The 57191-nt window shown below is 37.0% G+C and carries 64 protein-coding genes and 2 pseudogenes; 15 read left to right on the top strand and 51 right to left on the bottom strand.

The window, feature by feature from the left end; translation table 11 throughout:
- Positions 1-362 precede the first annotated feature (362 nt).
- Together V2H41_RS12345 and V2H41_RS12340 are read left to right on the top strand one after the other, a co-directional pair.
- Positions 363-755 (top strand): hypothetical protein, encoded by a 393-nt coding sequence (locus V2H41_RS12345; protein ID WP_330975465.1) that lies wholly within the window; start codon positions 363-365, stop codon positions 753-755.
- Positions 756-931: 176 nt separating this feature from the next.
- Positions 932-1303, top strand: a pseudogene (locus V2H41_RS12340) (SRPBCC domain-containing protein); the annotation flags it as partial.
- A gap of 59 nt (positions 1304-1362) precedes the next feature.
- Here the strand turns inward: V2H41_RS12340 and V2H41_RS12335 are convergent.
- The 6 genes from V2H41_RS12335 to V2H41_RS12310 all read right to left on the bottom strand — a co-directional run bounded on the left by V2H41_RS12335 (position 1363) and on the right by V2H41_RS12310 (position 6214).
- The gene (locus tag V2H41_RS12335; RefSeq protein ID WP_330975464.1) at positions 1363-2127 is read right to left on the bottom strand and encodes a LytR/AlgR family response regulator transcription factor; all 765 of its coding nucleotides are present in this window, start codon (positions 2125-2127) and stop codon (positions 1363-1365) included.
- A 13-nt stretch (positions 2128-2140) separates the two neighbouring features.
- The gene (locus V2H41_RS12330) at positions 2141-3205 is read right to left on the bottom strand and encodes a sensor histidine kinase (protein ID WP_330975463.1); all 1065 of its coding nucleotides are present in this window, start codon (positions 3203-3205) and stop codon (positions 2141-2143) included.
- Between the two features lie 26 nt (positions 3206-3231).
- Complete coding sequence (locus V2H41_RS12325) at positions 3232-4155, bottom strand: CE1 family esterase (RefSeq protein ID WP_330975462.1); 924 nt, start codon at positions 4153-4155, stop codon at positions 3232-3234.
- Between the two features lie 17 nt (positions 4156-4172).
- Positions 4173-4547, bottom strand: a complete 375-nt coding sequence (locus V2H41_RS12320; protein ID WP_330975461.1) for a hypothetical protein — start codon at positions 4545-4547, stop codon at positions 4173-4175.
- A gap of 337 nt (positions 4548-4884) precedes the next feature.
- Entirely contained in the window at positions 4885-5355 is a 471-nt protein-coding gene (locus tag V2H41_RS12315; RefSeq protein WP_330975460.1) for an OsmC family protein, read from the bottom strand.
- 328 nt (positions 5356-5683) lie between these two features.
- On the bottom strand, positions 5684-6214 hold the full coding sequence (locus tag V2H41_RS12310; protein ID WP_330975459.1) for an NAD(P)H-dependent oxidoreductase: 531 nt from the start codon (positions 6212-6214) through the stop codon (positions 5684-5686).
- Positions 6215-6313: 99 nt separating this feature from the next.
- Here V2H41_RS12310 and V2H41_RS12305 point away from each other — a divergent pair, with 99 nt between their 5' ends.
- Complete coding sequence (locus V2H41_RS12305) at positions 6314-6667, top strand: winged helix-turn-helix transcriptional regulator (RefSeq protein ID WP_330975458.1); 354 nt, start codon at positions 6314-6316, stop codon at positions 6665-6667.
- A 66-nt stretch (positions 6668-6733) separates the two neighbouring features.
- On the opposite strand, the gene V2H41_RS12300 is transcribed toward V2H41_RS12305, so the two are convergent.
- The 8 genes from V2H41_RS12300 to V2H41_RS12265 all read right to left on the bottom strand — a co-directional run bounded on the left by V2H41_RS12300 (position 6734) and on the right by V2H41_RS12265 (position 15843).
- Positions 6734-6832, bottom strand: coding sequence for an AraC family transcriptional regulator (locus V2H41_RS12300; protein ID WP_330975568.1), 99 nt, complete (start codon positions 6830-6832; stop codon positions 6734-6736).
- A gap of 368 nt (positions 6833-7200) precedes the next feature.
- On the bottom strand, positions 7201-9588 hold the full coding sequence (hsdR, locus tag V2H41_RS12295; protein ID WP_330975457.1) for an EcoAI/FtnUII family type I restriction enzme subunit R: 2388 nt from the start codon (positions 9586-9588) through the stop codon (positions 7201-7203).
- A 122-nt stretch (positions 9589-9710) separates the two neighbouring features.
- Positions 9711-10433 carry a DUF5131 family protein gene (locus V2H41_RS12290; RefSeq protein WP_330975456.1) on the bottom strand — a complete coding sequence of 241 codons (723 nt, stop codon included), beginning with the start codon at positions 10431-10433 and terminating at the stop codon, positions 9711-9713.
- 3 nt (positions 10434-10436) lie between these two features.
- A complete protein-coding gene (tcmP, locus tag V2H41_RS12285; RefSeq protein ID WP_330975455.1) occupies positions 10437-11558 on the bottom strand; it encodes a three-Cys-motif partner protein TcmP in 1122 nt (373 codons plus the stop codon).
- Between the two features lie 18 nt (positions 11559-11576).
- A complete protein-coding gene (locus V2H41_RS12280; protein ID WP_330975454.1) occupies positions 11577-12830 on the bottom strand; it encodes a restriction endonuclease subunit S in 1254 nt (417 codons plus the stop codon).
- A 49-nt stretch (positions 12831-12879) separates the two neighbouring features.
- Complete coding sequence (locus tag V2H41_RS12275; RefSeq protein ID WP_330975453.1) at positions 12880-13254, bottom strand: GxxExxY protein; 375 nt, start codon at positions 13252-13254, stop codon at positions 12880-12882.
- A 10-nt stretch (positions 13255-13264) separates the two neighbouring features.
- Positions 13265-14734: a class I SAM-dependent DNA methyltransferase gene (locus V2H41_RS12270; RefSeq protein WP_330975452.1), complete on the bottom strand. Its 1470-nt coding sequence runs from the start codon at positions 14732-14734 to the stop codon at positions 13265-13267.
- Positions 14735-14898: 164 nt separating this feature from the next.
- Positions 14899-15843 carry a helix-turn-helix domain-containing protein gene (locus tag V2H41_RS12265; protein ID WP_330975451.1) on the bottom strand — a complete coding sequence of 315 codons (945 nt, stop codon included), beginning with the start codon at positions 15841-15843 and terminating at the stop codon, positions 14899-14901.
- A gap of 126 nt (positions 15844-15969) precedes the next feature.
- Between V2H41_RS12265 and V2H41_RS12260 the strand changes: the two genes are divergently transcribed.
- From V2H41_RS12260 to V2H41_RS12245, 4 genes are all read left to right on the top strand, one after another.
- Positions 15970-17088 (top strand): FAD-dependent monooxygenase, encoded by a 1119-nt coding sequence (locus tag V2H41_RS12260; protein WP_330975450.1) that lies wholly within the window; start codon positions 15970-15972, stop codon positions 17086-17088.
- Positions 17089-17133: 45 nt separating this feature from the next.
- Complete coding sequence (locus V2H41_RS12255) at positions 17134-18102, top strand: quinone oxidoreductase family protein (protein ID WP_330975449.1); 969 nt, start codon at positions 17134-17136, stop codon at positions 18100-18102.
- Positions 18103-18253: 151 nt separating this feature from the next.
- Positions 18254-19015 carry an SDR family NAD(P)-dependent oxidoreductase gene (locus V2H41_RS12250; RefSeq protein WP_330975448.1) on the top strand — a complete coding sequence of 254 codons (762 nt, stop codon included), beginning with the start codon at positions 18254-18256 and terminating at the stop codon, positions 19013-19015.
- 53 nt (positions 19016-19068) lie between these two features.
- The gene (locus V2H41_RS12245; RefSeq protein WP_330975447.1) at positions 19069-19986 is read left to right on the top strand and encodes a helix-turn-helix domain-containing protein; all 918 of its coding nucleotides are present in this window, start codon (positions 19069-19071) and stop codon (positions 19984-19986) included.
- 46 nt (positions 19987-20032) lie between these two features.
- On the opposite strand, the pseudogene V2H41_RS12240 reads toward V2H41_RS12245, so the two are convergent.
- The 9 genes and pseudogenes from V2H41_RS12240 to V2H41_RS12200 form a co-directional block, all read right to left on the bottom strand.
- Positions 20033-20857: pseudogene (locus V2H41_RS12240) on the bottom strand (alpha/beta fold hydrolase); the annotation flags it as partial.
- A 308-nt stretch (positions 20858-21165) separates the two neighbouring features.
- The gene (locus tag V2H41_RS12235; protein WP_330975446.1) at positions 21166-21549 is read right to left on the bottom strand and encodes a hypothetical protein; all 384 of its coding nucleotides are present in this window, start codon (positions 21547-21549) and stop codon (positions 21166-21168) included.
- A 209-nt stretch (positions 21550-21758) separates the two neighbouring features.
- A complete protein-coding gene (locus tag V2H41_RS12230; RefSeq protein WP_330975445.1) occupies positions 21759-22985 on the bottom strand; it encodes a M48 family metallopeptidase in 1227 nt (408 codons plus the stop codon).
- 2 nt (positions 22986-22987) lie between these two features.
- Positions 22988-23953, bottom strand: coding sequence for a YjgN family protein (locus tag V2H41_RS12225; protein WP_330975444.1), 966 nt, complete (start codon positions 23951-23953; stop codon positions 22988-22990).
- Positions 23954-24151: 198 nt separating this feature from the next.
- A complete protein-coding gene (locus tag V2H41_RS12220) occupies positions 24152-24682 on the bottom strand; it encodes an O-acetyl-ADP-ribose deacetylase (RefSeq protein WP_330975443.1) in 531 nt (176 codons plus the stop codon).
- 619 nt (positions 24683-25301) lie between these two features.
- Positions 25302-25940, bottom strand: a complete 639-nt coding sequence (locus V2H41_RS12215; RefSeq protein ID WP_330975442.1) for a Tudor-knot domain-containing protein — start codon at positions 25938-25940, stop codon at positions 25302-25304.
- A gap of 212 nt (positions 25941-26152) precedes the next feature.
- Entirely contained in the window at positions 26153-26635 is a 483-nt protein-coding gene (locus V2H41_RS12210; protein ID WP_330975441.1) for a VOC family protein, read from the bottom strand.
- An 884-nt stretch (positions 26636-27519) separates the two neighbouring features.
- Positions 27520-28005 carry a DUF420 domain-containing protein gene (locus V2H41_RS12205; RefSeq protein ID WP_330975440.1) on the bottom strand — a complete coding sequence of 162 codons (486 nt, stop codon included), beginning with the start codon at positions 28003-28005 and terminating at the stop codon, positions 27520-27522.
- A 128-nt stretch (positions 28006-28133) separates the two neighbouring features.
- Complete coding sequence (locus V2H41_RS12200) at positions 28134-28715, bottom strand: YqjF family protein (protein ID WP_330975439.1); 582 nt, start codon at positions 28713-28715, stop codon at positions 28134-28136.
- Between the two features lie 17 nt (positions 28716-28732).
- Between V2H41_RS12200 and V2H41_RS12195 the strand changes: the two genes are divergently transcribed.
- Complete coding sequence (locus tag V2H41_RS12195; protein WP_330975438.1) at positions 28733-28945, top strand: hypothetical protein; 213 nt, start codon at positions 28733-28735, stop codon at positions 28943-28945.
- Between the two features lie 974 nt (positions 28946-29919).
- Here the strand turns inward: V2H41_RS12195 and V2H41_RS12190 are convergent.
- From V2H41_RS12190 to V2H41_RS12170, 5 genes are all read right to left on the bottom strand, one after another.
- On the bottom strand, positions 29920-30537 hold the full coding sequence (locus tag V2H41_RS12190) for a DUF2306 domain-containing protein (RefSeq protein WP_330975437.1): 618 nt from the start codon (positions 30535-30537) through the stop codon (positions 29920-29922).
- A gap of 108 nt (positions 30538-30645) precedes the next feature.
- On the bottom strand, positions 30646-31059 hold the full coding sequence (locus V2H41_RS12185; protein WP_330975436.1) for a hypothetical protein: 414 nt from the start codon (positions 31057-31059) through the stop codon (positions 30646-30648).
- A gap of 56 nt (positions 31060-31115) precedes the next feature.
- Positions 31116-31436, bottom strand: a complete 321-nt coding sequence (locus tag V2H41_RS12180) for a hypothetical protein (protein WP_330975435.1) — start codon at positions 31434-31436, stop codon at positions 31116-31118.
- 917 nt (positions 31437-32353) lie between these two features.
- Entirely contained in the window at positions 32354-32575 is a 222-nt protein-coding gene (locus tag V2H41_RS12175; RefSeq protein ID WP_330975434.1) for a hypothetical protein, read from the bottom strand.
- A 166-nt stretch (positions 32576-32741) separates the two neighbouring features.
- A complete protein-coding gene (locus V2H41_RS12170) occupies positions 32742-33311 on the bottom strand; it encodes a YdeI/OmpD-associated family protein (protein ID WP_330975433.1) in 570 nt (189 codons plus the stop codon).
- Positions 33312-34176: 865 nt separating this feature from the next.
- Here V2H41_RS12170 and catB point away from each other — a divergent pair.
- Entirely contained in the window at positions 34177-34806 is a 630-nt protein-coding gene (gene catB / locus V2H41_RS12165; protein ID WP_330975432.1) for a type B chloramphenicol O-acetyltransferase, read from the top strand.
- 51 nt (positions 34807-34857) lie between these two features.
- Here catB and V2H41_RS12160 read toward each other — a convergent pair whose 3' ends face one another.
- The 3 genes from V2H41_RS12160 to V2H41_RS12150 form a co-directional block, all read right to left on the bottom strand.
- A complete protein-coding gene (locus V2H41_RS12160) occupies positions 34858-35217 on the bottom strand; it encodes a cupin domain-containing protein (protein WP_330975431.1) in 360 nt (119 codons plus the stop codon).
- A gap of 45 nt (positions 35218-35262) precedes the next feature.
- Complete coding sequence (locus V2H41_RS12155) at positions 35263-35829, bottom strand: dihydrofolate reductase family protein (protein ID WP_330975430.1); 567 nt, start codon at positions 35827-35829, stop codon at positions 35263-35265.
- A 198-nt stretch (positions 35830-36027) separates the two neighbouring features.
- Positions 36028-36606: a hypothetical protein gene (locus V2H41_RS12150; RefSeq protein WP_330975429.1), complete on the bottom strand. Its 579-nt coding sequence runs from the start codon at positions 36604-36606 to the stop codon at positions 36028-36030.
- A gap of 363 nt (positions 36607-36969) precedes the next feature.
- Here V2H41_RS12150 and V2H41_RS12145 point away from each other — a divergent pair, with 363 nt between their 5' ends.
- Positions 36970-37827 (top strand): sigma-70 family RNA polymerase sigma factor, encoded by an 858-nt coding sequence (locus V2H41_RS12145; RefSeq protein WP_330975428.1) that lies wholly within the window; start codon positions 36970-36972, stop codon positions 37825-37827.
- Between the two features lie 147 nt (positions 37828-37974).
- A complete protein-coding gene (locus tag V2H41_RS12140; RefSeq protein WP_330975427.1) occupies positions 37975-38547 on the top strand; it encodes a carboxymuconolactone decarboxylase family protein in 573 nt (190 codons plus the stop codon).
- Positions 38548-38623: 76 nt separating this feature from the next.
- Here V2H41_RS12140 and V2H41_RS12135 read toward each other — a convergent pair whose 3' ends face one another.
- Complete coding sequence (locus V2H41_RS12135; RefSeq protein WP_330975426.1) at positions 38624-38983, bottom strand: winged helix-turn-helix transcriptional regulator; 360 nt, start codon at positions 38981-38983, stop codon at positions 38624-38626.
- 156 nt (positions 38984-39139) lie between these two features.
- On the opposite strand from V2H41_RS12135, the gene V2H41_RS12130 reads away from it, so the two are divergent.
- Positions 39140-39988, top strand: coding sequence for an alpha/beta hydrolase fold domain-containing protein (locus tag V2H41_RS12130; protein ID WP_330975425.1), 849 nt, complete (start codon positions 39140-39142; stop codon positions 39986-39988).
- 82 nt (positions 39989-40070) lie between these two features.
- Here V2H41_RS12130 and V2H41_RS12125 read toward each other — a convergent pair whose 3' ends face one another.
- The 5 genes from V2H41_RS12125 to V2H41_RS12105 all read right to left on the bottom strand — a co-directional run bounded on the left by V2H41_RS12125 (position 40071) and on the right by V2H41_RS12105 (position 44247).
- A complete protein-coding gene (locus V2H41_RS12125; RefSeq protein WP_330975424.1) occupies positions 40071-40478 on the bottom strand; it encodes a RidA family protein in 408 nt (135 codons plus the stop codon).
- 82 nt (positions 40479-40560) lie between these two features.
- Positions 40561-41676 carry an NADH:flavin oxidoreductase gene (locus V2H41_RS12120; RefSeq protein ID WP_330975423.1) on the bottom strand — a complete coding sequence of 372 codons (1116 nt, stop codon included), beginning with the start codon at positions 41674-41676 and terminating at the stop codon, positions 40561-40563.
- A 68-nt stretch (positions 41677-41744) separates the two neighbouring features.
- Positions 41745-42326 (bottom strand): Crp/Fnr family transcriptional regulator, encoded by a 582-nt coding sequence (locus tag V2H41_RS12115; RefSeq protein ID WP_330975422.1) that lies wholly within the window; start codon positions 42324-42326, stop codon positions 41745-41747.
- 220 nt (positions 42327-42546) lie between these two features.
- Positions 42547-43113, bottom strand: coding sequence for a DUF1697 domain-containing protein (locus V2H41_RS12110; RefSeq protein WP_330975421.1), 567 nt, complete (start codon positions 43111-43113; stop codon positions 42547-42549).
- A 135-nt stretch (positions 43114-43248) separates the two neighbouring features.
- Positions 43249-44247 carry an AraC family transcriptional regulator gene (locus tag V2H41_RS12105; RefSeq protein WP_330975420.1) on the bottom strand — a complete coding sequence of 333 codons (999 nt, stop codon included), beginning with the start codon at positions 44245-44247 and terminating at the stop codon, positions 43249-43251.
- A gap of 129 nt (positions 44248-44376) precedes the next feature.
- Between V2H41_RS12105 and V2H41_RS12100 the strand changes: the two genes are divergently transcribed.
- Together V2H41_RS12100 and V2H41_RS12095 are read left to right on the top strand one after the other, a co-directional pair.
- Positions 44377-44751: a hypothetical protein gene (locus V2H41_RS12100; RefSeq protein ID WP_330975419.1), complete on the top strand. Its 375-nt coding sequence runs from the start codon at positions 44377-44379 to the stop codon at positions 44749-44751.
- Positions 44748-45149 carry a nuclear transport factor 2 family protein gene (locus V2H41_RS12095; protein WP_330975418.1) on the top strand — a complete coding sequence of 134 codons (402 nt, stop codon included), beginning with the start codon at positions 44748-44750 and terminating at the stop codon, positions 45147-45149. Before V2H41_RS12100 ends, V2H41_RS12095 begins: the two co-directional genes overlap by 4 nt.
- A 246-nt stretch (positions 45150-45395) precedes the next feature.
- Here the strand turns inward: V2H41_RS12095 and V2H41_RS12090 are convergent, their stop codons facing one another.
- The 12 genes from V2H41_RS12090 to V2H41_RS13985 all read right to left on the bottom strand — a co-directional run bounded on the left by V2H41_RS12090 (position 45396) and on the right by V2H41_RS13985 (position 53909).
- On the bottom strand, positions 45396-46232 hold the full coding sequence (locus V2H41_RS12090) for a pepsin/retropepsin-like aspartic protease family protein (RefSeq protein ID WP_330975417.1): 837 nt from the start codon (positions 46230-46232) through the stop codon (positions 45396-45398).
- Between the two features lie 178 nt (positions 46233-46410).
- Positions 46411-46728, bottom strand: a complete 318-nt coding sequence (locus V2H41_RS12085) for an MmcQ/YjbR family DNA-binding protein (protein ID WP_330975416.1) — start codon at positions 46726-46728, stop codon at positions 46411-46413.
- A gap of 144 nt (positions 46729-46872) precedes the next feature.
- On the bottom strand, positions 46873-47562 hold the full coding sequence (locus V2H41_RS12080; protein WP_330975415.1) for a hypothetical protein: 690 nt from the start codon (positions 47560-47562) through the stop codon (positions 46873-46875).
- A gap of 344 nt (positions 47563-47906) precedes the next feature.
- Positions 47907-48566: an alpha/beta hydrolase gene (locus V2H41_RS12075; RefSeq protein ID WP_330975567.1), complete on the bottom strand. Its 660-nt coding sequence runs from the start codon at positions 48564-48566 to the stop codon at positions 47907-47909.
- 12 nt (positions 48567-48578) lie between these two features.
- Positions 48579-48764 carry a hypothetical protein gene (locus V2H41_RS12070; RefSeq protein WP_330975414.1) on the bottom strand — a complete coding sequence of 62 codons (186 nt, stop codon included), beginning with the start codon at positions 48762-48764 and terminating at the stop codon, positions 48579-48581.
- 137 nt (positions 48765-48901) lie between these two features.
- Positions 48902-49672 carry an MBL fold metallo-hydrolase gene (locus V2H41_RS12065; RefSeq protein WP_330975413.1) on the bottom strand — a complete coding sequence of 257 codons (771 nt, stop codon included), beginning with the start codon at positions 49670-49672 and terminating at the stop codon, positions 48902-48904.
- Between the two features lie 125 nt (positions 49673-49797).
- Positions 49798-50697, bottom strand: coding sequence for an alpha/beta fold hydrolase (locus V2H41_RS12060; RefSeq protein WP_330975412.1), 900 nt, complete (start codon positions 50695-50697; stop codon positions 49798-49800).
- 64 nt (positions 50698-50761) lie between these two features.
- Positions 50762-51328 carry a Crp/Fnr family transcriptional regulator gene (locus V2H41_RS12055; RefSeq protein ID WP_330975411.1) on the bottom strand — a complete coding sequence of 189 codons (567 nt, stop codon included), beginning with the start codon at positions 51326-51328 and terminating at the stop codon, positions 50762-50764.
- Between the two features lie 286 nt (positions 51329-51614).
- Positions 51615-52091 carry a DUF4405 domain-containing protein gene (locus tag V2H41_RS12050; RefSeq protein ID WP_330975410.1) on the bottom strand — a complete coding sequence of 159 codons (477 nt, stop codon included), beginning with the start codon at positions 52089-52091 and terminating at the stop codon, positions 51615-51617.
- A gap of 16 nt (positions 52092-52107) precedes the next feature.
- Positions 52108-52698, bottom strand: a complete 591-nt coding sequence (locus V2H41_RS12045) for an NAD(P)H-dependent oxidoreductase (protein WP_330975409.1) — start codon at positions 52696-52698, stop codon at positions 52108-52110.
- A 323-nt stretch (positions 52699-53021) separates the two neighbouring features.
- Positions 53022-53552 carry a Crp/Fnr family transcriptional regulator gene (locus tag V2H41_RS12040; RefSeq protein WP_330975408.1) on the bottom strand — a complete coding sequence of 177 codons (531 nt, stop codon included), beginning with the start codon at positions 53550-53552 and terminating at the stop codon, positions 53022-53024.
- Positions 53553-53618: 66 nt separating this feature from the next.
- On the bottom strand, positions 53619-53909 hold the full coding sequence (locus tag V2H41_RS13985) for a DUF1272 domain-containing protein (RefSeq protein WP_409965694.1): 291 nt from the start codon (positions 53907-53909) through the stop codon (positions 53619-53621).
- 391 nt (positions 53910-54300) lie between these two features.
- Between V2H41_RS13985 and erm the strand changes: the two genes are divergently transcribed.
- Entirely contained in the window at positions 54301-55104 is an 804-nt protein-coding gene (gene erm / locus V2H41_RS12035) for a 23S ribosomal RNA methyltransferase Erm (protein ID WP_330975407.1), read from the top strand.
- 174 nt (positions 55105-55278) lie between these two features.
- Here erm and V2H41_RS12030 read toward each other — a convergent pair whose 3' ends face one another.
- Together V2H41_RS12030 and V2H41_RS12025 are read right to left on the bottom strand one after the other, a co-directional pair.
- Positions 55279-56061, bottom strand: coding sequence for a nucleotidyltransferase domain-containing protein (locus tag V2H41_RS12030; RefSeq protein ID WP_330975406.1), 783 nt, complete (start codon positions 56059-56061; stop codon positions 55279-55281).
- A gap of 262 nt (positions 56062-56323) precedes the next feature.
- On the bottom strand, positions 56324-56827 hold the full coding sequence (locus tag V2H41_RS12025; protein WP_330975566.1) for an alpha/beta hydrolase: 504 nt from the start codon (positions 56825-56827) through the stop codon (positions 56324-56326).
- Between the last annotated feature and the right edge of the window lie 364 nt (positions 56828-57191).

The raw sequence follows: 57191 nt of genomic DNA, 5'->3' as shown, positions 1-57191 counted from the left end.
TCTTAGAGGTTGTGTATTTTATTACATATTTTATATTCTCTAAAGATATACGTCTTCTACTAAGTATTGGGATGCTATTCATAGGTTCTTAACGATACCTATCTGAAGATTATTATCAAAAGTAGTAAAAAGTTAGGCTCGTACAATTAATATCATGCTCAATGACAGCATGTGTATTACCACGATAATACACCCTTATCATAATATTTTCGAAAAATTTTTGCTCAAATGCTAAAAATATTTATCTTTACAATCAAGATACTTTATTTTAAAGATAAAATATCGCAGAATAGAGTAATAGTATCTTGAAGTGCGATATTCCTTCGAAACGGAATTACATATAGTTGAAAACCCTGTACGATATGCGAAAACTTATAATAATCCTCAGAATCCTGTTGGGTGTCATTTTACTAATTGGTTCCGTACCCTTTTTTTTAAAGCTAACGCCGGAGGCAGAGTTAGTAGGCAGTATGAAACTTTTTAATGACGGTATTAATGCTGCCATTTATTTAATGCCTTTTATAAAGGCAGTGGAACTGATATGTGGTATAGCTTTTTTACTAAATAGATATGTTTTATTAGCATCAATTGCCATTTTACCTATTACTATTAATATTTTCCTGGTGCATTGCTTTATCGCGCCGGAAGGTCTACTTCTGGCGCTTATCATGCTGTTTTGTAATTTATTTCTGATATATAGTAATAAGGAACATTATAAGAATCTTTTGACTGCTAAACTTAGTAGCAGTATTTAAGCCTACCGTAGACTCGTGGTTCAATATCTAGCATTGATGTTGAATCGTGCTCAAGAAAACCACTATATGATAAAATTACTAGAGCATGAATGCTCTCTAAGCCTAAATTTTTATTACATGAAAGGGTATATAGCAAGAATAGACGTTTTTATTAAAGCTTCTCGGAAGCGGTATGGCATGCATTAATTACACCTGAAATAGTGGAGAAGTACTTTTATGGTACTAAGCTAAGTTCTAGCTGGGAAATTGGGGCTCCTATTATTTTCAGAGGGGAATGGAACGGTACCTCCTATGAAGATAAAGGTACTATTCTTCAATTCGAGCCGAATAGCAAGCTAGTGTATAATTATTGGAGTTCTATGAGTGGATTACCTGATACTCCTGAATTTTATCAACTTTTGACTTACGAGCTTACTGAAGTAGAAAATGGAGTAAGGCTAAGCATCACGCAAGAGAATCTGGACAGTGATGAAAGAAGAAAACATGCAGAAGCCACTTGGCTGCCAGTTCTTGAGGGATTGAAGAAAATAGTGGAAGAAACTACTTAAGCCATCATTAGTCCTACTGAGTATTGTATTAAACTCAGTATGTTTTCTAAAATGGAGGTTTATTCCTCCATCCACTTTTTGAACTCCGCGGCCTTTTCCCTACTTATAATAATTTTTTCTTTTAAGTTTATGGAGATGTTCAGTAAAAGCTTTCCGTTGAAGTAATGGGAGGCCTCTTTAATAGCTTTTTTATTTACTATAAATTGTCTGTTGGTTCGAAAGAAATATTTTGGATTTAATTGCTGGGATAATTCATCTAAAGAACGTTCTTCCAGTGTGTAAACTTTGCCGTTTTCGCAATATCCATATATTACTCCGTTCTTAATCTCAAATAATGCAAATTCTTTTACAGGGACGGGTATTAATTTGTCTCTAAAAGTAATTAAAAAAGTTTCCTTGTATATAGGTGGAGCTGATGTAATCATTTTACTGAGCTGCTCGGCGATGAGCTGATTGAGCATGAATTTTTCTTTTCTGTTAAGAAACTTGTCGATAGCTCGCTGCAGTTTTTCCTTTTGTATCGGCTTCAATAAATAATCAATACTATTTAATTCAAATGCTTTTAATGCGTACTGGTCATAGGAAGTTGTAAAAATAATAGGAAAGTGCAAGGGCACGGATTTGAAAATTTCAAAAGCATTGCCATCTGCTAAATGTATATCTAGAAAAATTAGGTCGATTTGTTTAGAAGCGTTTAAGAGGCTTATTGCCTCATCAATATTATCTATCGGTGGGTAAAAATTTGCCTGAGGCAGTATTTCTGCAATCATTTTTATTAATCTTTCCGCTGCATGTTTTTCATCTTCTATTATTGCTATGTTCATTGTCGCAATGAGTTTAGCTTATATTCTGTTGTTGTAATAATGGTAAAATTACTATAAACCATTCACCTGTTTTGCGAATCTGTATGGATTGATTGCAGATGTGCTGATACTGTTGATTGAGATTGTATAGTCCTTTTCCTGTAGAGGGTTCTGCTGTTTTTTTGGGTTGTAGTTGGTTTTTTACTTGAATGTATTTGTCTTCCGATTCGATGATAATTGTCAAGGGGCGTCGATTCGATACTTCATTGTGCTTTATGGCATTTTCCACTAATAATTGCAACGAAATGGGAGGGAGGAATTTATCCAGATGATGCCGTTGTATGTTTAATGTTACCTGCAAATTCCCGTTATGGCGCTCTTGCATCATGTCCAGATAGGCGCGAAGTGACTGTAATTCTTCGTTCAGACTTATTACTGGTTTGTGAAAGCTGTTAAGTATATTGCGGTATACGGTAGACAGGTTGCTAATAAATTGCTTTGCTGCCTGTGAGTTGACGTCTATTAACGATTGAATGGTGTTGAAAGAATTAAATAGAAAATGAGGATTTATCTGATTTTTTAAAGCCTCGTAGGATGCCTCAGCATGTGATTTAAGTAATATCTCATTATTTAATGAGATTTGTTGATTGCGCTTTATGAGCATATAGATTTCCGCAATAAATAGACAGAATAGTACTTCCAGAGTTAGCGATATATGAAATAGGAAAAAATGAAACTTAGGAACCATGGGAATAGCGGCAAGATGCATATTAAGATTGATGCTGATGTATCTTACCGCTATAAATAGTATGATATTTAGTAGTAGCCTGATGTAGAATTTGTGGGTGTTAATTTTAATGGAATAATATTGCCATGTTTTGCGTGTTGTGTTTAGCCATAAAAAAACTAGGGCAACAACGTAGGTGTATGAAAATTTTATAGCATGGTCTATTATTTTACTTTGAGTATCTGCGCTGATGTTATTTCCATAGTTGAATTGTATGTATAGCGCAATTACTACTCTCGGAAGGGAGAATATAAAGGCTATTCCCAATGCACTAAGCAAACAGAATAGGATTTTTTCTTTACTGGTCGACATTAGAATTTTTCACTTTGAGCCTCCCTTTAGGGTAATTCATAGTTTTTAAAGAAATCCCAAATTACATCATTTGCCTTAATTGCCTGCGATGGATCGTCTCCGATGGCCCGCATTTTCATTGCACCTGGCCAGGAATGCCCGCCATCGACTGTCAGATATAACTGAAGCATTATTTTACCATCGGAGTTTTTCCATGATTGAATTGTATAATTGCTTTTTTGAATACTGTCAGCTTCTGATAGACAATTATTTCTATTGCGCCAGTATGCCAATCCTTCTTCTACAGGTTTAAAATGTACCTCTCCAATACCCACACCTCCTGAAAAAGGCACTTTTGTGTCTAATTTAGAATGAATGTGTAAAATGGGAATGGGGCCGCTAAGAGAGGAGTCAGGTGTATTCATCATATTCCCACTCACACTGGCTGCTGCAGCTATTTTATGAGAAAGCTCTGTTGCCAGGCGATATGCCATCATACCACCATTAGACATTCCTACCACATAAATTTTTCTTGAATTGATTCGAAATCGTTGTGGTAGAATTTCTATGAGTGTTTGAATGAAATTTACATCATTTATATTCTGATTCATCGCATAATCGCAACAGCCTCCGGAGTTCCAAGAGCGAATTTTTAGCAACCCATCAGCTTTTTGAACCCCGTCGGGGTAGACTGCAATAAAATTGCTTTCGTCGGCTTTTTTTGAAAAATCGTAATCTTTCTCAAATTGCTCACCGCTTCCACCCACTCCGTGCATTCCGATGACTAAGGGGAGAGGCGCATCATTCTGGTGATAGTTGAAAGGAACTCTCACAATATAGGTTCGAGTGATGCCATCAACTACAATGGTTTCTTTATAACGAACATCGAGGCCTTTGTCTTTGCTGCAGGCTATGTAGGTAAAACTGGATATTGACAGAATTAAAAGTCCTAAGAAAATTTTAGCGTTCATTGTTTTTGTGAGTAGGATTAATTGTTTCTATTTTCTTTTATTTTCTGCTTTATTTTTTCTTGCTCAGCTTTATAAATCGCGTATTGTTGGGAATTGAGTATTTTTTTCATTTGCTGATCTTTTCGCTCATTAGCGGCTCTGAGTTTTTTTAACTTATTTAACTTCGTTGCATTGGAGCTTTTAATTGCGTTTAAGTCTGCTATATATTGTTTGTTTATCGCTTCCATTTTTCTTTCTTGTTCCGAACTGAGATTGAGCTTTTCCTTATAGGCTATCATCATAGCTTGCATTTCTTCTTTATCAGCCTTAAAGCTATCAGCTCTATTAGTTTGGGCTGAAACGTTGCCTAATAGTGTTTGTGTTATTAAAATCGCAATGAATGTCTTTTTCATATAAGAGTTTTTAGTGAAACATAATGCACAAAGAAAATACGATTGGTATTTTTTGTAAATAATAAAATCAGTGAAACGGTAAAAATGTACATTGAAGCGTATTAGAATTGTATGCATAGCAATACTTGATAGGCTCAGGATAATGCATAACCCTCGTGGAGTACCTCTTCGTTGTTTATTTTAATTTTAGTATTGGAGTGTAAAAGTGGTCGTATGATTTGGGATACTTTTGGCATCTTCGCAAATCATATGATTTAGGTATAGCTATATAAAAACCCTGTATGGCGGCATGCATACAGGGTTTAGCATCCCCATTTATTATAATAAGAGGTGGTGTTTATTTTGTTTTGATTAAAGGCTTGTGATGTACTGGGAATTTTACGGAGTTTGCTATAAAACACAATTTATTAGCTTCTTGGTGCAGTTTCTCGGCTTTTGCTATCATGGATGTCTCAGCAACGGTAACTACCGGGTTTAAGGTTACTTCGCTAAAATATCCTCCTCCATCTTCCGTTTCTACCATTATCCCTGTGGCGCTATCTTTATATTCAGTAACGATAACACCATCTCTAGAGCATAAATGTAAGTACCAGAGCATGTGACATGAAGATAGAGAACTCACTAATAACTCCTCAGGATTATGCTTGGTTTTGTCGCCTCGAAATGCCGGATCTGAAGAACCTAACAAGTCTGCTTTGTTTTCAATACTGATGGTATAAGCTCTCTCATAGCTGGTATAAGAGCTGGTGCCTGTACCTAGGTTGCCTGTCCATTTTAGTGTAGTTTGGTAGGGGTGTGTTTTCTTCATAGTTATATTTTAAAACTTATTCCTTTTTTTCATTATATAGTTATATTCACTTCCGATTGGTAGTGCAAGCATGATATACTAATTACCATGGTCAGATATTTTTATCATTTCGTGTCTGAGGTATCGTTAGCTATATTATTAATAACACCTCAAAATTAAGCACTGCATAAAATTTTCCTAATAAAATGTATAGTTTGTTGGCATTTCAGGGTTTGCTTGTAATACCTGTTGATTCTTTAGTAATGTGTGATAGTGTGATATGGGATTATATTTTATAGGGGCCCTAAGAATTTATCTTACCTAGATTAGGAGTGAAATTGCCTTTTAGCTACAGCTTCTCCAAGAAAGCAATATATGGCGCAACACTGGCTTCGATCCACTCTTGGGTACTGTTTCTTTCAATCCCATAATAGGCAAAGAAAGAACGATAATCGGCTCTTATATATTCAAATGTTAGTTCAAAGGGGCGAGTTAGTTCTTCTAGAGTATATTTGTACTTTCCTGTAGGATGGTATTCGTGTTCGTCGATACCGACAGATATTGCTAGTGCAATTTTTTTGCCGCCCATCTTGTAGCCACTTTTGCTCCCATAAGCCCAACCATAGGTAAGCACCTCGTCCAGCCATTTTTTAAAAAAGGGCGGGCAGTTAAACCAGTAGAAAGGGAACTGAAAGATTATCGTATCAAACTGTTCTACCAGTTTTTGTTCGGCTGCGATGTCTATATTTTCGTTGGGATATGCTTTGTGCAATTGGTGAACATAATATTGGTCGGGATATTTATTTAATTCTTCTATCCATCTTTTATTGACCTGTGAATTTTCAATATTGGGATGAATTACTATAACTAATTTTTGCATAATACGATCGTTTTAAATTTTGGTTTGCGAAACTAACATCACAACCTTTACTTTTGTTGGTAAGCAACCAATTGTTAGGTACTATAAATTTTGTAAGTAATGTCAAAAATTAAAGTGACTTCAACTAACTATGCTAATAAAAAAGCTTTAGCAGAAGAGTGTGTAGAAGTATATGCATCACATATTATCGGTGGACAATGGGCGCTAGCTATTTGTTGCTATTTAATTAATGGAAAGCTTCGTTTTAGTGAACTGAAAAAATGTCTTCCCAACATTACGGAGCGGATGCTAACCTTACAGCTGCGCAAGCTCGAGGAAAATAAAATTGTAAGACGTATAGTCTATGCCGAAATTCCTCCTCGTGTGGAGTATGAGCTGACACCCATCGGCTATGCTCTGAAGCCACTTATTAATGAGTTGAGAAAATGGGGCACGAAACACAAAGCACTCTAATGCTTTCGTTGTTTTTTATTATATATTGATGAGTGGATGATTGTTGGAAAAATTTATATATCATTGTCAAAACTGACTACTATACTTCTTCGGTTTCATGCCGATGTGTTGTTCGAATAAGCGGGTGAAATGAGTGAGGTTTTCGAAGCCTAAGGCATAGCTAATAGTCCTTCGTTTTTCCTTGAAATCTCAAGATTATGGTTTATGCATAGTGTCCAAAAATCATTTGTCTCATTGGGGGTACTCCAGAAAGAAATACAAATTTCTTTGTTCTGGCAGTAGATGATATGATATAGAATACATTACTCACAACTTACCTCGGTAAGTTGCTACATACCGCACAAGTAGATCGAGGCTAAAATCTCGAAATTAGGGAATGCCCGCTTTTCTGATTAAAAGGTGAATTGTGCATTATGGGTAGTGATGAGGGGTATACCCATGTGGAAGAAGCTATTCGTTTAGGAATAAGAAAGAGGTTGTGTGGCAACCTCTTTTGGGTTTTATGAAGAGGATGATATATAAAATGGGAATTGTCATATTGCAACACTATTACCATACAAATAACCCTGGAAACCGATAAACGTGTTTCTAATCGTGGCTATATCTCCCAGCTCTTTTTTTGCATCTGCAATAGCACGATATTTCAATACAAGCAAATCACCGATTTTGGTTTCATCCAGTTCGTCAACACCTTGTTTTACATACTGATTTAAAACGAAGTTTAAAAACTCTTGTTGCTTAGGGTCGTAGTTGTTCAAGTAAATTTTAGCTCGTTCAGCTCTGTCTTTACGTTCCAAAATATTGGAATTGAAAGCGATATATGCCAGTACATCATACAAGTCGCTGTTTTCGGCATTTAGTAATTTTTGAAATTCTGTCAACTGTTGCTTAGTAAAACCCTTTTCAGAAAGTTCCTCCAGCAGTTTTTTTCTCGTGTCGGGTTTACTCCATATTTCTCTTAATTCATCTTCATTTTTGAACAATTCAGGCAATGTTCCATAAATGGATTCCAGAAATTCTGCAGCCGATATCGGTCTGCCTTCCGGACTCCAAAAAGATGTACTAATCATGTGCTGAAACTGACGCACCTTTCCATCTGCCAATTTCACTTTTATCATTCGTCTTGGTGGATTGTCGCAACGACAATAAGAGTAACCACAAACAGGACAAGGTTCTGGTGGTGGTTCTTGAGCACAAATACATGGTCTGTGTCCGCAAACATCACAAGGTTGTGGCTGTGGCCTTGGAGGTGTCGGGCTTACAGGTTCTATGGGTTCTCCATCCCATTCAGGATCGCTAAAATGATGATGTGCTTTTACAAAATCGTAAATCGTGAAATAATCTTTACCGTCAAACAAACGTGTTCCACGTCCAATGATTTGTTTAAACTCAATCATGGAGTTTACAGGACGAAGCAAAACAATGTTTCTCACCTCTGGAGCATCTACTCCCGTACTTAACTTCTGTGAAGTGGTGAGAATGGTTGGAATGCTTTTTTCGTTGTCTTGAAAATCTCTTAAATGTTGTTCACCCAATTTCCCGTCATGTGCGGTAACTCGGTGGCAGTAATTAGGGTTTTTAGACGTAGCATATTGATTAATCAAATCCCGAACTGCCAAAGCGTGTAATTGTGTAGCGCAGAAAACCAAAGTCTTTTCGTTTTGGTTTATTAGGCTCATAAATATCTTTACCCGATACTCTTCTCGTTCCTTAATCTCAATGATGCGGTTCATTTCCGCTTCGGTGTATCGTTTGCCTTCTTCGATTTCGCCTTCCAATACGGTATCGTCTGGGGTGAATATATATTCATCGATGGTGGTGTCAATTTGTTTGACTTTAAAAGGCGTTAGGAATCCGTCATTGATTCCTTCTTTGAGTGAGTACACATAAACCGGTTCACCAAAATAGTTGTAAGTATCTGCATTGATGGTACGTTTGGGTGTGGCTGTCAAACCAAGCTGAACGGCAGGGCTGAAATATTCCATAATGGCACGCCAACTGCTTTCGTCATTGGCTCCGCCACGGTGGCACTCGTCTATAATAATGAAATCAAAAAAGTCTTTTGGGTATTCGCCAAAGTACGGCGTATCGTTTGGCCCACTCATAAAGGTTTGGAAAATGGTAAAAAACACACTTCCGTTTTTCGGCACTCTGCCTTTTTTCTTGATATCACTTGGACTGATGCGCACTAACGCATCTTCTTCAAATGCAGAAAAAGCGTTGAATGCCTGATCGGCCAAAATATTTCTATCGGCTAAGAATAAAATTCTTGGGCTTCTTTGGCCGTCTTTCTGGATGTTCCATTTTGCGTGAAACAATTTCCAAGCTATCTGAAAGGCAATGGCAGTTTTTCCTGTTCCTGTGGCGAGGGTTAATAATATACGTTGTCTGCCGTCAGCAACGGCTTCCAAAACTTTTGTAATAGCATTTTCCTGATAATATCGTGGTTGCCAGGTACCGCCACGGTCTTCAAACGGGATGGAAAGTAACTTATCGCGCCAATAGGCTGTTTGGGGTTTGCTTTGGTTTTCTTCCCCAAAAGTCATTTCCCACAATTCATCGGGCGTAGGATAGGAAGACACTTCTCCTTCCTGTCCTTTCTGCATATCGATGCGGTAGATCTTTAAACCATTGGTGCTGAACGTAAACCGAACCTTTAACCTTTCCGCATAACTTTTAGCCTGTGCAACCCCTTCTGTGTAGTGCTTATCCCGCGACTTGGCTTCTATAACCGCCAGGTTTCTGTTTTTGTATTGCAATACATAGTCGGCTTTGTCCGGGCGGGAACGTTGCCCGTGACCAATTAAACGACCTTTGTTGATCGGAAAGTCCATACGGATGCGACTTCCTTCTACAACACCCCATCCTGCAGCCTTTAAGGCAGGGTCTATAAGTTCTGCTCTGGTTTCGGTTTCGTTCATTATTTCGATATTATCAAATAATCTTCCACTATATTAATATCTTCCACTTTATTTAAATAGGGTTTTCATTTTTTATATTGAGCGCTCTATTGAGCATTTATTAGTTTTCTTGCAGATTTTGCTCAATAGGATTCAAGTTCTGGCATTTCCAAATATTGTTTTCCTTCCAAAAGATTTCCAGTTTTCTTTTTATTCGTTCCGCCCCATTGTTTAAAGAAAAATGCAACATCATTTTTTTTGCATTGTTCTTTAATATCCAATACCCATTCCTTTTTCATTGGCCTTGGTTTTCTGCCGCTTTCACCTCCTACTATTACCCAATCAATGCCTTTTAAATTCAAATTAGGTAAAGGTCCGATTAGAGGTTCGCAACTTAAAAATTTCACTCGTGCGTTGGTTTGTCGTAACAAGTCTATGCGATTCATCTCTTTTTCGCTTTCAACAGAAACGCCCATCCAAATATTGTGTGTCCAATCCAACAAATCTTCTTTATCATAATACAGAAGTACATCAGCCCGTTTAGTCAAAATTTGAAAAACGTGCTGAGGATTTTCTTTCATAACCCTGAAAACCTTTTGGATAAATTCAATAGGCACATCTTTATGAAATAGGTCACTCATGGAATTCACAAAAACCATTTTCGACTTTTTCCAAGCATATGGTCTTTGTAATTCATCTTCGTGAATTGCTAAATCAAAGCCTTGAGCATATTTTTCAACCCCCATTGCTTTCAGTCGTCTTGCCATTACTTCTGCGTAACAGAATTTGCAACCCGCTGAAATTTTATTGCAACCCGTTGTCGGGTTCCAAGTCATTTCTGTCCACTCTATGCTCGATTGTGCCATTTTTTATTTTTTAATTGTATAGTTCACACTATTTCTCTTTCTGAATACATTCTCGTAATTTAATGCTGGTGTTGTTCCAATATAATCAATTTTTCCTTCTTTCTTCAATTTTCGAATTATTTCAACCGCGTGTTTCGGGATGTGTCCGCAACTGTACGTATAAATTAATGCAGACTTATTATCTGGTATATTACCCTGAATTACATTCATTTCAAACTCTTGTTGAAACTTTTCAATTTTCGTCATCTTCTTACCTTCAAATATATCTAACTGAATTTTGGTACTGTCTTCATCAATATCAAAATCAGCTTCTCCATTTAAAGAATTTCTTTTCCAAGCTATATCAAGGAATTTGTCCACAGCTGCATAATTTTTGGAACCAAAAATAATTCCATAAATATTAGCATGCTTTTTAATTGAAAATGGAAATAATTTTAATTGTGTGTTTTGGGGTAACTGGGATTTTAATTTACGCAAAACTAATCTGTGAATATTTCGATAGGCTTCTCTTTCCAATTCAGCCATGTCGAACTCCAACACTTTTTTAAATTCATCTGTGCCACCTAATCTTTTGAAATAGGATGATGAGACAAAATATAGAAAATCCGTAGTATTTAGTTTTTCGAGTTCTGATAAATATTCTTGAGAAATGAATTTTATTCCGTTTTGATCTAAATAAACAAGTGAAGGAAACTTCTGAATTTGAGGAAGTAATTTGAAAAATAACTGTTCTGCATTTTCATTGTAATAGTTTACAGAAAGAAAATATTTGAATTTTGGATTGTCTGCAATAAATGCTTCGCAGTTTTCTTTTAAAAGATTAAATTTTTTTTGACTCTTTTTTTTTGGCTCAAATTCATTGAAATGTAAAACAATCTTCGTTTTATTAGTTAAAATATTTCCTAATTGCTCATTGACTTTTTGCAATATGCGAATTGGACTGCCTGGGACATTTTCAGAATCATAACCTGGTCCTGAAAAGAAATCAAAAATGTGTATTTCAGGGAATCGATTTGATTGCATTACAAAGGTTGGAATCCAAGCCTGAGCATAATCTTCAAATATCTCGAGCTTGGCATTTGTCCCACTATCAAAAGGTTTTAAATGTAAATCTCGATTTCCCATTATTTATAATTTTTCAGTTTATAATTCGCCTGAGAAAGCCTTCTGCAAAATGCTCTTTTTCAACTCCTCCAAATTATCAATTTTTTTCTGATATAGCCCTTCCAATTTTTGAGTTTCCGCACGCAGGGCATCTAATTGGCGGACGATGGTTTGTTGGTCTTTGAGTGGTGGAAGAAGAATTGGAAAACTTCTCAAGTATCCTAGTCCAACAAACTTCTGAGTTGTTCCTTTAGCATCTCGCATCATTTTTTCTATAGTCTGCTTGGAATCAAGGAAATACTTTAAAAAATAACTATTCTGATTGTTTCCTACCTTGAATAGAGCAACATTTTTTATTGCATAATTTGGTTCATCTTCTATGACTACTGGATTTCCAATAGTTCCAATCATCGCAAAAAGAACATCTCCAACATCAACTTTACTTCTCTTGTTAATATTTAAGTAGTCTGTTTCAGAGATAAACTTTATGTTATCAAAAGTGAGCTTGTGATTCTTTAAATTTTTTGAAGTTACCAATGGATAACCCTGATTATGGTATTTGGGACTATCGTGTGTTCCATCACGAACATCATAGACTTCCCCTAACTTTTTCTCTTCCCAACCATCACCCTTTTTCTCAAACACCCCTTGCAAATAGCTTTCAAAAAGTTCTTTGGCGTTTTTGAGGTTTTGTTCGGCATTGGCTTTTGCCTTGTCTATGGCGGCAAAGGCTTCATCTAAAATGGAAACAATGCGTTGTTGTTCGGAGATAGGGGGAAGGGGGATTTCAAGACTTTTAAGTTTGCCGATTGCAATAAAATCAATTGTTGTCTTCCCACTTAAATTCAAAAGTTTGTCCTTCAATGTAGAGCAGTAGTGCATTAAAAACTCAGGAGATAATATATTCCTATCTTTTACAATTAAACCATTGAATTGCTGATTTGTAGTTAGTTCAATTTTTGTAATAGCATATTCTCCTACAGAAGCTGTGCAACAGAGTAAGACTGTATCTTTGGGTAGCACTCTCAATTTTGAAAGTGCAGCTTCGGTTACTTTTTGTTTAGTTTTACTAATAATTCTTCCCTGTTCTCTTATATCATCAATAGTAAACCAAGGAAAGTTTCCATTTTCCCAAAAATCTTTATTCGATCTCAACGGTGTAGAACCATTAACAATTTCGCACACTTCCCCCAACTTTTTTATTTCCCAACCGTGCTGCAAATTGTCTGAACCTTGATTTTCAAGATTCGCTTGATGGCTTGATTTTATATTTTGCAATTTTTCTTTAATCATGGTAATTCTTTAATCCTTTTGAATCATGGTTCAAGACTTTACTTATGATTCAAGACTTTTTGTTATTGTGAACTCTTTTAAACTGTAAGCTTTTCGCTCCAAAATTTATTAAAAGTCCGATTTCTAAATTGTATGCTTCCAAATAGTTCATAGCCTGAGCCAAATGCACATCTTCTAAATTGATAACCGCTTTTATCTCCACCATTATTTTGTCTTCCACAAAAAAATCAACCCGCCTGGTTCCCACATCATAGCCTTTGTACTGTAAAGGCATTTCTTGCTCCCTAACGAAATGGATATTTTGCATTTGCATCTCAATGGCTAAGGCTCGTTGATAAATGACTTCTTGAAAGCCATTGCCTAAGTGCTTATGCACTTCCATAGCCGCCCCAATGATTTTATGTGTAAGCTCTTGTTCTTTCATCACTACTGAATTAATCAGGCAATCCAATAATCTTACTAATCAAGGTTCGGACATTTTCGGCTTCTTTATCGAGCATCTCCATTTCTGCTAAAATCTCCTGTGGTGAGCGGAGCTTGACTTCCTCTTTCTTATTGGGATTCTTCACACTGAGGTCGTAGGTGCTCATGTCTATGTCTGCAATATCGATTATCCAGCTTTTCTCAGAAATGGTCTTTTCCTTTTGCAGTTGTATGAATTCCTGCATATCCGCATCGTTGAGCGGGTTGGTTTTGCCTAAGGTTCTACCCGGGTCGAGCTGGTAATACCAGATTTTTTGGGTCGGTTCGCCTTTGGTGAAAAACAAGACTACCGTTTTTACACCTGCCCCCAAGAATGTCCCTCCCGGCATATCCAAAATGGTGTGCAGGTTGCAGCTTTCCAATAAATACTTGCGCAATGAAATAGACGCATTGTCGGTATTGCTCAAAAATGTGTTCTTGATAACGATACCTGCTCGTCCGCCTGCTTTCAGACTTTTGATAAAATGCTGTAAGAATAAAAAAGCGGTTTCGCTGGTTTTGATATCGAAGTTTTGTTGTACTTCCTTTCGTTCCTTACCGCCAAATGGAGGATTGGCTAGGATAACGTGGTAACGGTCTTTCTCCTGAATGTCTCTGATGTTTTCCGTCAGCGTATTGGTGTGAATGATGTTTGGCGCTTCGATGCCGTGCAAAATCATATTCATCACCCCAATGATGTAGGCCAGGTTCTTTTTCTCTTTTCCGTAAAAGGTTTCTTCCTGAAGGATTTTCAGATTTGTGGTCGTCTTCTCCATACGCTCATACATATAGGCGTATGCTTCACACAAGAAGCCCGCACTCCCACATGCGGCATCATAGACCTTTTCGCCAATCTGTGGGTTCACCACTTCAATCATGGCACGAATCAAAGGACGTGGGGTGTAATACTGACCGCCATTGCGGCCGGCATTGCCCATGTTTTTGATTTTGGTTTCGTACAAGTGGCTGAGTTCGTGCTTGTCCTTGGAACTACCAAAAGGCAGCTCGTCCACCATTTCTATAATTTCACGCAGGTTGTAACCGCTTTTTACTTTGTTTTTCAGCTCACTGAAAATCTCTCCGATTTTATATTCAATCGTTTTTGGATTATCACTTGCTTTTTGTTTGAAGCTTGCCAAGTAGGGGAAAAGCTTATGGTCAACAAATTGAACCAAATCCGGACCGGTCATGGCTTTGTGATGGTCCAGTTTCCCATCTGCTGTTTTAGGCATCGCCCAATTCGGCCAACGAAATTGCTCGTCCAAAATGTATTGATATTCTTTTCCTTCTAAAGCGGCTTCGTCCGCTTTTTCACTTTCCAATTGGTCAAGGTAACGCAAAAACAAAACCCAAGAAGTTTGTTCAATGTAGTCCAATTCGCTGTCTGCACCTGCGTCCTTGTAAAGTATGTCGTCTATGTTTTTAAAAGTTTGTTCGAACATGTTGCCTTTTTGTCTTAATTTATTGGTTTCAAAGTTAATATCCTCAGTGGATATTTAGTGATTATCTATATTAATTGAAATAATCCCATTTCGTTTCAGCACCAAGCCCAACGAAAACTATTATTCTTTTTTAATTGCCAAGCAGGGAGGAATCTTCCCTTTAGCTAAAACTGACTACTATACTTCTTCGGTTTCATTCCGATGTGTTGTTCGAATAAGCGGGTGAAATGACTGAGGTTTTCGAAGCCTAAGGCATAGCCGGCTTCGGAGACCGATAGTTTATCTTCGCGTAGCATTCTTGCGGCTTCTGTCATGCGCAGATGTTGGTAGTATTCGTATATTCCTTTGCCAAAAATTTGCTTGAAAAGTTGACGCATCTTGAGTTCATTCATTCCCGCAATCCGTTTGAGCTCACTAATGGTATGTGCTTGCGATAAATCCGCTGCAATGGCATTGCGCACATTGTAAATTGCTGTGATATCACGTTCACTCCACTTTAATACCGGTTTAGTGCTATCACGCTGGCTTAAACTTTCAAACAAATAGTACAGTAGTTTTAGGGTCTTTAGTTTATAAAAGTAATCTTTCAACTTTTGCTTTTTGCCTTCGGAAATAATTTCATTGACAGTGCGAAGAATATCGTCAGTCATCATTTCTTCAATTAAAAAATGCTCATCGAGATGACATAGAAAAGCAAATTTTTCAGCATCGGATTGCAGAAAGCTTCTCAAATAATCTGCATCAATAATCACCAAAACAATATTGGCTTCTGTACCTTGTCTGAAGATAGTTGTTTGCGGTGTTGATGCTGATGAAATCCTCACAGAGGGAAGTTGTTTTTCTTTGCCCGATGTGCCCTGATGTGTATGGATGATATTGTGAAAGAAGATCCTGATATTGTTTTTGATTTTTTTAGGAGGATGCGTCACTCTTTGTGTTGTTTTTCTCACCAAATAAGAACCGGCAAAAATGGCGAGTTCGGGTAGGAAAGTGTAAGCTTTCTGAAACTTCAGTTCAAAGTTTTCTAATGTGTTTTCATCAAATTCATAACCAATCTTTTGTACAAAATCTTTGAATAATTGCTTATCATTATTGGATGGTGTATTCATTTTTCGGACTATTTTTTATCCAATCTCGGACTATTTTATTCCTAAATGTATGAATAGTTTTGCTTTCGTAAAAATCTGCATTTATATCCCTACGGATATCGTTCATTATCTACCTTAAACCATCCGATGATGAAAAAGCAAGTTTTAATTTCCGGAGCTGGATTTGCGGGATTGACTTTAGCTTATTGGCTGAATAAGTTCGATTTTGATGTTACTGTGGTGGAATATGCTTCCGGACTGAGACGGGGAGGTTCCCCCATTGACATCAGGGGTAAAGCCCTAGACATTGTTCAGGAAATGGGCATTGGAGATCAGGTTAAAGCAAAAGAATTTATTCATACCGATGAAATTGTGAATGATCAAGGAGAAACGCTGGTTCGATTTTCATTGAATAAGCAACCCGAATACTTAGGCGATATAGAAATCCACCGAGGTGATTTGCTAGATATCATTTATGATGCACTTCCAAAGGATGGCGTAAAAATTTTATTCAATTCTAGTATTGCTACCCTTGAAGAACTAGATGATGCAGTAAAAGTTGTTTTTGAAGATGGAAGTACCCATTCATTCGATTATGTTTTTGGTGCAGATGGTACCCACTCTACAGTTAGACGATTGGTGTTTGGAGAGGAATATCAGTTTACTCAATTTTTTGGAGCTTATTTTGCTTTTGCGGAAACTAAAGATATTGACACAGGACGAACTAAAGATACAGGAGTCATGTATCGCTCATTAGGTAAACAAGCCCTTATCTATCAGTTCTTAAACGGAGCGAATGGTGTGTTGATGTTTCGTTCTCCCAAACTGGATTGGGACTATCGTAACAAGGAACAACACAAACAGATTTTGAAAGACAACTTTGGTAATGAGAAAGGATGGAAAGTGCCGGAGATTTTAGATGCCATGTTGCATTCAGATAGTTTGTTTTTTGATGAGGTTTGTCAGGTACATGTTCCGCAATGGTATAAAGGACGGGTAGCCTTGGTTGGTGATGCGGCACACGCTCCAAGTTTCTTTACCGGCATGGGTACCAGCCTGGCCATGATTGGGGCGACTTGTCTCGCAAAATCATTAGCTGCTCATGCTGATCATCAAATTGCATTTGCGCAATATCAAGAGCAGCATAAGCCTTTTGCGGAAGAGATTCAATCGCGTATTATTCAAAATCAGAAATATCAACTGCCCGAAACTGAAGAAGAATTAAAAGCTTCTATCGAAAGATTCCAGAAAATACAAAACGTGTAGTCATTCTTGGTGGGAGCTATTGTAGAATTGTAAACCAAATATCCAATGAAAGCTGCAGTAGTATTTCAAAAAGGTGAATTACCAAAATATACATCAGACTTTGAAGAACCGATATTAAGTAAAGAGCACGAACTTATCATTTCGGTGAAAGCTTCGGCCATTAAGAATTTGGATAAGTTGAGAGCCAGCGGCAATCACTATTCTGTAAAGGCAATTGATAAGCCATTTATTGTAGGAAGCGATGGGGTGGGGCATTTAGAGAATGGTCAAAGAGTGTACGCAATAGGGTTGAGCGGTATGATGGCAGAGAAGGCTATTGTGCCTAAGGATGAGGTATTGATATTGCCCGACGGAGTTAGTGATGCTATGGCTGCAGCCTTACCCAATGCTGTGATGGGGTCTTCATTAGTCTTATTGTGCAGAGCCAAATTGCAGAAAGGTGAGGTGGTATTGATTAACGGAGCTACTGGCGTCACAGGTAAGATGGCTATTCAATTAGCTAAATATTATGGTGCTCGCAAAGTGGTGGCCACAGGAAGAAATGAAAAAGTATTTGATGAACTGATAAGCCTAGGAGCGGATGAAGTAATTTCTTTGAATAGTTCTGGAGCTGATTTTACAGCTGCAGTAAAACGCTTGCATCAGCAAAGCCCTGTCGATGTTGTGTTGGATTATCTGTGGGGAGCAAGTGCTGAGCACATCCTTCATGCACTTTCGGGAAATATCGGTTATTCGCATCGTACGCGTTTTATTACTGTGGGCGCACTTGCAGGAGATAAGATAACTCTGTCCTCTTCTACATTAAGAGGAACCGATATATCGCTATTGGGCTCTGGATTAGGTACATGGAGAGATGATGAAATGAAGTTTTTTTTGAGAGATCTGCTTCCGGAAACCTTTCGCCTTGCTGCGGATAACAAAATCAAAATGGATATTCTTGAATATACATTGGAGAATATAGAAGACGCGTGGTGTATTGATGCAAGTGGTAAACGAGTTGTTGTGCGTATTTAAGCGGAGGTGCAACCTTTGATTCAATGTTGAGGTGCCTGGTGGTGTGTAATGTTCTTCTACTACCGATACGGCTACAAAACGGAGCGATTGAGTTAGTTCTACCAGCTCATTTGAAAATACCTTCGTTTTGTCTTTTAAAACAAATGATATTATGGAAACAAAAAACAAAGTAGCCTTAGTAACAGGCGGTAGTCGCGGTATCGGAAGAGATATTGCACTTCGATTGGCTGATAAAGGGCTGGATGTTATCATCACCTATCACACACAAGCTCAGGCAGCAGAGGATGTGTTACAATTGATACAGTCCAAAGGAGTAAAAGGAGCCATTTTTCAGTTGGATACCGGCAATACAAAAAGTTTTGACGCATTGGTCGAAAATCTAAAATCTTATCTGGATAAAGAGGGCTATCAGCAGCTCGATTTTCTGATAAACAATGCCGGTACTGCTTTGTACGGTAGGGTGGAAGAAGTAAGCGAAGAACAATTAGATGCCGCTTATAATATTCATTTCAAGGGCGTTTATTTCCTTACGCAAAAAGTATTACCCTTAATGAATAATGGTAGTGGTATCGTCAATATTTCGTCAGGATTAACCCGTACTACCTTTCCAGGTTCTTCGGCTTATGCCTCATTAAAAACAGCGGTGGAAACCTTTACCCGCTATCTGGCTAAAGAACTTGGTGAAAGAAGAATTCGGGCGAATGTAGTAGCACCCGGAGCCATTGAAACCGATTTTGGTGGAGGCCGCACGAGAGATAACAAAGAAATCAATGCACATATCGCAGCCGTAACAGCATTGGGACGTGCCGGTTTACCTACAGATATCGGAGGGGTCGTTGCTTTCCTATGTAGTGATGATGCTTATTGGATAAACGGACAGCGCATAGAAGTTTCGGGCGGACTTGCGCTATAAGCTGTAATTTTATCGACGAATGTCCATTGTTTTTGAATCTTAACCCAATCTAAATGCCCAAAGAGCCATATCATATCAAAACCATTCAGGAGTTTCACAGGCTGCATGGCTTATCGCAACAGGCTCATCCATTGGTGAGTATTGTGGATTATGCAGATTTGAGTCGTGAATATTATGGAGATATTGATCGGTTGTTATTAGGTATCTATGTGATATCGCTGAAAAGGGGTGTTGATAAGTTGTACTATGGCAGGCAGGAGTATGATTTTGATGAAGGCGTTTTGTATTTTATGGCTCCCAACCAAGTGCTCAGAGTAAACCGAAACCTGAACGATGCGCAAGCTCGTTCGGGTTGGTTACTCTTGATTCATCCGGATTTTTTATGGAATACCCATCTGCAAAAGAAAATCCGCGAGTATGATTTCTTCGACTACGAAATTCACGAAGCTTTGTTTCTTTCCGACAAAGAAGAAAAAATTTTAAACGATATCGTACGCAATATACGTGATGAATATCTTGCCAATATCGATGCTTTTAGCAAGCCCATTATTTTATCGCATATCGAAACACTGTTGAGTTATTCTGAAAGATTTTACAATAGACAGTTTATTACACGCGAAAAGAAGCATCACGACTTGCTGGATCAATTGCAAAAGCAGCTTGAAGAATATTTCAATACCGAACAGGCAACACTGTACGGACTTCCGTCTGTTCAGTATCTCGCTAATGCCTTGCATGTATCTCCCGGTTATCTGGGTAAAATGTTGCGATTGGTTAGTGGACAAAGCACCCAGCAGCTGATACAGCAATTCATTATCGATAAGGCTAAAGAAAAATTATCCACAACCCAACTTAGCGTAAGCGAAATTGCCTACGAATTAGGATTCGAGCATCCGCAATCATTCAGCAAATTATTCAAAGCCAAAACCACGCTAAGCCCTTTGGAATTCAGAAGAGGTTTTATGGCCTAACCAACAAGCAAATGTGGCTTTTGATATAGATATGAGCTCTTATGCTTTACTGTCCCCATATTCCAATTGCATCTATAAATTTCTTCTGCTGGTCTATAAACACATTGTGCGAACATTGTTCCCAATAGAATACATGGGATGCACCAATCAGAGATTTTAGTTTTTCAATCTGTGCTTCGGAGTACAATCCGTCGTCTTGGCCATAAACTCCATAAATGCTTACATCCATTTGTTTGAGCGATTGCACGGTTTCGGTAAGATCGAGCGTTGTATAGTGTTCGTTCTGCCAAAAGCCTTGTGGAGCTTGAGGTGTCATTTGCGAGCCATATTGTGACAGTGTGGTATCTTCTCTCCATTGCTGATAGAGCTTCAATGCTTCCTCGGTAGGTTTCTGTGGGGAGTAAAATCCGTTCTGCATTGCGTGTGCAAAACAAAATGAGCTGTATTGAAGCGTACTCTTGTCCATCTTTTCAAGCATGGAAAGATAATTCAAATTAGAACTATCATTTTTCGCTTGATATATCTTCTTGCATCGATCGATAATCTGTGCAAATGATTCTTGCAAGGATAGGGGCGCTCCTGCCAATACAATACTATGCACCTTCTCCGGAAATTGTTTGGTATACAGCAAGGCTACTATGCCGCCAAAACTATGCCCAATCAGCATAGCCTTTTGTATGCCATACCGGCTGTACAGCTCATTCAAATCATTAAACGTTTGTTTAAATGTGAATTCCGCACCCTCACTGCTGCTTCTACCTTCACCGCGACGGTCGTACACGATTACATAAAATCCTTTGTCGGCCAGGGCTTGGGCAGTGGTACCTTCAAAGTTGGCACAATTATATCCCGGACCACCATGCAAAAAGACGACGGCTTGGTTATTAGATTAGGATTGCCAAAAGCGCGGGAGTACAAGTTTTGCGCATGCATACTAAGGCCGCATAATAAGAGCAGCAAGGAACAGATGGTTGTTTTCATTATATCAGAATTTAGCAAGTGGTGCTTCGTGGTTAGAGAATTGATTTATAAATAATTGTATTTCATACTATTAATTTTGGTTTTAGATAGTGCTTGTTTCAGCAAAAATAATGTATGAAAGGCACAATGCAATATCATTTTGCTTCAGGGCAAATCAACGACAATAGGTATTGGTGGATGAATGAAAGTGCTATGATATCAGAACTGCTTATGGATTTTGCTTTTTGCTGAAGGCTGTACCTCGCTGTAATTTTTGAAATCCACATTGAACACCTCATCTATATTAGTACTTTTAAAGGTGGTTACAGTAAGGATAAGATGCGCTCTCTCTTGTTCAAGCTCGCAAATTTCTGTTATGCCGGGTTTAGTATATTTGTATACTTTATGAATCATTCCATCATCATTATTCCTTCCTACCAAAACATATTTTCTACGTTTAAATACTTGATTACAATTGGCTAATATTTTTTTGATGACACGCTGTTGTCTTTTGCTATCATCATTTTCTACTTCTAATGTTTTAGTAGAAAATGTTACGGGAGTCTTCTCGGAGATCGGCGGTAACGGATCTGTTTCGTACACTGTTACGGATACACCTTTATTTTTTTATACTTAGTGAAAATATTATTGATTGGAGACTGTGCATGACAGCAACTTGTAAGTAAAATTGCTAAGGCTAGCAATAGTAATTTCATGCGATAGATTATTTAGAATTCCGGAACGTAGTAATGATGGTGATAATGTGTATGATTTTCTGTCTGGTTAACATATTAATAGAAATGTTTATAGGGCTATATCCTTGTCCACGGTATCTTATTACTAAGATAAGAAAAATTAAGATGGAAAGTAGCACGGATAAGAATTTTTGTTTTAATGGACATATTGTATATCGATTTATAATTTGTAGTACTAATTTGTAGTGACGCATTTTTGTCATGGGGCGAGTTTAGTTTTTTTATTTTTTCAAAAAGATCATTGAGACGTATAGGAGTATTCGTGTGATAAGGTGATTTTGAAATAATTTGTTGCATATGTATTTTTCGTTCTTTGGTTAACGGATGGGTGCTGAGTATTTCGGGTAATTGAAATTCGTTTTCTTTTTCCAGCTCCTCAAACAAACGAATCATGCCATTGGGATTTATATGATTATCCATTAAAATTTTTAATCCCAGTTCATCTGCTTCTTGTTCAAACTTACGCGAGTAGGAGAGCGTGTGTAGCTGATGGAAATTCTCGGCCATAACAGCCATGATGCCGTTTACATCGTTAAACAATAATGAAATAATCATATAACCTGCCAGATTACGACACAGCATTTTGGTGGAATGTCGCTGGTTCACGTGTGAGGCTTCGTGTCCTAGCAGTGCAGCTAATTCTTCAGCGTTTTTCATTTTATCAATGATGGCACTATATACCACTATTTGTCCGTTAGGTAGTGCAAACGCATTTACCTGTTTGGATTTCACTACTGTAAAATGTAGAGGTTTTTTATTCTTTAAATCTAGTTCTGCGGCAAAGGCTTGTAGATAGGATGTTTTTGTAGAATCTATTTTGCGATCTCCTACAAAACTATCCATGAAAAGTTCTCCAATTTTATTGTCGAAACTATCGGGAAGTAGCGTTGCGGCTTTTTCAGCAATAGTTGGTAAAATATAGATATAGGCAATTGCGATTAGTAGAAATAATCCAATGGCTATGGCTGTGATTTTACTAAATCCTAGACGCAACAAACGTGTATGGATGTCTGCACGCTTGTATTGTTTCATTGTATTATAAAACTGCTGTGCAAAGCGCTTGTCTTCTATTTTTAATACCGCAGCCGGATATTTTTTATTTCGAATTTCCATTATAGGACCATAGTCGTTAGATTCTAGATCTTGTAAAAGCCAGATAGCTACGCTTCCGTTTGAAGTACGAATATGGAGTTCGCCCATGAACTCATTTATAATAACAGAGGCTGCCTGGGATGCGGCTATGAGTCCATTGAAATATTTTGCAGCTTGAGTGGTATTGTTCATGGTTAAGCAATATCTATCTCAAAGAAATCCAGAAGATCTTCTCCAAATGCGTCGTTGTATTCATCTTCTGTTTGATATACTTCTTCTAAGTTAATGTTACCTTCCATTTTAATATTGTTCCAGATAAATCGGAGGGTACGCATTTCTGCCCAAGCTGTACCTAAACCTAAAGTAAAGATGACTAACAATAAATTTCCTACCATAAGGTTAAAAAATGCTCTACCCGTAGCTGTGGAATAACATTGTATTTTTTGTTCGCCCTTGATCATGCGCATGCGGTTGATGTAATAATTAAACAGGTCGCGTTGCCACCAAAAAATATAAATGCCCAGTGTAAGCAGACTGAGAATATAGCCTTTAAGGTTTAATACGAGAAATTCCCCGCCATCTCCGTCATTGGAAAATGCTACATCGCCGTAACGGATATTACTGTGTGTGTATCTGCGGATATTCATCGCCATCCATGCCCCATAGATACCAAATGTCAATACGGTGAAAAGCAGCCAACGGAAAAAATATCCCACAAAGAGATATCGGTCGCCGCGATAACCAAAGCGAATACCTCTGTAGGTGGTTCTACTGAGTCGGTATCGGAATGCACCATGAATGGCAAAGGGAATAATACTTAAGATTGCCAGATAGAAGAACAAAATACCAGCCAAGGTATTGACCATTTTCATTAGCAGCAAGAAAATGGAAATTACGGCGATATAAAAAATGAAGATTTTGATAAAGCCGCGAAACATTTCCTTGCCTGTGCCCGAGAAATGAAATCGTTCCTCATTCAGGGCCGTTTGCCCATAAATGTATTGCAATTTCTTAGCTCTGGCCCAGGGATAATAAATGCCCAAAGTAACCAGCGTCAACAGCCAGTTTACGATCATAATGCTAAAATACTCAGAACCTTTTCCGAAAAATTCTAACTGGTAGTTCTGGTTAGTTTGATTGATGGGATTTTCTGAAGTCATAATATTACAAATCAGAATTTAAAGCAGGTTTTGGTATTTTTCCGTATATGCATTTTAAGCTTATTAATAGCAATTTTATATTGCAAACTAAAAGCACAGGCCATATACAGGTCATGCAAAATTGTATGTGAATATACTAAAGTAAAAGAAATGTGAAAAAAAGTAGAGTGGATTTTTATAAAGCATTTTGCTCCATATTCATGAAGCTGTGATTTCCGACATTGCAGCCTGTAATAGCCGATAATTTTCTTCATCGAAGCAAACTAGTATCACTTTGTGTATTTGCTTATCATTATTCAGAAAGTTTATAATAGCTGTAACCGCTATTACTGCAGCTTTATCCTTTGGGAAACGATATACTCCGGTACTGATAGATGGAAAGGCCACCGTTTTACATTGATGTGCTACCGCTAGCTTTAGTGAGTTGATATAACAATTTCTGAGCAAAGTGGCTTCATCGTTATCGCCTCCATGCCAAACAGGGCCGACAGTATGGATTACATATTTTGCCGGTAATTTACCGGCAGTGGTAATAACGGCCTCCCCGGTTTTACAGCCACCTTGGCGGGCGACAATTTTCCGACATTCTTCTAGAATTGCAGATCCTCCGGCTCTATGTATGGCTCCATCTACACCACCGCCACCCATTAATGAGCTATTGGCTGCATTTACTATAGCGTCTACATTGCATTGGGTGATATCTCCCATTATTATTTGTATTCTAGTCATGGTAATTTTGGAGGTTATGGGATTGATTTCAATATATACATTGTAATTATAACCGAAAATTAATAAATATTATGGGCTGATAGTTATTTGCGGATTTAAGTTGCTCTTTTGTGTATGTTGGATTATGGTGGAGATAGGATATTAGGTTGAGCATCATTATTTAAAATAGCAAGGAGCACTATATTACCTTATCCACTTTCTATAGGAGAGGAAGAACTTATCTCGATAATAGATATATCGACATGTCTTCATTGATTTGAGGGATTATTATAGCTCTCTTTACAAGATACCTACATCCAATAGGTATTGTTAGAGAAGCCAATAGAACATTTGTTGGCTAACGATTTTAGTACTGCCGTTCGGATAAAATCTTCCACAAGCAATAGCCAAATGCTTGCTACGAACTATAAGAAACGCATGCATTTGATAGAATTAGCGAATATCCAACAAAGCTCCCGAACTATTTTTATTGGGATGAAGAATCTCAAGTTATTGCTTATGAAGAGGACTTGTTGGGTGTGTATCGCATCTTTAAAAAGCTAACAGACCAAAGGTGTAGGGCAGGCCTGCTAGCTTTTTTAGTTTGGATAAGGGCAATACAACTATTTTTCCATGTATGCTACTTTTTATCCTTAGCTTTAATACGGGAGGGTTTCACCCATTCGTCCCAGGTACTTCCCCAGCCGATATAGTGAATTTTATATTGACCATCTTTGTAGTCCAAAATTTTGGCATTATACCAGCTGCCTGACCATTCTACCAGCACTTCCTGGCCAGTTTTGAAAGCAGTAGGTACAGCCTTTGGCTTTTCTTTTGTGGGTACAGGTTTCTTGATTTCTGAGGGAGCTGTAGCTTTACCGTTAAGACGAGTTCCGGTTGCTATGTGGCCTCCTACTTCTCCGGCTAAAAAAATCAGTTGGTCTGTATCTTTTTTATACCAGAAATCATAGGTGTTTTTTCGTGCATCTGAGATGCGATAATAGGTAACGCCTTCCTGTGCATACCATGGGCTAACGATTTTAATGTTGTCCGAATACTCTCCCCAAGTATATTTACCATTATTATAAATGGTTAGGGTATTCATGGCGGCACCGTGCTGATATATCATATTGGTACGATTGTCATTGGTAACTACATAAGTTACCGCACCTGGGATCCAAACATCCCATTTACCCAGAATCTCCGAGGCTATTTTTTGTGCATACAAATAATAATGGCCCATCAGCCAAAGCAGTGTCAATAAAAATTTTGGTTTCATGATCTGAGTAGGTTAAATGTTTAAAAATTAATTCCAGGCTAAAATAACGATTTATTATATGACCTATTTTGGGGAAAATAGAAAAAGTTTTGTGGCCTTTATTGAAAGCGACAAAACTTTATCCAATAAGGGAGCGAATAAATGGGTGGAAAGACTGGGTAGGTATATAGAGCTTTTAACTTTTATTCCTAGTAAGTTTCAAAATGCGAAGCTTATGATTGTTTAAGCTCTGACAGAATGATTTTTTTCTGGCGCATGGTGTTTTTCATGACTTTGGCTCTTACGGATGGACCTTCGCTACTTATCAGCTCGTAATATTCGACAGGTACCACTTGCCAAGAGAGTCCGTATTTGTCTTTACACCATCCGCATTGGCCTTCTGCACCACCGTTGGAGGTGAGCGCTTCCCAGTAGTAGTCTACTTCTGCCTGATCTTTACAGTTGATTACAAAAGAGATGGATTCATTGAATTTAAAAAACGGGCCGGCTGCCAATATCTGAAATTCCATTTCTGCTATTTGAATGATGGCTATTTCAAAAGTTTCTTGCCCACTGATAGCTACAGCTTCTGGAGTGTTTTCGTAATGGTGGTATTCTTTTAACTTGCCATCTTGGAAAATCGATAGATAATAGTCGGCTACCGCTTTGGCATCTTTTTCTACCCAAAGACAGGGGGTGATTTTTTGTGTATTCATAGTTGTGATGTGGGTTTTGTAAGCTAAGGTATCTTTTTTTTGATTTGCTTTAGAATTTTGGTTTGAGTTATTGTAGCTCAAAATAAAGGGAGCAGCAAGCAATAGGAGAAGGAGGTTTTTCATAATTTTTATTTTTTGAGTGGAGCAATAAGGAGTCCAGTTCGTGTAACACCATGGTGAAGCCCTTTTTGAAGCTCATTTCAATCATTTGGTTCGGGAGATTTATTATACATATATGCACCAGCGTAATGTTACTTTGGTCAATAAAGTGTTCAGCATTTCAGGTTTTGTCCAATCCTGCTAACCCAGATCCGGTACTGCAGCAAAACTGCACTCGATGCTTACCGTGCGTGTTTCTTTGTTGGCGATGAAGTCAAAAATAGATTACGTGCTCATAGTTTTTTGTTTTTCATGGTTTGCAGAACGTCGTCAAGCTGGCTGAATCGAGGTTCCCATAGTTTTCGGAATTGTGCCAGCCCCTTGTCGAATTCTTTCATTTTTCTATTTCGAGCGAATAATAGATTTCTCTTCCTTTATATTAACGTTTGATCAGTTGGCATTCGGTAAGAATACGCAAAGGCTTAGACACTGCCTGTCGTGTTATTTTAAAGCTCGTCGCAATTGCATTCGGTGTCATTGCGTGTAACGCCATAAGTGTAATAATAGCTCATGGTGTTGGATCTGCAGTTGTCTGAAAAATATCTCGTTGCATAATTAAAATATGAAACCCATCGGTTGCAAATACACGCGTAACTATTTAGTTGCGCAATTTTTTTATTTTCTCAAGATAAGAGGGGAATATCTATTGAGCAGGATCATAGGAGCGTTATCCGCTCATTCCTAGAATGGCGGATACATCGCGTCCAGTGCTGTGGCAATATCGATTATAACAAGAAGCCGTAGATATAAAGAATGAGACCTGTAATGCAGGTTAATGCCATGTCCCACATTCCTATTTTACCCCACAAGCGATGCGTTTTACTGAATTTGCCGGGGCGAGGATTTTTGCCAAACTTAATTAATGAAGCGATAATTAGTACTGTCCAAATGATGGATGTGGTAATAGATAGGAAAGTGTGAAAATATATAGTGAAGTTTAGAAAAAATGTTCCTTCATAAGAAGACCCTTTCACCATTTCAAAAATGCCGCCATTTTGCTGCATATCGTATTCAAACAACAATACTACAAAAAACAGAATGACGAACATAATTAACTGAATGTTCTTATGCAGCTTATAGTTGCGCTCTACCTTTACTTTTTTGAACGAATACCATAGCAAGGGGAGGATGATAAACATGGATATTACTACTATGTCCATTAAAATGTCACAACGGGCACCTAAAAAGCTTGGAGGGAAAGATATCTTCATATGACAGTTTTGTTAAGTTGCTAAGTAGTTTATATGAAAAATCTATAGCAATATAAGATACTAATTGGCAATATCCATCATCTCTGCCTTGCAAATTTCTCAAAAGTAGTTTTTTACACGAACCCCACTTATATTTTTACTTTATCCCAAATTAGCACTTGAACACCGTTGGAGTAGTGTGTTAAATCTGCAGGATAATTCAATAGTAGTTCTCCGATGGGGTAATGAATGTCCAAACGAGTTACGGTAACCTCCTTTAGTTCCCATTCTCTGTGATGCACGTCATAGCGATACAATGTATCCTGTGATTTCAGATATAAGCAGTATCTTTCCGTCAGCCAGATATCTAGCTCTGACTTTTGCTGGATTGTTTCGCCAACGGTATAGGCTACATCTAGCCAGAATCCTTTTTTGGAATTTTTGGAGTAATATGTGGTGCCTTCTCGTTTTATATTGGCTTTTTCATAGGGTAATTTGGATAACTTTCGGGTAAGGATAGCTGAAAGATATTTTCCGGCTTCAATATTAAGAAAGTAAACTCCTTTTTTATTTCCGACCTCCACATAAGTTCTAACATTGATTTCTTGAAAATTAGAAATCCAGCTCAGTGAGGGCAGTAATCGCGGTCTTAATCGTTCCATTGTAAACGGAATTATGGATATATAGGCCTTACCGTTGAAAGTATCAATATCCAAGCCCTTAGGTACCAATTTTTTGAGTAGCTCGTATGGTACCTCATAATGTAGTAACAAAGCCCGATTCCACTCCTGATAGTACCACTAGGGTCTTTCCGGATATTCGTAGGGGCGATGTGCTGTGGATTTCAGAATTTCGGAAATATTACTCATGGCTACTATGGATTGAGGTAATCAGGAATATTGCTTTGAGGGCTATTGTAAAGCTACTGATTATTTATAATACTTGTAAAGTAATGTTATAACCCCTTAGTATCCTATACGGTGTTGCTATTTATGACACCGTCGCTCTTTACGAACGTAATGCAGTCGTACCAATCCGGTACAACGGAGATCTGGTTAGATCTTCGGGGTAGAATATAGTTATTCCTATGGCAGGGGCTCTGTTCTGGTAATTACATATACGTCATCTGTACTATTATCATATTGAACAAAGTCTACTTCTTTAAGTAGGTAATCATAGGCTTTTCTTTCCACATGGGTAGTATCGATATTTTCGATGAACGGATTAGATCCGTAATCTTCATCTATTTTTCAAAATATACAAAAGTAGGTGCATAAAGATGAGATTTACTGTACCATCTGCCGGCTGATAATGGCTTAGTTTGTATTTTGTATTGAGGAGGAATCTTATCCTTATGCGACGATAAGAGTAAATACGCAGCAGAGATTTATGGAAGCAGATGAGGCAATAATGGATATCTGCTCTCTAAAAATTATTTATTACCTAATATATCTGAATATCGCTTTATTCTTGTAATAAACTTATACACTTCAAATAGGTAAGCAAAGAATTTTGTGTATTGATAATCTACTATGATTGGGTTACATCAACTTTTTAGCAAATAAAAAATTAAAATATATTAGGGGTAGGTTAATAGTCGTGGCTTCAAATTGTTCGATGTTAGGATTGCATCGAATTAAACACTGATATAATGTACAGTGTGTGTTTACTCTTTTTACACGGCGGGTGACTTATATTGCCCCAATTCACAGAATCCTCAAATACTCTCGTACTAACAATATTTTCTTATTAATTATAGAGCATTTACCATACTAAAATGCTTTACTATGTATTGAACCGGCATATGTCTATGAAATAAGTAATCGGCAGCAATGATATTCATTACTTTTTTATGCATATAGCTGAAGTGTACACATATTCCTCACCCTTATTTATAACTTGCTAAGTATTTTTAGCACTATCAGTATAATGACTTTAAGCATTATACGGTTTTAATGTTTTCACAATAAAATATGCTGCTATAATATTAGGAACCCAGCACAGCCACGCTACAATTCTATAAGCAAATAGATAATCCCCGAGAGTTATCATGAGCAGGGGCAACCATATTCTCAATGTTACTGCGGCAAAACAAGCAGCATAGCTATAAATCATCAACTTACGATGTTGTTCAATTTTTCCGTTTCTAATTTCTAGATAGGCTAGTAAGGTAGTTGCAACCCAAACTATTCCCAGGCTAATAAATCCTAGGGATGCAATAAAGCCTCCGGTAGCAGTAAAACCAATTCCAATACCGGCAAGACCACTTAAGAAAACAGATATGGCATAGATTTTTCCAATAAGTCGGTGCAGAGAGAGCTTCCGATGGAGCAGTCTTTTGTTGAATTGCATCCAGCCTACCAGCAAAGAAATTCCTCCAAAAATGATATGCGTATAGAAGCCAATATTCCAATAAATATTTGTCAATAGTTCGTTAGTCTTTGTACTTAAAAGACCTATATTTCTTACTTGCAGAAAAAAATAAATACTTGGATAAAGGCCAATAATAATAGCAAGTAGAGCAAAGATCGCTTTGGATATTCTTTGTGTCATCTTGTACTAGTTAAAAAGCCATTATAAGTTCGTGAATCGTTTTGATTTTAGAGTTGTTTTATATTGGATGCAAATTTAGATATTGTTTTAATTGCGAAATGCATGGATTTAGAAAGTTAATGGGGGAAGATCTACACCTTTTGTCCATACAATATATTTTAGTAGTCCTAGTAAGCCTCTTAATTTTTCATCACTAATTTTTGATTTATCGAATTCAAAAATCAGATTCTCTTCTTTAGTTGATTTATAGGAATTTACAGGATTGGTTTCGGCTTCTCCTTTAAAGATGATTTCATTGTCTTCAAGATTAATGCCTTTTAGTTTTTTATATGCGATACGTCTTCGGAATTGCAGTTTTTGGTCACCTTCGTATCGAAAAAAGAATAATTCAAATCCAAAATCATCGACTTTAAAGTTGATGTCGTTGGAGTTCTTTTTAATGTTCTTCATTAGAATTTCAATAATCTTCGCTATTTCGCGTTCAGAAGAAGTGTAGGTAGGGCGTTTAGAATTTTCAATCATAGTACCGTCAAAGAGATACTCATATTTATAAAATTGATCCGGTGGCTGTTTGTTAGCTATTCGATATTTAGTACAGGATGACCTGCCAGTGCCAATTGATGTAATTTCTCTGCCACTGCTTTTATTTGCTCAATTTTTGATTGTTCTGAACGAGGAATTTTTAAGGAGATGAAGTCAGTAGTGCTTTCTCGCCTGGAATATGGTTTATCATCACTATCCCGTTGTTCTATGTATTTATATAGTTTAGTTTTAAAATAAACAAAAATCGTAATCAAATTCGATTCGGCTTCGTATGTTTTTATATCCCAGAATTTAGCCCAGTCAATATCCTCTATTTTTGTAATTATGAGACCTGTGTTATCCTTAATGAGTTCCACAAATTAAGGTAAGGACATCCTCTGAGATATCAATCTTGGAGATACTGTCATTCTGAGCCCACGAAGAAAATTGTATTCCGAATAATAATATGACGATTTGAAGAAACTGTTTCATAAGCAATAAGGTTTATCAGACAGGCTACATTTTCCCGGGGGCTATCCTTGGAAAATGAAAAACTTGCTGTACCATTTTAGTCTTGGTTTTATAAAAACTTACCAGCACTATATTCGGCATATAATGCTATATTGTTGAGCAAATTTATATAAGTTCAAGTTTATACCAAATGTTGTAACACTAATCTATATTTAAGCCAACGGATTTTTATAGATCGATGCACTCGGTTGCAAATTGCACAGGGAAGATATTATTAAGAACATCTGCTGCTGGAGGCCAAGCACAATACTTAATTGTGTAGTTATTGATTCTTTTTAGTGAAAGATTTATTACACCCCAATATCAGAGACTGGCCTGTAGTATGCTTATCGGAGTCTATATTATTGATTTGCTTATAAACAAATATGTATATTTATTAATAAATGCGGGTTGGTTGTAATTTGCAATTAGTTTTGTATTATAAATACATAAAAATGAGTTTATTAAGATGGGTAGCTGGATTTGGCTGTCAGGTAAAATAGTATTCCAAACAGTCAAGCCAATTTGTAAATGAGCTCTTCAATTTCTGCGTGGCGGGCGTTTGCATAATTTATATTTAACCTATTCGTATGAGCCCACATTTCTCTAATACTTTTGCGAGCCTATATTATCATATGCTACACGGCCGAAGATAGGTCGCGTCGGTCAAGTAGAAGAAATATTTGCAGGGCTTGAGTGGCAATGCAACGTCCCAAGAACCTTTTGTCAATCCAATAAGTAATTTCAGCCTGTTCTTCCATGATAAACCTAGAAATGCTGCCTACTATCGTATCGCTAAGCCAAATGGTATGCTAGTTGATAGAAGAGGCGTTAAGTAATTTTGTATGCTTGGCCAAATAAGCGTTTTGTCTGATGGATTGTCGGGGATAAATGCTGCTATGTAACCTCCGTCTTTGTCGAGTGGTATCTGAAACAGCGCATCTAGTTTGGTAATACGGGTGGGGGATAGTTGTATGGTATACGCACTTTTTGTCATTTTCAACATTCATGTAGGTTTAGTGCTTCAATTGGCAATACATTATTTTATAATTATTATAGCATTACTTAGAACTATCAATGAGTTGGAATTGCTATAGAGTCCAAGAGTTTTAGCGTATCCTTTGTTATATTGATGGATAAGCTTTGTATTGCATGGTTAGGAAAATGCTGGGTTAATAATATTTTTCTATTCCTCCAACTCCTGGGATAAGCTTGTTTGCTCTTGTTTTGCTAATGAAGTTATTTAATCTTTTTTCAAACTCTGCAGGCCTATTTCTAGCACTGTCAATATAAGCGATTCTGATCCTCTTATACGATTCTGATAAATTTTGATAATTTTCCCAGACAATTTCATCAGCCTTTATTTTGTCAATAATGTCTTTAGGAAAACGAAAGGGTTCTGCTACGATCTTCTGTACTTCATCTATCAGTTTGGGATGTATCATTTTATGTTCGAGCAACCATTTTAGTCTCTCCTTGTTAGCTTGCGAATAGGAACTTTTAGGGTTTCGAGGAGTAAAGCGTTGTATTTTATGTTCTCTGTCTAATGATTTTACAGTACTGTCGATCCAGCCAAAGCAAAGAGCTTCTTCCACAGCATCATTATATGGTATGGCTTTTTTATGGGAAGCCTTCAGCGGAAATACAAGCCAAATTTCTTTAGCCGTTTCAAAGTTTTTTGTTAGCCATTTTCGCCACTCTTTCCGACTTGCAAAATATTTTGTTGCTTGCGGTGCTTCCATTTTTGAGAAAGTTCTTAATACTGTTGGCTAGCTAAAATAATATTACCATATAAAGTTATAAAAAAATAGTAGCTGTAGTAGCTTCTTTTCTAAAGAAGCCATTTAGGCATATCTGTTATGAGTTACACCAATTTTCAAATAGTTCTTGAAGTAACGGTAATAACACATAAGAAAGTAGTGCTATCAATATTCTCGTTAATATCAAAGTGCGTAATAGTAGACAAAGCTTACCCAATGGTTCTCCGAAAAGCCATAGCATCAAAGTAAGACTTGGATAAATAGCTATGCAGGTCATTAATGCTTTTTTGTATTGTACTTTCTTACGCATTTTATAAACCGTCTAGTATATTCATAAGTGACGGAAGGTTAAAATCTGTTTCGTTCGGATACGATTGTCCATTATAGACAATTTTTTGTAGATGACTTTGTCTTATCACTTTGACGATTCCTCCAATCTGTCACATAACAGTATTTGTAAATTAAGATTGAAGCATTATTGTATTTTCAAAATGCAGTCATTAAAAGTTGAAAGATTTTTTAATATAAATAAAAGCCGGCATAACCGATCTTATTGACGGCTACTTTAAGCTTATAGCTGAATGGTGCGTTGAATATGGATTTGTTTCAGAAATGTTTTATCATTCGAATACAATCGCATAAAAATGATGATTGCGGAATACCGATCTTGATTAATATGAGGTACGTATAATTAAAGGAATCGTATATCTTGTATTAATTCTTTTGCTACTTTTGCACCATGGAACTCGCAGATTAGACTATTTACTTTACACAATTAACGCAGAAGGATAGTTTAGGATTATTCTTCGGATTTCTATTGTCTCATTATTAAAGTAAATATCTAATCATGGAAAATTTCTTCGAAAGCCCTTTTAAAGGGAAGATTATTAAAGATCACATTGCGAATCCCAATATTATTGCAGGTAAATATTCTTATTACTCCGGTTATTATCATGGCCATTCATTTGATGATTGTGCTCGCTATCTATTCCCAGATAGAGATGATGTTGATAAATTGATTATCGGCTCTTTTTGTTCCATAGGTAGCGGAGCAAGTTTTATCATGGCGGGGAACCAAGGGCATCGTTATGATTGGATATCTAGCTTCCCTTTTTTCTATATGCCCGAGGTAGCTACTTTTAGTAAAAGCCGGGATGCATTTCAAAAAGCGAGTGATACTATTGTTGGAAATGATGTGTGGATTGGCAGTGAAGCCATAATCATGCCGGGAGTTCGGATAGGTGACGGTGCAGTAATTGGTAGCCGGGCGCTGGTAACAAAGGATGTAGAGCCTTATGCCATTGTAGGAGGTAATCCTGCCAAGCTAATCAGGAAGCGATTTTGTGATGAGGATATCGAAAAGCTCCTAGAGATGCAGTGGTGGAATTGGGACGAAAAGCTGCTTGCTGAAGCGATGCCCCTTCTTTGCTCGGGTGATGTAGGGCAATTATATGAGTTTTTTCAGAAGATGAAATAATAAAAGAAGGCTCTGGATTCCGGAGCCTTCGTACTTAATGCATTTTATCATTTATAGTTTGTCCAACTGGTATTGGGTGAGCTCATTGGTTACATCGCCGGTATTAAGCGTAGTTGCTGGTTCAAACAGCATTACTAGTACTTCGTTTTCTGCAATAGGTCTATGTTCCGTGCCTTTAGGTACGATTATAAATTCATCTTTATTTAATGTTACTGTCTTATCTCGAAATTCGATTTTTAATATGCCATCTACTACCAAAAACATCTCATCCTCATTATCGTGCTTATGCCATACAAATTCGCCTTTGAATTTGGCGAGTTTTACGTATTGTCCGTTAAGTTCACCAACAATCTTAGGCGACCAGTGGTCAGTAAAGAGTGCAAATTTCTCCGATAAGTTTACTTTATCCATCGTCGAAGTATTTATAGTCTAATATCAAATTGCTTCCCCAATATGCTATTGAATTACATCCCTTATAGGTTCATAGCACAATCCTACTACGCCGCAACGGTATGTGCGGGTATTGATAAGGCGTAAGTTTTTTCGATTATTAATTTCTTTGAATAGCGGGATGCCTCCACCTATTACTACCGGATTGACAGTGATTCTCATTTCATCAATTAAATCGTGATTAAGAAAGGTGGATATCAGTCCTGCTCCGCCAAATAACCAGATATCTTTTTCGGAGCTTTCTTTTATTTTTCTCACTTCATTTACGATGTTGTCTTGTATCAGCGTATAATTTCCGGAAAGAGGGAGAGTTTGCCTTGAAAATACATATTTTCTTTTGGTGTGTATTTGGGCGTAAAAGTCTTTTTCAAACTGACTTGCGTCATCTGCTGGAACATAATTACCATAGGCTTCATAACTAACCCTACCGTAAAGAACTGTATCTATTTCATCGGCAAATCGGTATAGCGTCTCTGCTAGTTCATCGTCGAAAACAATCCAGTCTATTTCTTTATTATTGCCCTCTATAAAACCATCAAGGGATACGGTAAGATCTAAAATAATTTTTTTCACAAGATTGGTTTTAGAATTAATTATAAACTATATTATTACTTATTGTTTGCTTGGGGTATCATTGATAGAAACGATATAGAGGCATTACATACTTTATTGCATCAATAATAATGAAAATGTTAGCTTGCTGCAAATTAGAAAAGCGATCTAAAAAGAATGAGATTTTTTGAATAAAATTTTATAAACCTGTATTAAATATTATTTTTTGAGGATTATCAATCTTCCAGCTAACCAAAGAAGCAAGAGTGTTTCAAATACCAATGTATAAGGAATCACTGTAAGGTTTTTAATAAATAGTAATACAGGCCATTCTGATGCTTGAGGATTCAGAATGCCTTTGTCTTTTAGAAATGAGATGAGTGACGTTTTATATATGATTACATCAATGCAATAATTGAGTAGCCATGCGATAATTGAAAATCCAATCAGGCTTAATATTATAGCTTTCCAATACATTTTTACATGCTGACGAAAAACAGTTCCAAATTGCGCTCTCTTCTTTTTGTCGGTAAGAAAGTGTTTTATTCGTAGCACCCCTTTTTTAATATCAGCGAGTCCCAGAATGTATAGCAATAATAATACTCTAGCACCTTCTACGATAATCTCTAATAAAATATTAGTTAAGGAATGAATATCGCCGAATCCTTTTAATTGAATATAACGTCCCAAGCCGGCTATAAAGGCCAAGCCAATTATTACCCTAAAATGTCGTAGCGAAAAGAAAAATGTATGTTTTAAGAACAACTGTGTTTGTGAAAAACTTGCTGCAAGCATCATTGTCATAGGTTTAGGGCAATGAAATATTGAAAATTATTAGTATTGAATTAAAGCCCTAAGTTCGGAAATTATGATAAATTTTGCTCTAATAATCATTTCTTAAAAACTGATTTGCAATTTTATTGTTACTAATGGTAATATTACAAGAGTAGATAGCACTTTCAGCTCTCATGGATCATCGCGAAGTACTATATTATTCTAATGTTCGATGTAACCAAGGGGGGTGAATATAAGGATGGGATAGAGCGTACTAATGGGCTATAGTATTGGGTATATGCTCTATTTATATTTTTATGATTATGAAAGGCTTTTGGATTTTGATAAGCGTATTTTCTTATTGCTCAAAACAAAGAATAGAATTTGATGAATTTCGACAAGCTCATATTTTTAGTTGCCTATAATATGACCGGCGACTACAATACTACTCGAGATGTTGTTCAGGATATCAATCTTAAACTTTTGGAGAATCCCATTCCTGAGTATGTGACTGATAAGAGGAATTATATTATTCGAGCGACAATTAATCATTGTCTAAATCTGAAGAAACGGGAGCAGCGATTACATTATAAGGGATTATGGCTTCCTGAGCCCTTTGTAGCGATGTCGGAAAGTGAGACTACTGGAACGCATTTTGAAAATCAGAACCTACTGTCTTATGAGCTAGCTTTTTTAATGGAACAGCTATCGGCAACGGAGCGTGCTGTATTTGTTTTGAAAGAAGCATTTGATTTTAGTCACAAAGAAATTGCAGAGGCTATAAACATTTCGGTGGACAACTCTCGTCAATTGTACAGTAGGGCGAAAAGAAAGATGACCAATCTCAAGCATAAACCGGCTTCCAACTTAAGAGCACTGAGCACAGCAAGGAATTTTGTCTCGCTCATTAGTCAAGGCGATGTAGAGGGTTTGATTACATTGTTTAACGATGAAATATCCTTGCTTGGCGATGGTGGTGGTAAAGTACCTGCATTAGGAAAGCCTCTTATGGGAAAGGAAAAAATTGCTCAGTTTTTTATCAAACTTATTCGCAGTGCAAAATCTCCTGTCAGTTTTTCTTTTACGGAAGTATTATCGCAACCTGCCATAGTCATTTGCCTAAACGGGGAACTAACTTGTATACAAATTCTATCGATACATAAAGATAAAATCTCAAAGGTTTTTGCTGTATTGAATCCGGATAAGCTTAACCTATTTCGAGCCTCACTTTCTAGTTTACCATAAGTTAGAAAAGTAACATTATAATTATACATAGAGGTGGAACTTTCACTAGTAGTTCAGTATCGGAGTATTTAAGACTTTTTGTAAGAATTCTTGTCACAAAATCTCGTATACGATTGTCTTAGGGGTGTAAATTTAAAATACAGAAATATGGACAACATACAAACATTTTTACCCCCCATTGAAAGTCCGAAAGGATTTATGATGAAGCTAGTTTATTTCCTAACAAAGAAACAGTTTGGAAAGGTGCTCACCCCCGTAAAGGTGTTCGCTGCTAGGATGCCTGTTGCGTTTGGCAAGTTTGGTGCCAAAATATATGAGCTGGATAAGAAATTAATAATTCCAAAAGAACTTGTCTTTCTTATTCGGCATCAAGTAGCACGGATAAACGTTTGCGAATTCTGCATGGATATCGGAAGATATAAAGCCTTGAAAGAGCTTATGCCCGAAGAGAAGTTTAATGCTATACATGAGTATCAGTCAAGTTCCTATTTTTCGGATGCTGAAAGAGCTGCACTGGATTATGCAACAGAGCTCACAAAAGATAAAAAAATAAATCCGGAAACATTCTCACGACTAAAGAAATACTTTACGGAAAGAGAAATATGCGAAATTGTTTATCTGATAGCCACAGAGCATATTCCCAATCTTACTAATATTGGCCTGAATATTCATTCAGATATGTTTTGCGATATTAGTAAAAGATATATCGCAAAGTATTAAGAGGCGCTACTCCTAGGTTGATACTTTTAACCGATTATTACGACACTCAGTTACTCAAATGGGATTGGCAATACCTCTAATTGCACTGCTTTTTTAAGCGCTTCTTTTTAGGTTTCAAATGCATCTCTTGATGGTATAGGCCCCATTTCTCTAGTTCAGCAATCATCGGTTTTATCGATTTCCCTATATCAGTAAGAAAGTATTCAACGGTAGGAGGGATGGTAGGGTATACTTTTCTTCCAACCAGACCATCAGCCTCTAAACTTCGTAGCTGAGTGGTAAGCATCTTAGGGGTAATGCCTGCTACCAATCTTTCCAGTTCTTTAAATCTAACAGTACCATTTGACACTAGCGCATAAATGATTGGTAGCTTCCATTTGCCACCTAATATATTTACAGAATGCTCTACAGGACAAATTTTTTCAGTTTTTCTCATGATATAACTAAGTGAATATCAACAATACTATATTTAAGTATACTAGTATACTTTGTATATACTACTTGCAAAAGTATACTGTCAAATCTATTTTTGCAAACAAAAGTTATGAAACACACAATTTTTAGTTTATTAATTCTTTTAACACATATCACAATGAACACACCATCCGTTGCACAGGAGATTATGGACAGAATCAAGACTGAGCGGACTTCCTTTGAAGCACTTGGGAAGATTTATCCGGTAGAGAAGTCTGTTAAGATAGATAAAACACAAATTGCTGGGGTAAACTGTTACTGGTTTATACCTGAAAAACTTAGCTCAGAAAATATAATTGTCTATCTGCATGGAGGAGGGTTTTCTTTGGGTAGTATCGAGTCGCACAGGGCTTTAGTGAGCTTATTGTCGAATACTACCGGGCATAGAATTCTTTTTATTGAGTATTCTCTGGCGCCAGAGCATCCCTATCCTGCAGCCATCAATGAGGTTGTAGCTGTATATAAAATGTTGGTTGCATCTCATAAAGGAGTCAAACTTATTTTTATGGGAGACAGTGCTGGCGGAACTTTGGCAGTAACAGCTATTAATGCGCTGGTCAAGGAAGGTTTCAGAATCCCAGATGCTGCCATTTTAATTTCTGCACTTATAAACTTTAAATGCAATAACAACTCTTATCAAACAAGACAAGAGTTGGATCCGATTCTTACTAAGGCGTATATTCTGGATTGTATCCGCAATTATCTTCAAGAGAATGGGGATGCGGAGGCCGATCCCAATGAGATTGTATTCAAAAGTTTTCCTCCCTTGCTGGCTCTAGTGGGTACAAATGAAATATTGTACGATGATTCTAAAAACTTTCATGAATATATCAGCACCATTCAGCCTCATTCGGAATTTAAAGCTTATCAGGATCAAACCCACGTATGGCTCCTCACCAATAAAGATAGTGTTCAGGCTAAAGAATCGCTTAAAGACATTACAGCCTTTCTTGAAAGTATTCAATAAGCAAAAAGGAGAAATAGGCGGGTACAGTGCTGAAGATTTTGCATTACCCGCTATTTCAACCTTACAATCATATCTGCGAGTGTTATCTTTCCCATTCTGCTGCATCATCCGCTACAGCTATCGCTTCAATTTCGATGAGCGCCTCGGATGAAAATAGTGAGGATACTTCGCAAATGGTATCGGCAGGATAGGGTTTTGTGAAGTATTTTTCTCTCAACTTAACAATCTTATTAAAATTACTCATATCGCGTAAGAGGATGGTTGCTTTTACTACATTTTTGAGACTGGAACCTCCGGCTTTCAGTACCTTTTCAAGGTTTTCAAAAGCTTTTTGTGCCTGTACGTCAAAATCCCCGATACCAATTAATTGTCCGTTATCATCAATAGCTGTCTGACCTGAAATAAATAATAAATCACCGACACGATAGCCCTGTGCCAGATTAAATGGAGCATAGGTGTCAGGAGTAATTTTAATTTGTGATATTTTCATTGTAAGCTAATTTTAAGGTTAAACCATTAATTTATATTTGATATATTTCTTGTTCAATCAGAAATTCAATCTGAATAAACCGCTAGGTAGTTTCGGAACAGAGCCTTGCTAATACATTTCTAGTGTGGCTAATAGTCGCTTTGGGCCATAGCATATTTTTGTGGAATGGGATTATGGGTTGATAATTCATTGTCTTGATGGGCCAATGCGGATCTGCCAGTGCTGCTTTCCCAATGGACAATAAATCTGCATGGTTATCATTAAGTGCTTTTTCGGCTTTGTCTAAATTATGTAGGCCTCCATTGGCGATTATTGGAATATGCGTGGTACTTCTCATCACCGATGCCAGTGATGTGTTCTCATTATAAAAACTATCCCGTTCCCATTCTCCGGTTTGAACGGCAACGTGTATATAGTCCGGTGCAGATCTTTTAATTTGCTCTGCTAATTCTTTTGCTGCTTCAATTCCTTTTTCCCATCGGTATGCGAGGTCATTTACTTTTCCCTCCGAGATACGGAGCCCTAGGATGAAATGTTTGGGAACTTGCTGTTTTATACCTGATATAATTTCAGCTACAATTCTATAGCGGTTTTCAATGTTTCCACCATAGTGATCTTGTCTTATATTCAGTTCAGGAGTTAGAAACTGATCTAATAAATATCCGTTTGCAGCATGTAACTCTATACCGTCAAATCCGGCCTTATAGGCATTAATTGCTGCTGTAATGAAGCCTTCTTTAACCTGTTCTATATCCTGTAACGTCATGGGTTTGGGTATTGAAAATGCCCCTGATCCTCCATAGGATGCTAACTTGACACCTTTGGGCTGGATGGGCGAGGGAGCAATGGTACTTTTTTGATACTGAGATATTGCTCCTCCATGCATTAGTTGTGCAATAATTAATGCATGATGCTTGTGTACGACATCAGTGATTTTTTTCCATGACTCTATGTGTTTTGTTGTGACCATGCCGGGCTGAAATACATAGCTCTGACTAGCGAAGTTATCTGTGTATAGCCCTTCGGTGATGATGACACTGAAGGCGCCTTTGGCAAATGAAGTGTAGTAGTCCACCATTTCATCAGTGGCGACTCCATCGGCATCTGCACTTACCCGTGACATGGGTGCAACAACTGTGCGATTTTTAAGACTTCTATTCCACAGTGGGATTGGTTGAAAAATAGGATGATTTATCATAAGATTCTGCCTGATTAGTTTGAGGAGGCAAAACTCATGATTCAGTCAATTTTAAAAATTGAACTAGGTCAAGAAGACTTATTTTTTCTGCGAATACGACTGATAAACTCTGCTGAGACTCCTAAATAAGAGGCAATTAAATATTGCGGAACTTTTTTAGCAATTTCAGGGTAAGTGACCAAGAAGTCATAGTAGCGGCTTTCTGCATCAAAAGCATTGTGGTAAATAATTCTCTTTTGCAAAGCACCCAAATAGCTTTCCAGAATCAAGCGGAAGTATCGTTCTAAGCGGGGCAAAGTTGCTAGCAATTGCTGAAATGAGGTGTAGCTGATTTGTAAAACTTTCGTATCCTCTATGGCCTGAATGTTATACATCGAAGGTTTCTGTTTGGAGAAACTCTCAATATCCGTGGCCCACCAGTCATCGATAGCAAAAAATAGAATCTCTTCCTCTCCCGTTTTGTCGTTTATTAAGTAAGTTTTTACAGACCCCGACACTACATAGGTATCATAACGGCAAGTTTCACCATTCCTTAATAAATATTCACCTTTCTCAAAGGATCTTTCTATCCAGAATTTTTCTATAATATGAGCCTCCTCTTCACTTAAAGAGATATATCTGCTGATATTTTGGATGAGTGTATTCTTCATATTATATAATTCCAGATTGATGTATGGGGCTGGTAAAGCAAGTTTTTTACTCAAATTTACGTCACCCTCTAATATTGAAATGTGTATAACTAAGATACAGTAAAGTTGTAGCCTTTTTGCTCAAGAGTGTAAAGCTATTATATTTTATCCCTGATATTACCACGACTGCAAGTCGATAGTTCAACGGATAACGGGCTAGTGTTATCATCCATTGCGGGAGCTATGATTGCGATTTATCTAATGACCCCCTTGTTAATAATTTGAGCAATTCATTTACTGTCTTCCAGTTTCGGGTAGTTGCAGGTACTTTAAGCTTTTTTTCTAAAAAGGTATTGTTGAGCTTGGTTTTACCATATCCATTGGGGCAATATAAATAAACTGCGCTAGACGTGATTTCGATGGCTTCTGTCGGATGTTTAACTTTGAGAATAGCATCCTTATCAAATGTTTCTGGTACATCTCCCAGAAATGTTACATGTAGAAATTCTGCATTTTTCGATTTATCTTTTGCTAATAAGTTGTGATCTATAATTGCTTTTAAATTTGTAGAAGTAAGCACTATAACAGGAACATCAAATCCAAATTCTTTTTCGATTTGCACTGATATTTTTTGAGCAAGCTGTTTTGTATCTTCTTTATTTGCGGAGAATATGACATTGCCGCTTTGGACATAAGTATGCACATTTTTAAATTTTAACTTTTCATACAGCTGTTTTAAGGCATCCATTTTAATAATTCTTTTGCCGCTAACATTTATTCCACGAAGAAGCGAAAGGTATGTTACCATTTGATGTCGGATTTTGGAGTACTACTTTTTATGACAATTTTTTTGAATACTGATAAAGGTTGAGGATTTAAATATATTTCATATGCTAATCTATAAAAAAATGCAATCTTCCTTCGTGTGCGGTCAGCTTGCATATTACGTACGGTATGCAGAGGGTGTTATGCCTGTCCACTTTTTGAAAGCCCTAACGAATGCACTTGGCTCGGAGTATCCTATAATTGCTGCTATCTCTTTGACGGATGAAGAACTATTTTCAATATAATGGATGGCAAGCGTTTTTCGTACTTCCTCCACAATTACCAGGTAGGATATTCCTTCCTCTTTTAGTTTCCGTTGGAGGGTTCTCACACTCATATTAAAATTACCAGCAACTGCTTCGATAGACATTGCATAGAGGTAAGAGTTGGTAATAAGGTAATTGAAGATGCGTCGGGAGAAGCTGCCCTTCAGTTTTTGTGGCTGTAGTAACTGGTGTATTTGGTTTAATAACAATGTTTGAATTTCATAGTTGGCAGTTATAATGGGTGTTGCTAAAAATTCCTTTTTAAAATTAATCGAGTAATTTTCAGATTTACTAACCCTACAGTTAAATATGATTTCGTATTCGGCTTTGTAGTCTTTATGAAAACTGGGTATTCCTATTTTTATAGGTTCCGGATTTGTGAGTAAAAGCCCCCTCATTTCGTAAAGGGTAAATGTTACAAGGAAATCACCTATATGCTTCATGGAGCAAGGGAACTTTTCATAACCCTTGTTTTTGATAAAAGAAACACTGAATGTTTTTGATTGTTCTTCTATCAACATTGTATAGTAATCAGTAATCAGGTGCAGCAATGTTCCTGCATGTTGCAAGGCTTCTTTCACTGTGCTGCTCGTCTGAATAATCTGGCCCACAGCGTTTAAAGCAGCAAGCTGCATAGCTGCACCAAAATGTAGACCAGTCAACTTGTCATTGGAAAAATGAACAATATTTTTCCAGAGGGTTTCCATTTGATGGTTGGTGACCTTGTATCGGGATTTGCTATTCAAATCATGAATATTAATTGAGGATAACGAAGCAATTTTATCAATATCCATATTTCTGTCTTTACAGAAAATAAACAAGGCCTGCAAAAATGTTTTTCTGTAATTCATACAGTAAAGATAGCATGTTGTTCTGTGAGTATTGTGTTTAATGTCGTAAAGTGTTAATGAGATGTCGTGTAATGATAATGGCTAAAGGTTGTGGTCGAAATATTTTTGTGTAAACAAAATCGAAAAGTTATGAAGCTCAAAAACATTTTATTTACAAATGCTATCAGCTCTGGAATTACAGGTTTACTGTTAACATCGGTGCCTGAGTTTTTTGCCAAATTGTTCGGTGTCAATACTATTGTCCCGTTTAGGGAAGTAGGAGTTTTTTTGATTGTTTTTGCATTATTTGTATTACTGACAGCTAGTAAAAGCCCTATTCCTAAAAATTGGACCCAGCTTATTATTGCATTAGATGTATCATGGGTAATAGTAAGTGTGGTAGTAGTTGTTATTATTTCTTCCTTAGTCAGTATATTCGGCTCCATTATTATTATGACCATAGCAGGCTGGGTAGGGATGATGGCTTATTTACAGCAAAAAGCTTTAAACAAAGGGAGCGTATGATCGATGCAAAGAAAATTGTGGAAGCCTTTTTAGAATATTTACAACAGAGGGATCTAAATCGTATTGTCAATCTTTTTGCAGAGAATGTGAAATGGCAGATTCCCGGAAATGAGAATCGAATAGCTTGGCTTGGCAAACGTAATAGCAGGGCAGAAGTGGAAGCATTTTTTAAACTACTTTGGTCTGCTACGGTGCCTTTATCTGCAAGCATCCATAAAATACTGATGACGGGAAGCGATGTGATTATTAAAGGTGATTTTGCTACTAAAATGCTTAAGACTGGAAAAATAGTGACTTCAATATTTTTTATTCATTTTGTTGTAAAAGAAGAAAAAATTGTGGAATACACTTTATTGGAAGATAGTTTTGCAGTTGCGCAGGCTATGGAGGTTGGTTAACGGGGTTTGCACAGGAATGGCTGATTTTTAGGAGCACACCACTATGATATATTGCAAGCGCCTATGACGCAGTTCGGCACTAGCCATAATGATATGGTGTGTAGAATTTTTGACAATCATTGTGAGTATAATAATGAATACGAGTCAGAGCTAAGCCTTTTGTATTACGGAGAGTCAAACATATTTTATTATTGAAGCTTTCGAATGACTTAGGTCTTAAATCAGCTCAAAAATCCGTCGTGTATCTTAATCAAGGATGTATATTTTTTTGTTTTTCAAGCTAATTCCAATTTTATTTCCTAACCAATTAATACTGGTTTTCCCTTCGTAAATCAATCCTTCCACAAAAGTAACTTGAGGAGCTTCTCGTCGGGCATACTGATTGGAAATAGACTTAATGGAGCCTTTGTAAAATTTTGTAACGATCTTTTCATCAAATTCACTTTTCTTTTCCGTTATCTCCAATGTCGATTTGTCTATTCCTAATGTATTGATGAAACGGTCGCTCAACCAAAAGGAATTGTCGCCTGCTCCCGAATCCAGTAAAACCTGTATGGTATATTTATCATTTAAAGTAATGTAAGTAGTAATATCGGTGGATTTATCGGCATGGGTAATGAGTTGAATGTCGAAAGATTTTGCAATAGCTTCTTTAGAGAAATTAGTCAATACAATTTCTTTATTATTATAATCAATGAGGATGTCTGTATCGTTAAACATCTGAAGCGAGATAACACCATCAATTCCGTTTGCTTTCAGATCAAAACTAGTGTAGGGGACTTTGAAAAACTTCTTGCCTGCAAATACTATCTCTTTGTTTTCGTATATCGGAGCATTGATCCGTTCGCTCGTAGCTCTGTAGGCAGTGAGAAAATTGTATGTGGAGGCTGGTTTTATACTTTTTATGAAACTATCGAAGAAAAGATTAATTCCTCCGCCAGTGTCAAAAATAAAATTACCTTCTTTCCCTTCAATTTTCGCTTTTACAAGTATATGGCCAGAAGGAAGTAGCTGTATTGGAGTTTTTTGGGCGTATGTGTTTGTCAAGGTTAAAAGAAACAGTAGCGATAAAATCTTTTTCATACGGTTAATTTTTATTGGTCATCAATGTACAAGCGCTTTATATACGCATCGATTATGTTTTGGTTGACTAATTTCGTACATAACACTACCTGAATATCAGATTTCGTAGCGCTATTTGTGTTAAGCCTATGTATCAGATAGTCTAAACGTACAAACCTATAAAAGGTTTATTATTGCATCAAGTTGTTGGTCTTACTTGTTGTGCTAGTTTTTGAGGAGCTACATCGCAATATGCTGTTGTCAGTAGATCGACGAACAAGTCTTTGGAGACTTTGCTCATTTCTACGAACGTCCAACCTTGTTTACCCCAACTGTTTTCTACTGGGTATATGACTGTTTTATCTACTGCGGAAAAAACATCTTGGTGTATTTCGGATAGTTTAAGACAGGCTCTTTTGGATTTCTCGTCATAGGTTACGAAAATTTTTTTCTTCACTCGAAAGGATATTTTTTCGAAGTGCGGTTCTTCTGTCACTTGTGGAAAGGATAGTGCCAATTTTCTTAGTGTTGTCAGTGAAATCATTTAATCAACTTTCTTTTAAAGTATTTGCAATATCTATAGAGAGTACTTACTAAGCTATTCAATTAAAACTTCTTCTTGCTTGGTTTAGATATTATGACGACGGAAGGGACCAGCTTATTATTCATCGCTTAGCTGCACCTGAAGCCCTATGCCATCAATTACATATTCCGGAAATTCGGAGAAATCTATATTTTTAAAATGGGATTCTAGAGATTGTTTATCCGTCAAATGAAACTTTTCAATACTGTATTCTATTACTTTTTTATTTAACGAACTTACAAAAATATCGATTTGTTTGTTCAAGTTCGATTGGAAAAGCAATTCATTGAGCTGCTCATAACTGATACTCTTTCGTCCGAATTGTTTTTCATATCCGACTGAAAGTTCTTTTATGACATCTGTATAATAAATAGGTGATGTGAAATAAATAGAACCAAGCTTAGTTAATGGAAAGTCTTCTTGAATAATTGAGAGTGATTCGTCTATATGAACTATAGCCGTTGAAAAGGCTGTCGGCTCTTTGTGATATATACTTAAGTGTAAAGTGCTATCTTTTATATATTGCCGTGCATTTATTGAAAAGTTTAATGTGTCTTGATCTACAATCCAAAAATAACTGTAAGATTTTGACAAAAATCCTAATTCGTAGGAGGGGTTTAATTCGTTTTGACGCTTTGCGATAATAGTATCGTTTTTTTCGTCAAATAATGCAGAAGGGTTGCGAGAGGTACTATTCTGATTGCAAGATAGCCAGCTAAGCGATGTAACGAATATTAGTAAGAGCAGTTTTATTATAGGTTTGATCATTTTGGTGTGTTTATGAATGAGGCTGCGAATTATCAAAACAACAGACTGATAGGGAGGGCTCCTAATCAACTGATGTTGATTTTATGCTCCAATTTAAGAAAATTATCTCAATAATGGGGGATATTGTTTCAATCTGAGGAGAAATCAGCAAATCTTTCCTTGCTGTTTGAAACATCTATCTTCCGGCTTCACGAACAGCTTTAGAAAAACGATCTACTTTATCATATCTAATGACTGGGATACGAGGTGGTGTGTTTCGGACTATATAAACTTGTGGCCACTATAATTGAGATGGGGAAAAACTAAGCATATAAGTGTTTCTGTTGCGATGCAAGTAATTTTTTCTATTTGGAGTAAACAGTTTTAGTATAGAGCCGTTTAAACGCGTTATATACAGCCTGATGCATCACTGTGGAGTGCAGCTCATCAGGTAAGTAATCAAAATGCGTGATAAGGCGGGGATGCTTTTTTAGTAATTTATAAAGTGCTCTTGCTTGATTATACATGCTTAGATCTTCTTTTTTATTGGGTGCGGCAATGAAGACTTTTGTGTGTGGATTTAATTGCATCTTAAATAAACTATCTGCTTGCTTTAAGAGTATGGCGTCACCCCACCAAAGACTAGGGCTGATGATAATATAGGTATTAAACAAAGATGTTTTTTCCAGTAAAATTTCTGTACATAAAAGTCCTGCTAGACTTTCGCCGATAATGGTGCGGTTAGTATTAGCTTTGTATTTTTTTTCAATATAAGGCAATAGTTCTTTTTCAAAAAAGGCGATATAATTTGCAGATTCTCCGTAGCTGGGAAAGTTTTCTTTTGAGAAGCCCATCTTCTCAACAAAATCCAGATTGGCGACTTGAAAGGTAAAATCGCGTCGGCGATTGACATTTTCAATTCCTACTACAATAGATTTAGGAAAGCGGGCAATCCAAGGTTGGGTATTAAATCTTACAATACCTGTGATGTGAATGAAATCCTCCTCAATACCTCCGTCGGGGATATAAATAACGGGTTAGGTGATAGTATCATCTACATTGTATTCTTCGGGCAGATAAATATTAATGGTTCTGGTTTCTCTCAGTACGACTGATTCTAATTTCTCGGTGACGCCAATGGCCAGCGGCTGTAGGTGCGTTTGTGCTAATATGGTTAAACCACCCGATAATAAAAACCCAATAATTGCAAATGCCTTTTTCATAATGTTAGCTGCTTTTCTTCGTTAGGAATCTACAAATTTTAAATTTGCAGCTAAATTAAGATAAACACTCTAGCTATATCGTTTTATCTGAGCGATATTTTACAACTCCTAGCGCATTATTGAGAGGAATAGCTTGCCTACAATTTTGATTGGGAATAACGATGAAATTCTTCTATGTCGTGGTAACCAAAAACTTCAATTTCGGGATGGTCGTTTACAAGTTTGCGTATTTTATCAAGCGATGCCAGCCTTAAAATATTATCATCAGCCCTTAATTGTGCTAATTCGTTTACAGGATGCCGCTCATCGGTAAGTTCTACGCGCATATAATACGCGTCAGCCACATAAAAAAGCCACTTGTCATTTGCTTTAAGAGATACACCGCATTGTCCCATAGTATGTCCGAAAAGAGGTATTAAATAGATGTCGGTGTTGATATCAATATTGACTTTTCTTGCTTCAAAGCCAAACCAGTTAAAGTCAGAGCAGCCATAGGTTTTGATAATAGGATGATGCTCCAATGGAAGTTTGAGATATCTTGGATTTCCGGAATTAAAGTTCTCTAGCTCTTCATTGCTCACATGAACGGTGGCTTTTGGAAAGTCGGCTAACCCTCCAACATGGTCGTTATCCAGATGGGTAACAATGCAATCGGTCACGTTTTCAGGATCTAATCCCAGTTTTTTAATTTGGCGTATTGCGGTGATATTTTCATCAAATTGATACCCTACCAGATCAATTAGTTCTTGTCCTATTCTTTCTTTGGGATGTAGCGTATCCTGAAGTCCGATGCCGGTGTCAATCAGAACCAGTTTATCATTTTCCCTAATCAATAAGCAATGGCCACATACATTATCGTTGATAGGGGATACAATTTTAACGCAGTTGAGATGATATATTTCTATCATAGCTTAATTGATTAAACCGATATTAGGGAGGTTTTACGACTAAAGAAGACGCCGTAAGACGGTGTTTTCGGTACTATAATTCCGCACCCCAATGATACATAAAATTGCAGATAGAATCAAAAAACTTAACGCCCAGATGTATTGGCCTTAGTAGCCATTCTTTTCTCTTTGGAGAGAAAATCAAATATGGCCTCGGCTACCTTGTCAGGTTCTTCTTCTTGCGGAAAGTGGCCGCTCGTAGCTAACCTCACTATAGAAGCATTCTTAAAACCATGTTCAAATCTGCTAAGGTAATGTGGTTTTATGACAGGGTCTTTCATGCCCCAAATGAGCAATGTGGGTTTGTCAGAAATTGTGTGATGTGCACTCCATAGCTCTTCGAACCAATCCTGATCATTGAGCAATGATTTTGCAAATGCTAGGGGCCCATTTCGCTGGCTTTTCTCAGCAAAAGGCTTGGTGTATTGTTTAAGTAACCTTTTCGAGAGTTTGTGATCTCCAAACGATTTGGGTAATATACATCTAGGCGAAAAGTTTAAACATCGGTATAATATAGGTAGCAACGGGCTCTTCAGTATTTTACTCATCTTTTTATAATCCGGATCTGTTTTACTACTCCATAGCCAGGAGTTCAGAATAACGATGCGCTTAATCTTCTGTGGGTAACGGATAGCAAAATTTAATCCGATGGGACCTCCAAAATCATGCACAATCAGAGTGATATCATGTAGCTGTTGATCCAGTATGAATTTCTCAAGTGTAAGACTGTGGTTTTGTGTAGAATAATCATAGTGTTGGGGTTTGTCCGAAAGTCCGAAGCCTATATGATCAATAGCTATGCAACGGTAGGTTGCTTTTAATTTTTTGATTACATTACGAAAATCAAAGCTCCACGAAGGAGTGCCGTGAACAAACAGTAGGGGTTCTCCTTCACCTTCATCGATAAAGTGCAGGTTATGCCCATTAACATTAAAATAGTTCGATGTGAACGGGTATTCTGATTTGTCCAGCCAGCGATTTTCCATGCGTTTAAATTTATACCGCAAAATTCCTGACTGTTTTCAAAACGAATGTTGGTCTACACCAATATTAAAATTTTACTGTATTAAATAGCTTGCTAAAATTGGTGGGATCAATGTTTAGATAGGACGCAATGTATTTGTGGGGGACAAGTTGCAGCAAATGTGGACTACGTTTGCAAAATGCTTTATATCTTTCCTCAATGCTCATGCTATGCAATTCAATATGGCGGTTAATTAAACCTGCCAGCACCGCTTCTGTCATGCGTCGGAAAAGGCGCTCAATTTGCTGCGATTGATTGAATAATCTCAGGAGCTCATCATAAGTAATGTACTCCAGCTCGCTATTTGTAAGGCAGGTGAGAAAATATTTGGACGGTATTTGAAATGAAAATGATTCGGGAATCACGCATAGGTTGGGAGGGTAGGTAAAAGCCATCACATGCATTTTATTGTCCGAGTCGAAAAAAGACATTTGCACACCGGTTTTTACAAAATAAAGCTCCCTTTGAATTTGTCCCGGAACAGTGATAAGCTCACCTTTTTTATAGGTTTTGGTTCTCAGGTTTTGAGTCAGCAGCTCATAGTCGGCCTGGGTGATATCGTGAAAAAGCCTTAGAAAATCGTAGTGTTCCATTCTTCAAAGCGGAAAGTTAATGAAAATAATAGGATAACAGGCTAAAAACCGGATTTGCTAAAGCTCCACTTATTAAATACCTACTTAGATCCGGATTTTTATGGGATAGTTCAGTGTAGATGCAGCAGCAGTATTTTCAATGACGCTAGGGGAGCAGGAATACTTTTTCTGAAAACCCAATCTCTTGCAGCGTTGCCTCCGCTATTTTGATTAGTGTTCATAATTGATCCCATTTAAGATACTCATAGATATAGCATATATTTTATAATAGCTTGTAGTGTGTACTTTACTTTAAAATCAGATCGATTACTTCTTCTGCATCAGCATGAGTGTTTTTCCATAAGTCTTCAAAATATTGAGCCTCATCTACCGCAATACCGATCGTCTTTAATCTCTTTTTAGCCTCATAGTAATCTATATTTAAAGCATTAAAGGCATCTTTTACTGGCGCTCGTACAATTCTGTTCATTATTTGTAAGTCAACTGGGGGGAACATCCTTTCGGAAATAATGATAATACCGGACAGTGTTAATACTGATAGTAATGCGGGTAAAAACACTCTTTTTTTGAAATGAACCTTCAAGGCTTTCCAATTTAGAATGATGTGAAAAATGGCACACACGATGAAGAAAACACCCAATACTTCATGAACAACTTCGGTATAGCCATCAAGTAAATGGAAGAACATGAATAGCCCCGATATTCCCACCACAAAGAATACTAGAGATAAAAAGGGAGTAATATAGTTTCTGTTAAGTTTCATGGTAACGAAAATTTAATTATTGAAAATTTGAAAATCTTTTTTCTAGTCGTTGTAGCCATTTTACTCTTTTTTCTTGGCTTACAATTTTCACTGATGTAAAGCTTATCCAGTTTACATTTTTGTAACCCATAGTTTTGAAAACACTCTTTATCATTACTTTTCTAATTAAGTTTCCGATGAGCAAGGAGTATAGGATGGCTGGCTTGTTCATAGTAGTGATGATGGTTACACTTTTCAGATTTTTTAATAAGGGGATCAGCCCGAATCCTCGAGGATGATGATCGTATGCCAGGCCGGGTGATAGAACTCTGTCGATGAATCCCTTGGTAGTAGCAGGCATGATATCCCACCAAATCGGGAAAATGAAAATTAGGTGATCGGCAGCCTTAATTCTTCGTTGGTAGTCGATAACTTGAGGGTCAACTGCTGTATGTTCTACAAATGCTTTTAAATCTGCAGAAGTCATTCTGGGGTTAAATCCATCTCTATCCAGATGGATGATATCCACTTCGTGCTTGGCATTAGTGAGTCCTTGGGTTACAGCACTCAGGATAGCATGACAATAACTGCCTTCATATGGGTGATTGAATACAATGACGGTTCTCATTTTTTACAATTTAATTTAGTGCAAAGTTGAGAGCCGGATAAGGCGAAGACGATAACAAATGTTAATAAAAAAGGACTGTTGAGTGAGCTCACTCATTGCAAACCTCTATTTTATGGCAATGCAGTTGTAATGATGAAAAAGGTGTTATGGTATGGTATGGTTATTTTTATCGAAAATTTCATTCTCGGGTTATCATTGTCCTCCACATACTACCTGATCGTATAAGTATATATTGCTAAATCTCTTTCAGGTTCATTTGATGATAATGAGTCTTTAAGATTCTAAATGTTCTTATAAACCATTGTTCTTATGTGCTAAAAAAGCTACCTTCTGTTGCGGATACGACTTAAAGAAACAGAGGTAATACCGAGGTAGGATGCAATATAATGCTGTGGAACTCGTTGTACAATATGCGGATGCCGGGTTATTAATTCTTCATAACGTTGTTGGGGAGAATTTTTAAGGTATGAAAAAAACAGTTGCTGTGCCTGAAATAAACGTCGGAATAAATGTTCTTCGAATTGTTTTTTGATTTCGGGAGACTGCTCCACAATCATTTGAAACTCTTTTTGGGTGAGAGTTTGCAGCACGCAAGGTTCAATGGTTTCAATGCTGTACAGGCTAGGCTGGTTGGTTCTGAAACTTTCTATAGAAGAAACACTGTCGCCTTCGAAGAAAAATTGAGTAGTAATTTCTTTACCATCACTATTTATCCAAGTGCGCAAGCATCCTTTTTCAATGAAGTACATTTTTCGAGAGATCTTACCTTCCTGCAAAAGGATCTTCCTGGCCGACACTTTTTCTTCTTTAAAATAAGGGCGAAATAAATCCCAATTGTTTGGTTGTTGTTTCATCTCATTTGCGTATTAGTTCATGCTTATGCCAAGTAATAGATGGCATCAGGATTTTAAGTACGGGGATTATCTTTTATTCGGCGGTATTTCTTTATATTTTTCCTGTAATTCTATAAATTTTTCCCTATCTATCGGCTGCAAAAGTGTTTTGTTACTTGGTGGATATTTTTCTAAAAATCTTGCAGGCCTTACCGGACGTTTTTCAAAACCACCACCACAGTTCGGGCATACATTATGTAAAACTTTGGTAACACAAGTTATACAAAAGGTGCATTCGAAAGTACAAATCATTGCTTCCTCACTATCGTAGGGTAAGGATTTCCCGCAGTTTTCGCAATTAGGTCTGATTTCAAGCATGAGGTTGTTTTTTATAAGTTATGTTGAATAGTAAAATTGGGAAGAGTCGTTGATAAAACAAAATTTATTTGTGCATTATATATTCCAAGTTCTTACTACTATATATCCCTTTACTTAACCTTTCGGCTTATTTTCAAACTTAGTTGCTAAATTTGCGATTTAGTAATGCAAATATATACCTCTATGTTTTGTCTTTGTAGACTGTGGACTTCTATCTAAGTGATAGACAGTCCTGTATAAATCCAATTCTTTTTTGTGGCAAAAGTGCTTGTCACACTGAGCTTTTTCGTTTTTTATGACGAAGCTGTATGATGGCTACACTATCAGGGAATGCTGTCTATTCACTTCTCGCTGATCTGGATAACAAGTATTCACCTGTAAAATGTGGCCTATGGCAAAATCCAAATTGCCCGTTCGACTCACGGGACAACATTTCACTATTGATAAAGTATTAATAGCAGATTTGATAAAGCAAGCAACCATACATAAGAGCGACACTGTTTTGGATATAGGGGCAGGAAAGGGATTTCTCACAGTTCATTTAGTAAAAATGTGTGACCAAGTTATAGCGATTGAAAAGGACAAGACATTAGTAAAATATTTACGTCTACGATTTTCTAATGCTCACCATGTGAAAATTGTCGGTAGTGATTTTAGAAATTATAGAATGCCAAGCAAGCCATTTAAAGTTGTTTCTAATATTCCTTATGGCATTACATCTGAAATACTCAAGATACTAATGTATGAGCATGCTGAAAACTTTGTTGGAGGTTCTATCATACTTCAATTGGAAGCAGCCCAAAAGTTAGTATCAAATAGGTTGTATAATCCCTTCGCTGTTTTTTACCATACTTTTTTTGAACTAAGGCTACTTTATAAAGTAAGTGCTAAAAGCTTTATGCCACCACCCACCGTTACATCAGCTTTGTTATGTATTAAGAGAAAGAATGTGAGAAATTGTGATTTAAAACACAAACAAAAATATTTAGCTTTTGTTTCTTGCTTGTTGAGTAATCCAAATGTATCAACTAGAGTAGCTTTCAAGAAGATTTTCAGAAAAAGGCAGCTAAGGGTACTTGCTGAAAGATTCAAAATAGATCTTAACGCGCCAATTACTTGTTTGTCACCATGTCAATGGAACAACTGCTTTTTGGAAATGCTGGACATGGTTCCAGAAAAGTTCCATCCCGTATAGCTCTATCTCATTACTATGTTTCTTGGCTAATTTAGTTATCTTGTAATTTTATACTACAGCTAGTAGCTACTCATAGCTGAAGAAGGATAGGGGGTATCTTCTTTAGTATTCCATTAGCCGAAATAGCTACAGGAACTAGAGCTTAGGTTTTTGATTGATCAATATCCGGTTTGATTATTTTTGGCTCTCAATTTTATCAAAATAATCCATTACTTTTTTTTCTGTATTCTTATGTAGTATTACGGTATCATCAAATAGCACTACTCTAAGTTGCCGGTATAAAGCTACAGCATTTCTTAAGCTATCTAGTAGTGATTGTTTGCTATATGCCGGAGGAGTGTGTTTCAGTTTTTCTAAATCTTCACGCTCTATTTGGGATTCTATTTTCCTTACGCCCCGAGGGAGGTTGCCGTTTTTTATATGAAGTAAAGGCCCCAATACCACCATACGCAAAAATCCCATAAAATCGTAAGCTTCAAAATATTCGCCTCGCCCGATTTTTAGTAAAGCATAATGTATCCATGTCCAAAATCGATCTTCAATCCATTGGTAATCTGGGTATGGAAATTCTGCTTGCGAATCATTAATGGCTTTTTCAAGTAGTCCATTTCTATCAAATAGTATGGTAGGGGTTTCAATGCGCAAATGAAACTCTTCCAACGTCACAAATTTAAGATCTACATGCAAAAGAGGGTTGTCGTAAAGACAGATGAGCAACCTAGGCTCACCGACATGTTCTCCAGTAAATCCAGACAAAAAATTCCCCAATCTTTTTGCATAATCCAGCATTTTGCTTTTGTGATCGGAAATTCTTTGATGTGTTACAATGATTAAATCAAGATCAGAAAACTCATCAATTTCATTTGTCAGCCAGGAGCCAGAAACTGCCACACCAATAACGTTATCGTCTTGTTGCAAAATCTTCTTTGCTTTGTTTGCAAATTCTTGTTGTATCATTTTTGTTTCTTCCTATTATTTCATATTGCGTATACCGGCCGAAGGTTAGCAACAGAAGCAATGTTGGCAGTGTTTCTGTCCGTATGCTACACAGCATGCTTATCAGTGAAATTAAACAATATTGCTGACATGATTTTTGTCATAGGGCAATTAAAACTAAGTAGTAATATAAAAAAGACGGGCTACAAATCTCAAGTATTTGTCAATAGTTGGACGGATCACTTTTAACCTATTAGCTCGTTGTTATTTTATTGAAAATAACCTATTCGTCTTTAGTGTTGATCAATTTTGCTAACTGACGAATAGCATGTTGGGATTCTTTCATATTGGTTAAAGCCATCCAAAGATGAAACATTTTAGGATACTCAAAATAGTTGACCGCGATTTGTTGTTGCTCCAGTTTTTTCTTGAGTTTTTGGGCGTCGGCAAAGAGCAAATCATGGGTACCGATAAATATGGAAACTTTTCCAAGACCTGAGAAATCTCCAAAGATAGGGCTCACCTTGTAGTCTATTGGATTTATTCCTGCAGCATATAAAGCTCCAGCCATTTTAAGACCTTTAATGCCTAATAGCTTGTCTTTTTTATCCAACTCGATAATATCCATATTACTTAATGTAATATCGAGCCAGGGGGAGTTTAAAATAATTTGTGAAGGTTGTGGCTTATTTTCATTCCTTAGTTTTTGGGCAAATCCCAGTGCTATGCCTCCACCGCAAGAATTGCCCATGAAAATAATATTCTCTGAAGGCGTTTCGTTAAGTATCGCATTGTAGAGTTCGTTTTGTGGCTTTGCGAAGGAGCGGATTAGAAAGCGATAACTTTCAATTTAGCACAGACGTAGCAAAACCATTTTTTCTATTTGCTAATTTACAGTTTAAAAGCAAATAAAAAATGGTTTTGCGGATTGAAAGCACAAATGTTGAAGTTTGCACTTAACCCGCTCTTTTGCAAAACCGATGTGCCTGTTGCACAACTCAAATCAAATATAATTATTTTTTGCAACTTGCTATATGCAAGGACGAAAAGATTTTACACCCAAATTGTTTTACGAGCTGAGCTTAGACTGTTTAGTTCCTCAAGAGGATTTCTATCGAAAAGTAAATCAACATTTAGAGCTACACTTTCTC

Origin of the sequence: Niabella digestorum (assembly GCF_036409055.1) — a bacterium.
Lineage (GTDB): Bacteria > Bacteroidota > Bacteroidia > Chitinophagales > Chitinophagaceae > Niabella > Niabella composti.
This window is presented reverse-complemented; position numbering and strand designations above follow the sequence as displayed.

Coding starts and splice junctions, on each gene's coding strand:
- V2H41_RS12245 (WP_330975447.1), top strand. CDS start 19,069: ATGCCCAAAGAGCCATATCATATCAAAACCATTCAGGAGTTTCACAGG.
- V2H41_RS12080 (WP_330975415.1), bottom strand. CDS start 47,562: ATGATCAAACCTATAATAAAACTGCTCTTACTAATATTCGTTACATCG.
- hsdR (WP_330975457.1), bottom strand. CDS start 9,588: ATGAACGAAACCGAAACCAGAGCAGAACTTATAGACCCTGCCTTAAAG.
- V2H41_RS12255 (WP_330975449.1), top strand. CDS start 17,134: ATGAAAGCTGCAGTAGTATTTCAAAAAGGTGAATTACCAAAATATACA.
- V2H41_RS12330 (WP_330975463.1), bottom strand. CDS start 3,205: ATGTCGACCAGTAAAGAAAAAATCCTATTCTGTTTGCTTAGTGCATTG.
- V2H41_RS12045 (WP_330975409.1), bottom strand. CDS start 52,698: ATGAGAACCGTCATTGTATTCAATCACCCATATGAAGGCAGTTATTGT.
- V2H41_RS12145 (WP_330975428.1), top strand. CDS start 36,970: ATGAATTTCGACAAGCTCATATTTTTAGTTGCCTATAATATGACCGGC.
- V2H41_RS12140 (WP_330975427.1), top strand. CDS start 37,975: ATGGACAACATACAAACATTTTTACCCCCCATTGAAAGTCCGAAAGGA.
- V2H41_RS12270 (WP_330975452.1), bottom strand. CDS start 14,734: ATGTTCGAACAAACTTTTAAAAACATAGACGACATACTTTACAAGGAC.
- V2H41_RS13985 (WP_409965694.1), bottom strand. CDS start 53,909: ATGCTTGAAATCAGACCTAATTGCGAAAACTGCGGGAAATCCTTACCC.
- catB (WP_330975432.1), top strand. CDS start 34,177: ATGGAAAATTTCTTCGAAAGCCCTTTTAAAGGGAAGATTATTAAAGAT.
- V2H41_RS12280 (WP_330975454.1), bottom strand. CDS start 12,830: ATGATTAAAGAAAAATTGCAAAATATAAAATCAAGCCATCAAGCGAAT.
- V2H41_RS12205 (WP_330975440.1), bottom strand. CDS start 28,005: ATGAAGATATCTTTCCCTCCAAGCTTTTTAGGTGCCCGTTGTGACATT.
- V2H41_RS12115 (WP_330975422.1), bottom strand. CDS start 42,326: ATGAAGAATACACTCATCCAAAATATCAGCAGATATATCTCTTTAAGT.
- V2H41_RS12135 (WP_330975426.1), bottom strand. CDS start 38,983: ATGAGAAAAACTGAAAAAATTTGTCCTGTAGAGCATTCTGTAAATATA.
- V2H41_RS12105 (WP_330975420.1), bottom strand. CDS start 44,247: ATGAATTACAGAAAAACATTTTTGCAGGCCTTGTTTATTTTCTGTAAA.
- V2H41_RS12185 (WP_330975436.1), bottom strand. CDS start 31,059: ATGATTGAAAATTCTAAACGCCCTACCTACACTTCTTCTGAACGCGAA.
- V2H41_RS12175 (WP_330975434.1), bottom strand. CDS start 32,575: ATGTTGAAAATGACAAAAAGTGCGTATACCATACAACTATCCCCCACC.
- V2H41_RS12070 (WP_330975414.1), bottom strand. CDS start 48,764: ATGAAAAAGGCATTTGCAATTATTGGGTTTTTATTATCGGGTGGTTTA.
- V2H41_RS12320 (WP_330975461.1), bottom strand. CDS start 4,547: ATGAAAAAGACATTCATTGCGATTTTAATAACACAAACACTATTAGGC.
- V2H41_RS12275 (WP_330975453.1), bottom strand. CDS start 13,254: ATGAAAGAACAAGAGCTTACACATAAAATCATTGGGGCGGCTATGGAA.
- V2H41_RS12055 (WP_330975411.1), bottom strand. CDS start 51,328: ATGGAACACTACGATTTTCTAAGGCTTTTTCACGATATCACCCAGGCC.
- V2H41_RS12220 (WP_330975443.1), bottom strand. CDS start 24,682: ATGACTAGAATACAAATAATAATGGGAGATATCACCCAATGCAATGTA.
- V2H41_RS12265 (WP_330975451.1), bottom strand. CDS start 15,843: ATGAATACACCATCCAATAATGATAAGCAATTATTCAAAGATTTTGTA.
- V2H41_RS12120 (WP_330975423.1), bottom strand. CDS start 41,676: ATGATAAATCATCCTATTTTTCAACCAATCCCACTGTGGAATAGAAGT.
- V2H41_RS12150 (WP_330975429.1), bottom strand. CDS start 36,606: ATGATGCTTGCAGCAAGTTTTTCACAAACACAGTTGTTCTTAAAACAT.
- V2H41_RS12215 (WP_330975442.1), bottom strand. CDS start 25,940: ATGAAACCAAAATTTTTATTGACACTGCTTTGGCTGATGGGCCATTAT.
- V2H41_RS12050 (WP_330975410.1), bottom strand. CDS start 52,091: ATGAAACTTAACAGAAACTATATTACTCCCTTTTTATCTCTAGTATTC.
- V2H41_RS12315 (WP_330975460.1), bottom strand. CDS start 5,355: ATGAAGAAAACACACCCCTACCAAACTACACTAAAATGGACAGGCAAC.
- V2H41_RS12090 (WP_330975417.1), bottom strand. CDS start 46,232: ATGAAAAAGATTTTATCGCTACTGTTTCTTTTAACCTTGACAAACACA.
- V2H41_RS12250 (WP_330975448.1), top strand. CDS start 18,254: ATGGAAACAAAAAACAAAGTAGCCTTAGTAACAGGCGGTAGTCGCGGT.
- V2H41_RS12030 (WP_330975406.1), bottom strand. CDS start 56,061: ATGATACAACAAGAATTTGCAAACAAAGCAAAGAAGATTTTGCAACAA.
- V2H41_RS12095 (WP_330975418.1), top strand. CDS start 44,748: ATGATCGATGCAAAGAAAATTGTGGAAGCCTTTTTAGAATATTTACAA.
- V2H41_RS12130 (WP_330975425.1), top strand. CDS start 39,140: ATGAACACACCATCCGTTGCACAGGAGATTATGGACAGAATCAAGACT.
- erm (WP_330975407.1), top strand. CDS start 54,301: ATGGCAAAATCCAAATTGCCCGTTCGACTCACGGGACAACATTTCACT.
- V2H41_RS12230 (WP_330975445.1), bottom strand. CDS start 22,985: ATGAACAATACCACTCAAGCTGCAAAATATTTCAATGGACTCATAGCC.
- V2H41_RS12195 (WP_330975438.1), top strand. CDS start 28,733: ATGGTACCTCATAATGTAGTAACAAAGCCCGATTCCACTCCTGATAGT.
- V2H41_RS12190 (WP_330975437.1), bottom strand. CDS start 30,537: ATGACACAAAGAATATCCAAAGCGATCTTTGCTCTACTTGCTATTATT.
- V2H41_RS12260 (WP_330975450.1), top strand. CDS start 15,970: ATGATGAAAAAGCAAGTTTTAATTTCCGGAGCTGGATTTGCGGGATTG.
- V2H41_RS12325 (WP_330975462.1), bottom strand. CDS start 4,155: ATGAACGCTAAAATTTTCTTAGGACTTTTAATTCTGTCAATATCCAGT.
- tcmP (WP_330975455.1), bottom strand. CDS start 11,558: ATGGGAAATCGAGATTTACATTTAAAACCTTTTGATAGTGGGACAAAT.
- V2H41_RS12335 (WP_330975464.1), bottom strand. CDS start 2,127: ATGAACATAGCAATAATAGAAGATGAAAAACATGCAGCGGAAAGATTA.
- V2H41_RS12210 (WP_330975441.1), bottom strand. CDS start 26,635: ATGAATACACAAAAAATCACCCCCTGTCTTTGGGTAGAAAAAGATGCC.
- V2H41_RS12125 (WP_330975424.1), bottom strand. CDS start 40,478: ATGAAAATATCACAAATTAAAATTACTCCTGACACCTATGCTCCATTT.
- V2H41_RS12060 (WP_330975412.1), bottom strand. CDS start 50,697: ATGGAAAATCGCTGGCTGGACAAATCAGAATACCCGTTCACATCGAAC.
- V2H41_RS12345 (WP_330975465.1), top strand. CDS start 363: ATGCGAAAACTTATAATAATCCTCAGAATCCTGTTGGGTGTCATTTTA.
- V2H41_RS12065 (WP_330975413.1), bottom strand. CDS start 49,672: ATGATAGAAATATATCATCTCAACTGCGTTAAAATTGTATCCCCTATC.
- V2H41_RS12110 (WP_330975421.1), bottom strand. CDS start 43,113: ATGGTAACATACCTTTCGCTTCTTCGTGGAATAAATGTTAGCGGCAAA.
- V2H41_RS12170 (WP_330975433.1), bottom strand. CDS start 33,311: ATGGAAGCACCGCAAGCAACAAAATATTTTGCAAGTCGGAAAGAGTGG.
- V2H41_RS12310 (WP_330975459.1), bottom strand. CDS start 6,214: ATGCAAAAATTAGTTATAGTAATTCATCCCAATATTGAAAATTCACAG.
- V2H41_RS12225 (WP_330975444.1), bottom strand. CDS start 23,953: ATGACTTCAGAAAATCCCATCAATCAAACTAACCAGAACTACCAGTTA.
- V2H41_RS12100 (WP_330975419.1), top strand. CDS start 44,377: ATGAAGCTCAAAAACATTTTATTTACAAATGCTATCAGCTCTGGAATT.
- V2H41_RS12290 (WP_330975456.1), bottom strand. CDS start 10,433: ATGGCACAATCGAGCATAGAGTGGACAGAAATGACTTGGAACCCGACA.
- V2H41_RS12305 (WP_330975458.1), top strand. CDS start 6,314: ATGTCAAAAATTAAAGTGACTTCAACTAACTATGCTAATAAAAAAGCT.
- V2H41_RS12040 (WP_330975408.1), bottom strand. CDS start 53,552: ATGAAACAACAACCAAACAATTGGGATTTATTTCGCCCTTATTTTAAA.
- V2H41_RS12160 (WP_330975431.1), bottom strand. CDS start 35,217: ATGGATAAAGTAAACTTATCGGAGAAATTTGCACTCTTTACTGACCAC.